Raw genomic sequence first — 53,769 nt, forward strand, 5'->3', positions numbered from 1 at the left:
GACCGGGGCTGACGTGCCGGCGTCCGTCGGCACCGCGGTCACGCCGGCACGCGCGGCGGGCTGCTCGGGGACGGCGGGCGGGCCCGGTGGAGTCGGGCGGAGCCGCCTCAGCCGGCCGAGCGGATCCCTCCGGTCGGACCCCAGGCGACTCCGGCGCCGCCCGCGTCGCCCTGGTAGTCGTCGGGCGAGAGGGCCATGCCGCTCGCGACGAAGTCCGCGGTCGCCGCGCAGTCCGTGACGACGACGTCGCCGTCGGAGCGCGCGAGCCCGTAGAGGCAGACGGACTCGTCGGCGAGCTCCGCGGCCGAGAAGGAGTCGAGGCTGAGGGTGGCGAAGTAGTCGACTCCGGCGATGCTGCCCAGGTAGCGCGTCGGCCCCCAGTGGAAGACGCGGAGGCTCGCGAGGGTCGACAGCGGGCGCGTGGCGACGTCGTCGGGGACGGCCCAGGGCTCGGTGAAGACATCCAGCGACGGGCGAGGGGCCAGCGCGACGGAGGCGGCCGTGCCGAGGGCGGCGAGCCCGAGCACGGCGACGAGGGCGGCGATCACCCCGAGGCGGCGGCGCGGTCGGGGCGTGGCGGAGGTGCGGGAGTCGGAGTCGTCGCCTCCGGTGGTCTCACTGCGCTCGCCCCAGCCGGGCGCCGCGTCCCGGCCGGTCTCGTCACGGCCGACCTCGTCCCGGCCGGTCTCGTCCCAGCCGGTCCGGTCACGGCGCGTCCCGCCCCGGCCGCTCGCCGTCCCGCGGCCGATCCGGCCCTGGGCCGCTGCGGGCCCGACGGACGCGGCCAGTCCCGCGACCGCGGCGTCGAGCGCCTCCTCCCGCTCGCGGAGCTGCGCGCGCAGCAGTGCCAGCTCCGCGAGCGCCGCGGGGTCCGCCTCCGCACTGAACGCCCGGCGCTCGAGCGCGGCCCGCTGCCTCCGCTCCTCCGGCGACGCCCCGTCGCGGCGCCGCTGCAGGGCGGCCCGGCCGCGACCGCGACCTCCGAGAGCCGCGTCGAGCGCCGCCTCCGTCGCGGGATCGAGCTCGTCGAGCAGCCGCGCCGCGCGTGCCGGCGTGACCGCGGTGCCGACGGACGCCGGCACGTCAGCCCCGGTCGCGCACGGCGCGCGCCAGCGACTCGAGGCGCTCCCGGTACTCCGGCCACCACTCCTCCGGCACCGGCGGGAGGTTGTCGCCCGGCGTCCGGAGCCCGACCCGCCCGTCGATCAGCTCGCGGACGATGTCGGCGTGGCCGGCGTGCCGGTGCGTCTCCGCGGTGATGTGGACGAGGATCCGGTGCAGCGTCACGTCGCGGTTCGTCCACCAGGGGACCTGCCCGGGAGCGTCGAGCGGGAGGGCCGCGACCGTCGCGTCGGAGTGGGCCCACACGCGGCGGTACAGCGCGACGACGTCGGCCAGGGACTCGTCGGCCGTCGCCCACATGTCCGAGTTCGGCTCCGACTCGTCCTCCATCCACGGCATCGGCTCCGGGAACGGCCGCCCGAACACGGCGCCGAGGTAGCCCGCCTCGGTGCCCGCCACGTGCTTCACCAGGCCGAGCAGGTTCGTGCCCGTCGCCACCAGCGGCCGCCGCACGTCATACTCGTCGAGCCCGTCGAGCTTCTGCAGCAGGGCGTCGCGCCCCTCCTGCAGGTAGCGGAGGAGGGTCTGCTTCGCGTCATCGCTCATCCCCCCAGCCTGCCGCGCCCGCCCGAGCCGCGCCAGAGCGGTGCCGGAGCCGCGTCGTGTGCACACTGCAGGAAGGATCGCCCCGCGGGCACCGGGATCCGCGGATCCACGGGCCACCGGAGCGATTCTTCCTGCGTTGTGGACGGGGTCAGGCCGGGACGCCCGCTCCCGCCCGCTGGACCCGCGTGCCGACGAGGCGCTGCGACGAGGCGTCGATCGCGGCGGCCGGGCCGACCAGCTCGAGCGCAGTCTCCGTCTCGCGCGTCGCGCAGTCCGGGCCCACCCACAGCTCGACGCGGCCGGGCTCGACGATCCGCACGCCCTCGCGTCCGGTGAAGGCCAGGCGCGCGGCCGGGACCTCGAAGCGGACCTCCGCCTCCTCGCCGGGCTCGAGCGCGACCCGCGCGTAGCCGAGCAGCTGCGCCACCGGCCGGGTCACGCTCGCGAACACGTCGCGGGCGTACAGCTGCACCAGGTCGATGCCCGCCCGCTCGCCCGTGTTGCGGACGCGCACGGTCGCCGTGAAGGAGCCGTCCGTCGGGGCGGACTCCTCGACCGCCAGCTCCGTCCGGGCGAAGGCCGTGTACGAGAGGCCGTGGCCGAACGGCCGCACCGGCGTGCTGTCGGCGGAGGTCACGTCCGACGGCCCGCCGAGGATCGGGTGCAGGTACGAGAACGGCTGCGCCCCGGCCGAGCGCGGCAGCGAGACCGGCAGGTGGCCGGAGGGGTCGACCCGTCCCGAGACGACGCCCGCGATCGCGCCGGCGCCCTCCTCCCCCGGGAAGAAAGCCTGCAGCACGGCGGCCGGAGCCGACGGCCCGTCGAGCGCCCAGCCCACGGCGTAGGGGCGGCCGGTCAGCAGCACGAGCACGACCGGGGTCCCCGTCGCCACGACGGCCTCGACCAGCTCGCGCTGGCGGCCCGGGAGCTCGAGGCTCTCGACGTCGTTGCCCTCGCCGACCGTGCCGCGGCCGAACAGGCCCGCCCGGTCGCCGACGACCACGATCGCCACATCGGAGTCGGCGGCCGCCCGGACCGCCTCGGCGATCCCGGAGTCGTCGTCCCCCTCGACCGAGCAGCCCTCGGCGAGCAGCAGCTCGGCCGACCCGAACTCGTCCGCCAGCGCGTCGGCGACCGTCGGGATCTCGAAGCCCAGCGGCACGCCCGGGTGGTGCGCCAGCACGTGGTTGGCGAAGGAGTAGCAGCCCATGAGCGCGGGCGCGCTGTCGGCGTTGGGGCCGATCAGCGCGAGGTGGCGCGGCGCAGCGAGCGGCAGGACGCCGTCGTTCGCGAGCAGAACCACCGACTCCTCGGCCAGCCGGCGGGCGATGTCGCGGTGGGCCGGCGAGTCGAGGTCGATCGACTCGGGGGCGTCGTCGAAGCGCGCGTCGAGCAGGCCGAGACGCTCCTTCTGCGCGAGCACCCGCAGCACGGCCCGGTCGACGAGCGCCTCGTCGGCCTCCCCGGCCCGGATGCGCGCGGCCAGCGGCGCGAGGAACGCGTCGCCCGTGGGCAGCTCCACGTCGATCCCCGCGGCGAGCGCCAGCTCGGCCGCCTCGCCCAGGTCGGCGGCGACCGCGTGCATGAGGTGGAGGAACGCGACGGAGAAGTAGTCGGCGACGACCACGCCGTCGAAGCCCCAGCGCTCGCGCAGCACGCCCGTGAGGTAGGCGGGCGTCGCTCCGACCGGGTCCCCGTCGATCTCGGCGTAGGAGTTCATCACCGAGCGGGCGCCCCCGTCGCGGATCGCCATCTCGAACGGCGGCAGCAGCACGTCCGCGATCTCGCGCGGTCCGGCGTGCACCGGCGCGTGGTTGCGGCCGCCGCGGGAGGCGGAGTAGCCGATGAAGTGCTTCAGCGTCGCGTCGACGCCGGTGGACTGCAGCCCCTGCACGTACGCGGTCCCGATCGTGCCGACGACGTACGGGTCCTCGGCGATGCACTCGTCGACCCGGCCCCAGCGGGGGTCGCGGATCACGTCGAGCACGGGCGCCAGGCCCTGGTGGATCCCGAGCTCGCGCATCGAGCCGCCGATCACGGCGCCGAGCTCGGCCACGAGCTCCGGGTCGAACGAGGCTCCCCAGGCGAGCGGAGTCGGGAACGTCGCGGCCTGCCAGGCGGCGAGCCCGGTCAGGCACTCCTCGTGGACGATCGCCGGGATGCCCAGCCGCGTCTCCTCGACGAGTCGGCGCTGCTCCGCCCACAGCCACCGGGCGCGCTCGAGCGGATCGACGGGGCGCGTGCCGTAGACGCGGGTCAGCTGGCCGATCCCCTCGCGGGTCGCCTCGGCGTACCCGGTCGAGGTGGCCATCTCGCCGGCGAGCGGGGCGACGACCTCGCCGCCCTGGTCGACCCAGTAGCCGACCAGCTGGGAGAGCTTCTCCTCCAGCGTCATCCGGCCCAGCAGCTCGGTGGTGCGGGCGGACGGAGCCTGGGGGTCCTCTGGTGCGTGCGGTGCGGTCACGGTGCGACCCTCTCTGCGGGTGGGGCGACGGGTGCGGACGGGACGGGGGACGCGGCGGACGGGCGGAGCGATCCGCTCATCCCTTCACCGCCCCCGTCAGCCCGCCGACGATGCGGCGCTCGAAGACGCTGAAGAAGATCAGCGCCGGGATCATCGACAGCGACACGAAGGCGAGCACCTTCGCCGTGTCGACCGAGTACTGCGACGAGAACGCCTGCACTCCGAGCGGGAGCGTGAAGGTGGACTCGTTGTTGAGGATGAACAGGGGCAGCAGGTAGCTGTTCCAGCTCGCGATGAACGCGAGGATCCCCGTGGTGATCACGCCGGGCATCGCCAGGCGCACGACCATCCGGAAGAAGAAGCCGATCCGGCTGCAGCCGTCGATGAAGGCCGCCTCCTGGATCTCGTCCGGGATCGCGCGGAGGAACGGCACCAGGATGATGATCGTGGTCGGCAGGCCGAACGCGATCTGCGGCAGCACCACTCCGGCGAGCGAGTTCATCAGGCCGAGGCTCTTGATCACCAGGTAGAGAGGAGTGATCGCCACGGTCATCGGGAACATCAGGCCGGCGGCGAAGAGCGCGTAGAACACGCCGCGTCCGGTGAAGTCGTAGCGGGCCAGGACGTAGCTCGCCATCAGGCCGAGCACGACCACGCCGAGCGTCGTCGCGAGGCCGGCGATGGTGGAGTTGCCGACCTCCTGCCAGAAGACGCCGCCGGTGATCACGTCGAGGTAGTTCTGCACGTTCCACGGCGAGGGCAGGCCCGCCGGGTCGGTGGTGATCTGCGCGTTCGTGCGGAAGCCGCCGAGGATGATGTACGCCACCGGGGCGAGCATCAGCGCGATCACGACGATCGCCACGACGTAGGCGATCGTGGTGCCGCGGCCCAGGGGCTGACGACGCCGCTTCACCGCGAGAGGCCGAGGGGTCTCCGGAGTGATCGGCGGGGCCGTCATCGTCGTGCCGGTCATCGCTTGTCTCCCGTCAGTGCGCCCGCCGTGTCGCGCCGGAGCACGAAGCGCTGGTAGAGCAGCGCCACCACGAGCGAGATCAGGAACAGGACCACCGCGACGGCGTTCCCGTACCCGTAGTTGCCGGCGTTGCGGCCGTTGGTGACCAGGTAGATCGCCATGGTCGAGGTGCCCGCGGTCGAGGACACGTACTGGCCCCAGATGATGTAGACGAGGTCGAACAGCTGCAGTGCGCCGATGATCGACAGGAACGCCCAGATCCGCAGGGTCGGCGCGAGCAGGGGCAGGGTGATCCGCCGCTGCACCTGCCAGTAGGAGGCGCCGTCAATGGCCGCGGCCTCGGACAGCTCCTCGGGGATGCCCTGCAGACCCGCGAGGAAGAGGATCACGGCGAAGCCGATGTACTTCCACGTGATGATCAGCATCAGCGTCCAGATCGCGATCGCCGGATCCGAGAGCCAGTCCTGCTTCAGCGCGCCGAGGCCGACCTTCTCGAGCAGGCCGTTGACCGCGCCGCTGGTCTGGAGCATCAGGCTCCAGCCGGTGCCGACGACGACCTCCGAGATCACGTACGGCACGAAGATCAGGACGCGGATGATCGACTGCCCGCGCAGCTTGCGGTTCAGCAGCAGCGCCAGGAGGATCGCGACCGGCCCCTGGAGCACGAGCGAGAGCACCACGATGATGCCGTTGTGCGCGAGGGCGTCGTGGAAGGTGGGGTCCTGCAGGATCGTCAGGTAGTTGCGGAAGCCGACGAAGTCCGTCGGCACTCCGTAGCCCTGCCAGCTGAAGAAGCCGTAGTAGGCCGCCATCACGACCGGGAAGATCACGAAGGCGAGGAAGACGATCAGCGCCGGGCCGACCAGGAGCGCGATCTCGAAGCGCCCCGCCCAGCCCACGCTGCGGCGGCGCCGGCGCACCGGAGGCGTCGAGGTGACGCCTCCGGTGCGCGCGGTCCCGCGGGGCTCATCCACTCCGAGGAGCGGGCTCTCGCGGAGTGCCATGGTGGCTAGGCCTTCGCCGCGGCGGCGTTGACGGCCTCGACCAGCTGCTCGGGGTCGCTCTTGCCGGCCAGCAGGTCGACGACTCCGACGTTCAGCGCGTTGCCGACGTTGAGGCCGTAGACGGTGTCGAGCCACTGCGAGACGTACGGGGCCGAGTTGTAGGCCTCGAGGATCTGCTGCAGGTACGGCTCGGTGACCGCCTCCTGCGCCACGGTGTTCACCGGGGGCGCGTTGAAGGCCGCGTAGTACTCCTTCTGCACGTCGGAGGTGGCCAGGTAGTTGAGGAAGTCGACGCACTCGTCGGGAGCGCCCGCGGAGCAGGAGTAGCCGTCGACACCGCCCATGATCGCGCCGGCCTCGCCGTCGCCGCCGTCGATCTCGGGGAAGGGGAACCAGCCCAGGTCGGGCAGCGGCTTCTCGTCGGGGGTGAGGGAGGCGATCACGCCCGGGTCCCACGCGCCCATGAGCTCCATCGACGCCTGGTGGTTGGCGAGGAGTCCGGCCGAGCTGCCCGCGCCCTGCTGGGCGGCGGTGGTGAGGAAGCCCTCGTTGAACGGCTCGGTCGCCGCGAAGTCCTGCAGGTCCTCGCCCGCGCGGACCCAGCAGTCGTCCGAGAAGTCCTTGGTGTCGGCCGCCTCGGCCATGGTGTCGGCGCTGCACTCGCGCAGCGCGAAGAAGTAGTACCAGTGCGCGGCGGGCCAGGCGTCCTTCGCGCCGAGCGCGACGGCCTGGGCTCCGCTGCCCTTGATCTTCGTGATCGCCGAGTCGAGCTCGTCGATGGTCTTCGGCGTCTCGGTGACTCCCGCCGCCGTGAAGACGTCCTGGCTGTAGAACAGGCCGCCCGGGAGGACGGCGACCGGCATCGCCCAGACCTTGTCGTCGAGCGTGTTCGCCGAGAACGAGCCCTCGGGGATCTCGCTGCGCGCCTGGTCCGAGATGCCGTCGGTGAGGTCCTTCAGCTGTCCGCCCGCGACCATGGCGGCGAGCTTGCCGCCTCCGCGCTGGAGGAAGACGTCGGGGGCGTCGCCCGAGTTGAGCGCCGTCTGGAGCTTGCCGTCGAGGTCCTCGTTCTGGATGGCCTGCGACTCGATGGTCACTCCGGGGTTCGCGGCCTCGAAGTCCGCGATCGTCTTGTCCCAGAACTCCTGGCCGGGGCCCGTGGTCGAGTTCTGCCAGAGGGTCATCGCGACGGTGCCGTCGCTCGATCCCGAGTCCTGAGCCGAGCAGCCGGTGAGGGCCGCGACCGTGCCGAGCAGGGCTGCTGTCGCCACTGCGATCTTCCTGAACTTCATCGTCCAACCGTTCTCTTCATCGAGGGCGCCGCCTGGTGCACCGGCGCCGTGGGGGTTCCCGCCTTCGCGGGTGGAGTCAGTGTCCGCAGTGCTTGCGAAAGTGGTCAAACGTTTTCGAAATGGTTTTCGAAGCACGGGTTACAGTCGGCCACATGACCACCCGACCGACCATCCACGACGTCGCCGCTGCCGCCGGCGTCTCGGTGGCGACGGTGTCCAAGGCCGTGAACGGCCGCTACGGCATCGCCCCCTCCACCGCCACCCGCGTGCTCGAGGTCGTGCGCGAGCTCGGCTACGAGTCGAGCCTCGTCGCGAGCAGCATGCGCTCCCGGCGCACGGGCGTGATCGGCGTGCTCGTCGCGGGGTTCGAGCCGTTCAGCGCCGAGATCCTGAAGGGCGTGGGGTCGGTGCTGGCGGAGTCGCGGTTCGACCTGCTCGCCTACTCCGGCTCCCACGAGGGCGAGCAGGAGGGCTGGGAGCGGCGCTCGCTCAGCCGGCTCAGCGGCACCCTCATCGACGGGGCGATCATGGTGACGCCGAGCGTGGTGAGCGCGCCCTCCGACATCCCGCTCGTCGCCGTGGACCCGCACACCGGCCGCGCCGACCTGCCGACCGTCGAGTCCGACAACTTCGGCGGCGCCCTGCTCGCCACCCGCCACCTCGTCGCCCTCGGGCACCGCCGCATCGGCTTCGTCGCGGGCCGCGGCGACCTGCGCTCGGCGCGGCTGCGGGAGGCCGGCTACCGGGCGGCGCTGGCGGAGGCCGGCATCGCCTTCGACGAGCGCCTGCTGCGGGTGGGCAACTACCACCGCGACACCGCCCGGCGGCCCGCCTCCTCGCTCCTGTCGCTGCCCGACCGCCCGACCGCGGTCTTCGCCGCCAACGACGTCTCGGCGCTGGCGATCATCGAGACCGCCGCGCACCTGGGCCTCGCCGTGCCGCATGACCTGTCGGTGATCGGCTTCGACGACGTGCCCGAGGCCGCCCGCTTCGATCCGCCGCTGACCACCGTCCGCCAGCCGATGCAGACGCTCGGAGCGACCGCCGCCGAGATGCTGATCGCCCTGATGGCCGGGCGCGAGCCGCGCTCGCTGCACGTGCAGCTGCCGACGCAGCTCGTCCGCCGCGCGACGACGGGACCGCCGGCATGAGCGGCGACGGGACCGCCGGCATGCGCGACGAGCTGGAGGACGACGGCCCGACCGCGGTGCACGCCGCCCTCTTCGATGCGCTGGAGCTGGTGGACCTGCCCGCGCTCGAGGCGCTGCTCGACGAGCGCTTCGTGATCGAGCACCCGACCGGCCTGGTGCAGTCGCGGGAGGAGTGGCTCGCCGACATCGACGAGGCGCGCAAGGAGTACCACGAGATCGACCACGTCGAGAGCGCCCTCTCGGGCGGCGCCGCGCACCCGGTGCTCACCTCCCGCACCATCACCGAGGCGACCATCGGCCGCCTGCACGCGACCTGGCGGCTCCAGCTGACGAGCCGCCTCGTCCGCCGCGACGAGGGGTGGGTGATCACGCGGACCGTGGTGACGAGCTGGTGAGGCGGGCGGACCGGCGCGTCCGCGGCCGGCTGCAGGCGCGGCGGGCAGGATCGACACCGTGCTCCTCCAGGTCGTGACCCGCTCCGCCCGCCCGGCCGCCGAGATGTTCGACCGGGCGCGCGACATCGACCTGCACATGCGCTCGCAGGCCGGCGCTCGCGAGCGCGCGGTGTCCGGGACGACCACCGGGCTGATCGGGCTCGGCGAGCACGTGACCTGGAGCGCCCGGCACTTCGGCGTCCCGCTCCGGCTGACCAGCACCGTCACCGCGTTCGACGCCCCGCACTCCTTCGTCGACGAGCAGACCCGCGGGCCCTTCGCGACGTTCTGCCACGAGCACCGCTTCGAGCCCGACGGCTCCGGCTCCGTGATGATCGACCGGCTCGAGTACTCCGCCCCGCTCGGCGTCCTCGGGCGGATCGCGGAGCGGCTGGTGCTCGACCGGCACCTGCGGCGGCTGCTGGAGGAGCGCGGCGCGTTCCTCGCCGGGGGCGACCGGTGAGGCTCCTGATCCGGACCCTGCTGACGCTCGTCGCCGTCGCCGGCGTCCTCTCGCTCGCGACGACCTCGGTCCTGTTCGCCCTGTCCTCCCTCGACACCGGCCGGGACGCCGGCGAGCTGCTCCTCCCGCTGGCCCGAGCGCTTCTGGCGACCGCCGTGACGGCGGCTGTCGGCGGGCTCCCCTACTCCGCGGGACGGGGTCGCGCGCCCTGGCCGGTCCTCTGGACCGCTTCTACGGTCTGCATCCTCGCGATCGCCTGGATCGTGGTCTCGATCGCGGCGTGGACCGACCCGGGCGACGGGACGGACGCCGTCGTCGCGCTGCTGACCGTGGTGCCCGCCGCCTGCTGCTCGATCGCCGCGATGCCGGTGACCGAGCTCGTCCTCCGGGTGGGAACGCGCAGGATCGGCGCCGGTTAGCGGATCCGTCCCCGCCGCTTGACGTTGACGCTGCGTCAACCCGTACCGTCGCTTCCATCGCCGCCGAAGTCACTGGCGACGCGGAGACGGAGGGCGCTGTGGAGCAGGAGTGGACCGTGCACGAGGTGGCGCGGCTGGCCGGTACGACCAGCCGGACGCTGCGGCACTACGGGGCCGAGGGGCTGCTGCCGCCCAGCCGGCTGGGCGCGAACGGCTACCGCTACTACGACGGCGCCGCGCTCGTGACGCTGCAGCGGATCCTGCTGCTGCGCGACCTCGGTCTCGGACTGCCCGAGATCGGGCGGATCCTGCGGCGCGACGCGGAGCCGGTGGCCGCTCTCGAGCGGCACCTCGACGTGCTCCAGGAGGAGCGCCGACGGCTCGACCGCCGCATCCGGGCGGTCGCCGGGACGATCACCACGATGAGAGAAGGGAACGGGCCGATGGCCGAGGAGATGTTCGACGGGTTCGACCACGCGGAGCACCGCGAGGAAGTGGAGCGCCGCTGGGGCGCCCCGGCGTACGCCGACGGCGACCGCTGGTGGCGCTCGATGAGCGCGGAGGACCGCGAGCAGTGGCAGCGGCGGCAGGCGGACCTCGCCGACGCGTGGACCGCCGTGGCGGCGAGCGGGGCGGATCCGACCGGGGAGGAGGCGCTCGCGCTGGCCGAGCGGCACCGCGCCTGGCTCGCCGAGGTGCCGGGCACGCCCCGCGACGCGACCGGCGGCCCGAGCGACGAGTACCTGCTCGGGCTCGGCGAGATGTACGTCGACGACGAGCGGTTCGCGGCGCACTACGGCGGAGTCGCCGGCGCCCGGTTCGTCCGCGATGCGCTGCGGGCGCTGGTCGAGCGGCGGGGATGACGGAGGTCTCGTCGGCCGCAACGCGACCCCGCTCCGGAACGGCATGATCGCCTGATGGGACGCATCCGATTCAGCAGTCCGGGCTGGGACGAGGACACCGATCGGGGGCCCGCGCCCGACCCCGACCGTGCCCGGTACTCCCGGGACGACGGGGCGAGGTTCACCGCGATCACGCTCACCTGCCTGTCGGTCCTCCCCGCGATCGTCCTCACGGCCGCGTTCCTCCTCGTGCGGCTCCCTCCGCTCGACCGCGACGACCAGCCCGACTGGACGGCGCCGCGCGCGGAGGTCCTGGCTCCGTGGCTGCTGCTGTTCCTGCTCCCGCCGCTGGTCACAGGGCTGCTCGCCCGTCTGGTCGGCGGGCGGGACTCCTCCCACGGGTTCGGTCGCTCCGCCGCGGTCTGCCTCGTGGTGATGGCGCCGTTCCTCGGCCTCTCGGCCCTGTCGCTCCTCGGCTAGGCGCTGCCACCGCTCACGCCTGCAGGACCACCGCGCCGTAGTGCGTGCCCGCGCCCGTGCCCACCAGCAGCACCGACTCCCCCGGCCGCACGCGCGAGCGGTGCAGGGCCAGCGGGATCGCGCTGCCGATCGTGTTGCCGACCTCGCCGAGCGTGATCGTCATCCGGTCGCGGCCCCAGAGGCGGGCCATGCCCTCGAGCCCGGCCGCGCTGGTCTGGTGCGGGACCACGCGGTCGATGCCGGGGAGCCCGGTCGAGAGGCCGGGCCGCACCTCCTCGAGGAACGCCGGGAAGTGCCGCAGCGCGTCGACGAGCAGCGCCTTGCCCTGCATGTCGAAGCGGAAGTCGGCGAGCCGGTCCTGCGCCTCCTCGATCCGGATCCGCGAGCCGAAGCCGCGCAGCTCCGCGTGGCGCACACCGCTCGGGCGGGTGCGGAAGTGCGTGGTGACCAGGCCCTGCCCCGGAGTCTCGGCGCGTCCGATCACGACGGCGGCGGCCGCGTCGCCGAAGAGCAGGGCGCTCTCGGGCTGGCCCGGGTCGATGCCGCGGCTGCCGCAGTCGGTCGAGACGATGAGCACGGTGTCGGCGCGACCCGTGGCGAGGAGGAATCCCGCCTCCTGCAGAGCGAAGAGGAACGACAGGCAGGTGGCGCCGACGCTGTACGCCGAGACGTCGTCGAGGCCGAGTCCCGCCGCGAGCAGCGCGCCTCCGTCCGGGATCGCCTGCAGCTGAGTGCCCGAGGCGTTGAGCACCACGTCGACCGTGTCGAGCCCGGCCGCCGCGAGCGCCCGACGGGCGGCGAGCAGGCCGAGCTCCAGCGGGTCCTCGTCGTCGGTGACCCAGTGGCGGGTGCGCACGCCGGAGCGGCGCTCGGCCTCGTCGGCGGGCAGGCCGCAGAGCGCGGCGACCTCGGCGGTCGTGACGATCCGCTCGGGCAGCGCTTCGCCCGTGCCGAGGACGCGGAGCGGGAGGAGGTCGGGCACGCGGGCCCCTTCCTGCCCCGGGACGTGCGGAGCGAATCCCTGTATAGCGCGCCTCTGCACCTCCGCGCGCACTGTTCGGCGCGGTTTGACGGCACGGGCCCCCGCCGACACCATGGTCCCGGAGCGGGGGACGGATGGACGCGCGCGGTTTCTGGGTGGTCGTGCCCTTCCTCGACGAGGAGAAGCTGCTCGGCGGCGCCCTCGACGCGCTCGCCCGCCAGACCGATCCGGACTTCACCCTCCTGCTCGTCGACAACGGCAGCACCGACGGCTCGCGCGCCGTGATCGAGGAGTTCCGCCGCCGGTGCCCGGAGCGGCAGGTCGCCGTGATCGACGAGGCGCAGAAGGGCACGGGAGCCGCCTCCGACACCGGCTTCCGCCACGCGATCGCCGAGGGCGCGACGGCCGTCGCCCGCACGGACGCCGACTGCCTGCCGAGCGCCGACTGGGTGGCGCGCCTCAAGGCCGACCTCCGCGGCGGCGCCCGCTTCGTCGGCGGCCGCCTGTCCCCGCGGCGGGACGAAGCCGTCTACCGCTGGTACGACGGCGTGCTCGGCACCGCGCTGATCCGCCTGATGGAGCACGCCCCGGGCGTCTTCTACCGCCGCCCCGGCCAGCGGTACCGGATGTTCATGGCCGCCGGCTGCAACCTCGCGATCGACGCCGCGCTGTACCTCCAGGTCGACGGCTTCCCGCGCTCGAGCATCGACGACACCGACGAGGACCTGGAGCTGCACCTGAAGGTCTGCCAGGTGATCGGGCGGAGCGAGGCGCTGCTCGACAAGGACGCGGTCGTGCTGATGTCGATCCGGAAGGGCAAGGCGCTCGGGTACCTGGGGATCCTGCTCTGGTACTGGGGCCGCAAGCGCGGGCTGGAGGTCGTCGATGTCCGCTGAGCGCCGGCGCCGCGTGCTGATCACCGGGGCGACGGGCTTCCTCGGCGGCTACGCGGTGCGCGAGTTCCTGGCCGCGGGCGACGACGTGCTCGCCACCGGTCGCGCCCCCGAGGCGCTGGCGCGGCTGGAGGAGGAGGGCGCCACGGTCCTCCGCGCCGACCTCGCCGAGCTGGGCGCGACGGACGTCGAGGCCGACGTGCTCGTGCACGCCGCCGCTCTGTCGAGCCCGTGGGGCACGTGGAGCGAGTTCGAGCGCGCGAACGTCGCGGGGACGGAGGCGATGATCGCGCTGGCCGAGCGCTGCGGGATCCGCCGCTTCGTCTTCGTCTCGTCGCCGAGCATCTACTCCGCCCGGCGCCACCAGTACCTGGTGCGGGAGGAGGCGGTCGACACCGGCAGCCGGATGAGCCTCTACATCCGCAGCAAGATCGAGGCCGAGCGGCTGCTGCAGGAGGCGCACCGCGCCGGCCGGATCCCCGAGCTCGTGATCCTGCGCCCCCGCGGCCTGATCGGCGTCGGCGACCCCAGCCTCCTCCCCCGCTTCGTCGCGGCCAGTCGCCGCCGCGGCATCCCCCTCTTCGACGGCGGCCGGAACCCCGTCGACATCACCTGCGTCGAGAACGCCGCGCACGCGCTGGTGCTCGCCGCCGACGCTCCCGTGGCCGACGGCGGCGTCTACAACATCACCAACGGCGAGCCCGCTCCGCTCGGCGACCTCCTCGAGCGCTTCTTCGCCGCGATGGGCGAGGAGCCGCGCTTCATCCGGGTGGACCTGCGCGTGCTGACCGCGCTCGCCGAGATCCTGGAGCGGGTCTACCGGCTGCTGCCCGGCCGCGAGCCGCCGTTCACCCGCTACACCGTGGCGACCCTCGCCTACGCCCAGACCCTCGACATCTCGCGGGCGCGGACCGAGCTCGGCTACGAGCCGACCGTGCCGCTGTCCGAGGGCATCCGCCGGGTCGGCGAGCACTTGAGGAGGTCGCGTGGCTGAGTCGTCGCTGCAGGTGATGGCGTGCGGGAGCACCGTCTTCCCGCTGTCCCGGGTGTTCCGCGGGAAGGGGCTCCCCCGCCGCGTCTTCCCATCGAACGTCTTCCTCTACACGCACGCGAGCGGCCGGCGGGTGCTCGTGGACACGGGCTACCCGCCGACGTTCCGCGGGACAGGCCTCGTCGGACGGCTGTACGAGCGGATCCTGCCCGCGACGGTGCCGGACGACGAGACCGTCGACCAGCGGCTGCTCGCCCTCGGCCTGACCCCGGCCGACGTGGAGTTCGTGGTGCTCACGCACCTGCACCCGGACCACGTGGGCGGTATGCGCTGGTTCCCGGACGCGACGTTCGTGCTGTCCTCGGGCCAGGTCGCCTCCGTGCGGCGGAACCGCGTGCGCGAGGGGATCTTCCGCGCGCTGCTGCCGCCGTGGTTCGAGGCCGGGATCGTGGCGGACGAGCAGCCCGCGACGACGATCAAGGGGCTGACCGGATTCGACCTGTTCGGCGACGGGTCGCTGCTCGTGGTGCCGCTCCCGGGGCACGCACGCGGTCACCTGGGGGTGCTCGTCGAGGGGCGCGTGCTCGTGGCCGGAGACGCGGCGTGGGGGCGGGAGTTCCTCGGCTGGTCCGGGCGCCTGCGCCGGCTGCCGCGGTTCATCAGCGACGACGCGCGGGCGCACGAGCGGACGTCCGAGTTGCTCGAGGGTGTGGAGGCGGCGGGGGTGCGGCTGTGCTTCTCGCACGACGCGTATCCGGAGGGGGACGTGCGGCTGGGTGGCGCGGCACCCGTCGGCAGGAAGTCGCCGACCTGACGGCGGGACGGCTCGCGTCGTACCCTCTCGTCCATGACGGACTACGCTCGACCGGCTGTCGCGGACCGCGTCTTCATCGGCGAGGACGGCCGACCCATCCCCTACGGCACTCGCTGGCTGGGTGAGTCGCCTCCGGACGAGAGCTACTCCGTCACGAGCGATCTCGAGCGTTTCCAGCCGCTGCACACCGTCGCGGACGCCCTGCTCGAGCACCTCGAGCGCACCTACGACGTCACGGTCGAGGACGACCCGGCCCTGGCCTCACGAGACGAAGCGGAGATCTCCTGGGCCGCCCGCGCCGTCCGCGTGACGCCGCGGTCGGTCGACGCCGCACCTCTGACGATCGTTTGGACCGTCTTCCCCGGCGTCCTCCTCCACGCCGGAGCACTGCACCGCTTCAACTACCCCGTCTGCGGCTGCGACGCCTGCGACGACGAGTGGACCGCCCTCGCGGACGACCTCGAGCGCACCGTCTTCGACGTCGTCGCGGGCCGCTACGAGGAGAGCATCGCCGCCGGGAAGGACGGCATCATCGTCGGCTACCGCATCGGGAGCGGCAGTGAGCTCGGCTGGTCGAGCGGCTACAGCAACGACGTCGGGGGGCATCACAGGATCGGCCACGACGGGCAGCAGCTGACCGCGCCCTTCAGTCGAGTGTGGGAGGCCTGGCCGGAACGCTGACGCCGCGGCCGGCAGACTCTCGCGAGGTCATCGACCCTGTCCGAGGAGTGACGCGCCTGCCGCCTCGGGCCGCGAGATCTCGAGTTCCGATGCTCGACCAGCCTCTAGCGGTCGTCAGCGGGGCAGGTCCTCGTAGGGGACGCGGCGGCTCAGCCAGGCGAGCAGACCGGCGGCGAGCGCCGCGATCGCCGCAGGGATGAGCAGCAGCCAGAGGGCCGAGGTCACGGCGACGAGGACGAGCGCCGCCGCGGCGACGCCGGCGCCGATCGCGAAGTTCCAGCGCACGTCCGTCGCCACTCCGCCCTCCGGTCGCGCCCACAGCACGACGAGGGCCGTCGCGATCGGCCCGAGCAGCAGCCCCAGCACGAACCAGCGCCAGCGCGAGCGGCCCTTCTGCTCGGCCAGACCGGCGGTGACGATCGCGAGTCCGAACCAGATCCAACCGGAGTCCTGGGTGAGTGTCATGCGTGGAGCCTAGGGCGCGGGCAGGATCGCCCCGGAGAGGTCGCCGGTCGGGAGCGTGGGCCCGTCGCCCGCGTCTCCCGCCCAGCGGTCCCCGGCACGGCGCCGAATTCCTCCGCTACCCGGGCACCACCACGAAGGCGACGCCGACGACGAGGCCCAGCACGAGAGCCACCGAGCCGAACCCGATCAGGAGGGCGAACGTCAGCGGACGGGTCTCGCGGAAGCTCATCGTCCCGGGGATCAGCTCGTTGATCTCGGCGGGGCCGAGCGTCTTCTCCGCGACGGGCGGCGCCTCGATCTTCCGCCGACGAGCGGCTCCGGTCAGGCGCGCCCACACGCTCCGGCTACCGGTGTGCACGCCACGCGCCGCCGGCGAGAGCGGTGTCGTCACGGCGGCGACGACGGCCCGCAGATCCTCGAGCTCCCAGTCCGCCCCGCGGAGCCGCAGCGACCGGCTTCCGTCCGACAAGAACAGGATGAGCGACGGCGGCAGATCGATCCCCTCACTGTTGGGGCCGGCGGGCACCCATGCGAGCAGCGCCTTCACCGACGGGTCGGCCCGCTCGAAGGTCACGACCCTGCCTCGAGCGTCCGTGCACTCGATCGCCCGGTCCGAGATCCGGAGCGACGCGGTGGCGAGGAACCGCCGGTTGCGGAGCGCCAGCACTCCGACGATCACCAGAGCCACCACGGTGGCGAAGCCGAACAGCCCGAGGTAGACGGCCAGCGCGGCACCGCGGTCGTCGGCGATCACGACTCCCCAGACGCTCCCCGCCAGCAGGACCAGCGCGGGGAGGACGGCGACGGGCCTCAGCCGTCGCGACTCGTTCTTCTGCCGGGCCCTCGAGGGCCGGAACTCGCGAACCGGCTCCGAGCGGTCCGCCCGTCGCCGCTCCATCAGACGGACGCGACGGACGGAGAGCCGGTGCGGACACGGTTCCGAAGAGGGTCGTCGAGGCTGCGGCGCATGGCGTCAGGGTAGCGGTGGCGCTCCGTCGGGCCGCGCTCGCGACCGAGCCTCCGCGTGGTTCCAGCATCACGCGATCCTCTCGTGTCCTACCTCTTCTTCGATGCCCCTCGCCCAGTCACCGGAGGGTGAGCGGACGCGGCGCGCCTGTCGGTCCGCGCGGGATGTCACCGCACGACAGGTCGACCTCTCCCGAGGTGCTGCCGCCGGGCACGATCATCCGAGCGAGGGATCGTCCGGGTCGACAGACTGGGCTGGTGTCCTCACCGATGACGATCCGCGCCGTGCCCACCTCGGCCCAGCGTGAGGAGATGCACCTCAGGCTCCATCTCGCAGAGAGCAGGCGAGTGCTGCCTCTCGCGGCCTTCCCCCGCGATCGGCCTCCTCAGGACGTCGCGTGCAGGACCGCGCACTCGACGCACTCGCGACGCCAGGCGCGGCGGCAGCCCGCCGGGGGCCGAGCGCCCTGACTCGACTCCCGCGCCGCCGGCGACACGACGCCCCCACCCGACGCCCACGCACCCACTCCAGACAGGACCCGCCATGACCTCCTCCCTCTCCCACCCGGCGAGCCGCTGGGCTCTCGACCACATGCCCCTCACCGCGCAGGCGGTCCGAGAGCTCGCTCCGGTGCTCTCCGGGAAGAAGCTGGCGATCTGCCTCCACGTCGAGCCCAAGACCGCCGCCCTCGTCTCGCTCCTCGTCGAGGCCGGAATGGACATCGCTCTGACGGGCTCGCCCGGAACCACGAAGGACGACGTCGCCGACGACCTCCGCGCCCTCGGCGTGCACGTGCACACGAAGCAGAGCGACGGCGAGGCGGAGCACCTCCGCAACATCGAGAAGGTGCTCGAGCACGATCCCGATCTCACCCTCGACAACGGCGCCGACCTGACTCTCCGGCTCATCAACTCGGGCGTCCCGGACCACTACCTCGGCGGTACCGAGGAGACCACCACCGGCGGCATCCGCCTGCGGGAGAACAGCGCGACCCTCCCGCGACCGGTCGTCGTCATCAACGACTCGCCCCTCAAGCTGATCGTCGAGAACGAGTACGGGGTCGGCCAGAGCGTCGTCCAGGGCTTCATGAACGCCACGAACCTCATGATCCCCGGCACGCGCGCCGCGGTCATCGGCTACGGCCCGTGCGGGCGCGGGGTCGCCGACACCCTCGCGCAGCTCGGAGCGCGGGTCTCCGTCGCCGACGTCGACCCGATCCGCTCGCTGCAGGCGATCCTCCGCGGCCACCGTGTCGGACCCGTCGCCGACGTCCTCTCGGACGCGCAGTTCGTCTTCACCGCCACCGGCGCACCCGGCGTCATCGGCGCGGCGGAGATCGACGCGTTCGCCGACGGCGCCGTGATCGCGGGCGTCGGCCACTTCCCGTGGGAGATCGACGAGGAGGCCCTCGCGGCCGCCACCGAGTCGACCACCGAGTTCGCCGACGGCCAGCGCCGGCAGGGCATCCGCCTGAAGAACGGCAAGCGGATCATCCGCCTCGAGAACGGCCGGATGATCAACCTCACCGCGGCCGGCGGCAACCCGATCCAGGCGATGGACCTCGGCCTGACCCTGCAGGCCCGGAGCCTCGCCGTCGTCGTCACCGCGGACCTCGACGCCGCCGTGCAGCCCGTCCCGGCCGACGTCGAGCACCGCATCGCGACCGACCTCGTCGCCCTCCTCAGCCGCTGAGGGGCGAGCGGCGGACCTCGCGGCGATCCGCGGGGCGGCGGCACCTCAGAAGACGGCGATCGGATTGACCGGAACGCCGGTGAGCCCGAGCAGGCGCGGTGGGGCCACGCTGAGCAGGAACGACCAGCGGGACAGCTCGGCGCAGACCACGGCGAGCTGCTCCACGTCCGCACTGTCGATGAGGGGCATACCCAGCCGTGCGAGCGCGACCATGTGCATCGGCATCGGCATCTCGGGATCGTGAGGGGGGAAGCTGTCGCCGACGTCCCCCGCGTAGAGCGCTACGCCCCGCTCGTGCATCCAGGTCACGGCGTCGACGGTCATGCCGGGGGCCTGCTCCTCCGAGTCCCAGGAGAAGCCCCACCCGCTGCGGACGACGAGCGCGTCGCCGGACTGCAGGGGGACGCCTCCCCGGCGCTCGGCCGCGTCGAGGTCGGCGGCGACGATCGCGTGCGCCGCCGGCAGCCTCCCCTGCGGCGCGAGGTCGAGGAGGACTCCGCGCGTGACGATGCCCTCGGCGAACGAGGAGGTGGATCCGTGCATCACTCCGCCGGCGGTGACGGCTTCGGCGAGAGGCCGGCCCGGGTAGACGACTCCGTCATCGACGGGCAGGTGCGCGAACGCGTCCAGGTGGGTCATCGCCGGGTGGTGCGGAGTCACGATCAGCACCTCGGACATGCCCATCGGAGGGGTTCCGGTGTAGAGGAGCGCCTGCTGCACCGGGGGCGACGGCGGAGCGGCGGGCGCGAAGGGGCCGCCCAGCATCGACGCGGGAGCCACGGGGAGGGCGAGCGAGACCCAGCGGCCGGTCCTCACCTCCTCCGCGGCACGTCGCCGTGCGGCATCGTCGATGAGGGTGAGCGTGCCGAGCTCGTCCTCCGCGCCCCATCGGCCTCGGTCGTCGGGGAGCTGCGTGCCGGTCATGGGATGTCCTGTCGGATCGATGTGGTCCGGGGTGTGGTGCACACTCCAGGGAGGGGACTGCAGAAGCAGGTCCCTGCAGGCTACCTCGTGAAGCAGGTTCCTGTTTCTTTGAATCACCCGGGAGGGATGTCGGCGTGGACGACGACGAGGGACTCGAGGCCGTCCTCGGCTGGAACGCGGTCAAGGTCGCGCGGATCATCGGCGCGCGCATCACCGCCGGGCTCGCGGAGCACGACGTGAGCCTGGTGCAGTTCGGCGTCCTCTCCTGCCTCACCGGCGGAGCGCAGCTGACCTCGGCCGAGATCGCCCGCGCGGTCTTCGTCCGCCCGCAGACGATGTCCGAGGTCCTCGACGGCATGGAGCGGCGAGGGCTGATCGAGCGTGTCGGAGTCCGCGGGAAGGGCCGACGCACACCCATCCGCACGACCGCCGACGGGGAGCGCGTCCTCACCGCGGCGCGCGCGGTCGCGCTCGCGACCAACGACCTCAGCGACGTCGGCCTGAGCGCCCCCGCCGCCCAGCAGCTGAACGACCTCCTGCTCACCGTCATCCGGAACGCCGAGGAGCCGACGGGAGCCGGATTCGGGTCCTGACGAGGTCGAAGCCGGGCTTCGGAGCATCCCCGACGCAGGACCTCGTCCAGACGGTGTTCACAACGAAGGATGGATCTGCTCCAGGACCCCGCGATCCGCGCGGAACGGGCGCCGGAGCCTCATCCTTCCTCCGTCGTGAACAGGATCAGCCGAGCGGGGCCGACGAAGGACGTCCGCTTGGGCGCCCTCTTCCGGACGTGGCCGGAAGAGGGCGTTGCCCACGGCGCTCGCAGCTGTCACGGTCGCAGGGCGGCCGACGACGGCCGACCCGACCGGAAGACCCCATGCGCCTTCGAAGCACTGTCCGCCCGCTCGCGCTCCTCACCGGCGCCCTCCTCCTCGGGACCGGCCTCGCCGCCCTCGACGGGCCGCTCACCGGCACCGCGGCCGCGGCTCACGCGGCCGACGCTCCCGTCGCGGGCGGGCGCGTCGTGGGCTGGGGATACGACGAGGACGGTCGGACGAGCGCCCCCGAGGATCTGACCGACGCCGTCTCCATCGCGGCCGGCCAGTACTACGGCGTCGCGGCGAGGAGCGACGGCACAGTGGCCGTCTGGGGTGACAATCTCGAGGGCGGCCCCATCCCGGCGGACGACCTCCGCGGCGTCGCGGCCGTCTCCCCCGATCTGGCGCTTCTCGAGGACGGCACCGTTGCGCCGCTCTTCCCCCCGGAGGACCGGTACACCGAGCCGCCGGCGGGGCTGAGCGGCGTCACCGCGATCGACTCGAGCGGCACCCACAGCGTCGCGCTCCGCGACGACGGGACAGTGGCGATCTGGGGGTACGACCAGGGGCGAGTGCTGGAGGCGCCTCCCGGTCTGGACGACGTCGTGGCGATCTCCGCCGCGTCCTTCCACACCCTCGCCGTCACGAGAGACGGCAGCGTCGTGAGCTGGGGCTACGACGGCCCCGACGACATCTTCGCGGGCTACTCCGACATCGTCGCGGTCGCGGCGGGACGGACCCACGACCTCGCCGTCCGCGCCGACGGCAGCGTCGTCGCCGAGGGGAGCGACAGGGACGGAGAGAGCGACGTCCCCGCCGGGCTGACCGGTGTCGTCGCGGTCGCCGCCGGGTACGGGCACAGCGTGGCGCTCCGCGAGGACGGCACCGTCGCCGCCTGGGGCGACGACGGTGCCGGCCAGTCCACGGTTCCCGCAGGACTGAAGGGGGTCACCTCGATCGACGCCGGCTACGGCTTCACCCTCGCCACCGGGACCCGTCCCGTCCTCACGGCTGCCGCGCCTCCCACGGCGACGGTCGGCACTCCGTTCTCCTTCGCCTTCGGAGGGGATGCGCGCCTCGCGGACCACACCCTCGCCAGCGGGACGCTCCCGCCCGGACTGACCCTGACTCCCGAGGGGTTCGTGACGGGCACGCCCGCAGAACCCGGAACCTCCGACTTCACCGTCACCGCGACCAACTCCTTCGGAACGACTACCACCGCCTCCCGGCGGATCACCGTCGAGGCCGCCCCGCCTGCACCCGTCGCGCCGACGATCAGCGGAACCGTCGCAGCCGGCGTCGTCGACTCGGCCTACGACTTCACCTACGCGGTCGCGGGAACTCCGGCGCCCGTCGTGACCGTGTCGTCGGGCGCCCTGCCCCCGGGTCTCACCCTCGATCCGACGGGGCGCCTCACCGGCACTCCGACCAGGACCGGCGCCTACGTCTTCACCGTGCAGGCCGCCAGCACCGCCGGAACCGCGACCGCGCAGAGCACTCTCACCGTGTCCCCTGCGTCCGCGACCGCGAAGGCCGACCTTCGCGTCGACGTCTCCGCTCCGACCACCGCGATGAAGGGGAGGACGTTCACGTACACGCTCATCACGAAGAACGCCGGACCCTCCACGTCGACGTCCGTCTACTCGAAGGTGATCCTCCCGCCGGGGGTGCGGTTCGTCTCCGCGACGGGGAAGTACACCCGTATCGGCAGCGTCGTGGTCTTCCAGCGCTCCAGCCTCGGCAACGGGCGGACATCCACCGAGAAGATCACCGTCACGGCCGTGAGCGCAGGCACGGGCACAGCGCTCGCAACCACCTTCTCCGTGAGGACTTCGGATCCGTCGATCCGCAGCAACGCCGACACCGCTGCCACCACCGTCCGCTGAGGAGGGTCGGGCGGGCGACGAGACCCTCCCGCCCGTCCTCGTGCATCACGCCGGGCGCAGCCAGTCCGTGATCGCGCTGACGACGCGGTCGAGGTGGGACTCGAGCAGGAAGTGCCCGCCGTCGACGAGCTCGATGCGCGCGTGGGGGGCGTCGCGGAGGAACGCCTGGGCGCCGGCGGGGGCGAAGATCTCGTCGTTCCGGCCCCAGACGGCGAGGACGGGCACTCCGGACTCGCGGATCCACGCCTGCACGGCGGGGTACAGGGCGCGGTTGGTGGCGTAGTCGCGGAAGAGGGCCAGCTGCACGTCGTCCTGGCCGGGGCGGGCGAGGAGCGCGAGGTCGTGCTCCCAGGCGTCCGGGTCGACGGTGCTGGAGTCGGGGACACCGTGGGTGTACTGCCACTCGACGGCCTCCCGGCCGAGAGCCGGCCGGAGGGCGTCGCGCGTCTCGTCGGTCAGCTCGGCGGCGTCGGCCCAGATCGGGTCCCAGAAGCCGGGCACGAAGCCCTCCTCGTAGGCGTTGCCGTTCTGCGAGATCACGGCGACGACCGCGGACGGATCGGCGAGGGCGAGGCGCCAGCCGACGGGGGCGCCGTAGTCCTGCACGTAGATCGTGTACCGGGTCACCCCGATGGTCTCGAGGAAGCGGCCGGCCACCGCGGTCAGGGCGGCGAACGTGTAGTCAAAGTCGTCGACGGAGGGCGCGGACGAGCGTCCGAAGCCGATGTGGTCGGGGGCGATGACGCGGTAGTGGCCGGCGAGGGCGGGGAGGAGGTGGCGGAACATGTGCGAGCTGCTCGGGTACCCGTGCAGCAGCAGGAGGACGGGCGCGTCGACGGGCCCGGCCTCCCGCCAGAAGACGTCGAGTCCGTCGACGGACACGGTGCGGTGATGGACGACGACCATGGCTAACCCTTCAAATCAGATTTACTGGTTAGCCGGACGCTAGCATGGATCGAACGGGCCGCACGGCGCGGGAGGACGGGGAACGATGGATCGGGACGAGGAGCTGCTCCTGGCGGTGCTGAACAGCGCGCCGGTGGTGGACGGACGGCCGACAGACGACCTCGGCGACGCGGCCGGTCGCGAGCTCGCCCGGCGGTGGGGCGGAGTCGGCACCGAGGACGAGCTCGAGCAGCTGCGCCGTGCCCGCGACGCGCTCCAGGCGGTCGTGCGCGCGCCCGCGCCCGCGGCCGTCACGGAGCTCGCGGACCTGGTCGCGCACGCCGTGCGCACCCCGCGCATCACCGGTGAGGGCGTCGTGTGGGAGCTGAGCGCTCCCGAGCCGGATCGCCTCGCGGTGGAATCGGTCCTCGCCTGGTCCGCTGTGAACGCCCGGTTCCCCGGGCGGCTCCGCGCCTGCGCGAACGACGAGTGCAACCTCTTCCTCCTCGACCGCAGCCGCCCCGGCACCGCCAAGTGGTGCTCGATGGCGACGTGCGGCAACCGGATGAAGGCCCGCGCGCACGCGAGCCGGTCGCGGGACTGAGGGCGGCCGGGAGGCGGACGCCGTCGATCTAGCGGGGCCGCACGTCGTAGGTGACCCGGAGGAGCCCGTCCCCCTCGCTGCTGTGATGGCCTCGGAGAGTGAGGAGCACGTCGCCGGTGAGGTCGCCGAAGAGGCGGTGACCCTGTCCGATCAGCACGGGAGCGATCGAGACGGTCAGCTCGTCGACGAGGCCCGCCCTCAGGAACGCCTGGATGGTGCGGCCTCCGTCGATGTAGACGCGGTCTGCCGCTCCGGCGTCGAGCAGCAGCGCCGCCTCCTCGACGGAGTGAGCCACCTCCACTCTGCCGTCCGCCTCGATCGTGGTGCTCAGCACGACGACCCGCTTCCCCTCGAACGGCCAGGCGTCGAAGCCGAGGACCGTCTCGTAGGTGGAGCGCCCCATGACGAGGGTGTCGATCGTCGGGAAGAACGTCTCCCAGATGAGCGCGGGGTGGGCCGTCGCCTCCGCGGTGTGAGGTCGCGGGGCGGGATCGGTGAGCCAGTCGAGGTCTCCGCCCGGGCGCGCGATGAAGCCGTCGAGACTCGTGCCGATGAACACGCATCCCGTCCACGATCGGTTCTCTGCCATGTCCAGCCTTTCCGAAGAGCGTCGAGTGCGAGGGCAATGATGGCAGGGGAGGCGTCGCGACCGGACGGCCATCGGGGTCCCGGCGCGGCATCGGCGGTCGGCCGCCCGAGACGCTCGGCCGCGCGCGGATCCGCTGAGTACGCTCGGGCCATGCAGCGCACGGTGGGCGGAGTCGTCATCGAGGTCGTCCACTCGAGGACCGGTGACGCGACCCGGACTCCCGACGGTCCGATCCAGCTGTGGACGATCACCCTCTCCGGAGCACGCATCGATCACACCGCGACGGTCGGCGTCGCCGGCACGTCGACGGAGCCGGACGAGGACGTGTTCGCCACCGTCCTCGAGGTGGCCGTGGTGGAGTACGTCCCCGTAGCCGAGGATTCGAGCACGACTCCGGCGTTCCGCGAGTGGAAGCGGGACCACGCGTCCGAACTGCATCAGCTCGTGGCGGCGCTTCGAGCGGGCAGCTGACTCCTGCCGGGCGCGCGACGGATGCTAGGCGCCGCGCAGCCGGGCCGTCGATGCGGACGCCTGCGCTCGAGCCCGTTGCAGGGCGTCCTCGCGTCCGGCCGCGTCGAGGCGGGCGGGACCGTAGGTGACCACCGGGGGCAGGACGTCGTAGCCGACGAACTCGAGCATCCCGCGATGGATGTGGAAGAGGAACGACTGCAGGTCGCCGTAGCCGTCGGCGGCGCCGGGCGCGAAGGCCGCCTCGCCGCCGCCCGTCGTCAGCAGGAGCATCGCGCTCCTGCCGCGCAGGCCGCCCTCGGCGAAGACGCCGTGCTCGCCTCCGAACGTCGCGCCCATCACGAAGACCCGGTCGATCCAGCCCTTCATGATCGCCGGCATCGAGAACCACCACAGGGGGAACGAGAGCACCAGGAGATCCGCCTGCAGCAGCTCGTCGAGATCGCTCGTGACGGGCTCCCCGAGCGTCTTCTCGAGGACCGCGGTCATCTGCTGCGCCTGCGGCTTGAAGTAGCCGGAGCCGGCCGCGAACTGGTCGCGGTGCAGCACCGGGTCCCGGCCCTCGGCGTACAGGTCGAGCCGGCGCACCTCCATGCCGTCGGCCCTCAGCTGCTCGAGGACCGCGTCCGCCTGCGCCGAGGAGAAGGACCGCTCCTCGGGATGGGCGTGGACGAGCAGAGCACGGCGAGCGGGAGCGGTCTCGGAAGCATCGGTCATGCCGCCGATCATATCGACGATTTGCGATACGTCGCTAGATCGACGCTCCGAGCCGCTTCAGGAGCCCGTCGACGTCGGCGTCGCTCCTCCGGTAGTGGGTGTACTTCCCCACGCGCGTCGAGCGGACGAGGCCCGCGCGCTCCAGGGATCCCATGTACGACGAGATGGTCGACTGCGCGAGACCGCTCTTCGCGGCGAGATGCGTGACGCAGACCCCGAACTCGGCGCGGTCGGCGATCGGCTCGAACTCGCTGAACGACGCCTCAGGAGAGCGGAGCCACTCCATGATCTGCAGTCGCGTGGGATTGCCCAGTGCCTTCAGCACCTCGACCAGTCCCGTGTCCACCGCGCCATTCTCCCCTGCTCGCCGCCCGGGCGCCTCCGCGCCGGAATCACCCTCCGCCCGGACGCACCCCGCTCACGGCAGCAGGATCACCTTGCCGTCGAGCGTCCGGGACTCGGCGAGCTCCATCGCCTCGACGATCCCCGTGAGCGGGAAGCGGGCGGCGATGTTGGCCGTCAGCGAGCCGTCGGCGAGGAGTCCGAGCACGCGGCCGAGGTCCTCCTCGAGCCGCGCACGGAAGCGCGCGGGGCGCAGCGAGTGGCCCGCCCAGAGGTCGTAGAAGACCGCGCGCCGGCCGTTGGGGGCGAGCCGGTAGGCCTGGATCCGCGCGAGCTGGCGGAGGAAGGGGGGCCAGATACTCCCGGTGCTCGCGCTGACGATCGCGTACGCGACGAGGGTGCCGCCGGGCGCGAGCAGCGACCACACCAGCCGGGTCGTCGCTCCGCCGACGTTGTCGAAGACGGCCTGCACTCCGCCGGGAGCGAGCTCGCGCACGCGAGCGGCGAGGTCGGGATCGGCGTAGTCGACGGGCTCCACTCCGGCCGCTCGGAGGGCCTCGTGGTGGCGGGGCGAGGCGGCGCCGATCACGCGGATCCCCTCGAGGCGGGCGAGGCGGTGCACGAGGCCGCCGACTCCGCCGTTCGCGCCGAACAGGAGGATCGTGTCGCCGCGGGAGACCCGGGCCGAGCGGTGCAGCATCTGCCACGCCGTCACTCCGTTGACCACGACGGCCTCGGCGTCCTCGGACGCGGCTCCGTCGGGGACGAGAACGCAGTCGCGGGCGGCGACGCGGGCGTGACCCGTCCAACCGCCGGTCTTGGTGAGGGCGGCGACCCGGCGGCCCTCGAGCGACGCGTCGCCGCCGGGGCCGACCGCGAGGACCCGGCCGACGAGGTCGTAGCCGGGCGTGAAGGGGAACGGCGGCTGGGCGAAGTAGCGGCCGCGGCGCATCGACTGCTCGGCGAACGAGATGCCGGTGGCCTCGACGGCGACGAGCAGCTCGCCGGCCGCGGGAGGCTCGACCGGTGCCTGCTCGAGGAGCAGCCCGGACGGCTCGACGATCCCGGGGAGGACGACGCGGGTGGTGGTGCGGGGAAGCGTGGTGGACATGAGGGGCTCCTGAGGTCGTAGGTGAGTGACTGAACAGTCACAAAAGCGGATAAAAAAAGGATGGTGGCGAAGAGGAGGAGAGGAAGAAGAGGAGGAGAGGAAGAAGAGGAGGAGAGGCGAGCGCCGCGGACTCAGTCGCGGTGCCGGATGCCGTCGGAGACGATGCGGGCCCACTCGGAGTCGACGCCGCCGAGGTCGGTCTGCACGATGAGGTGACAGAGCTGCCCGTAGGCGACGAAGCGCTGCACGGCCGGACCGTCGGCTCCGGAGACGACGGTGACCGTTCGGACGACCGCGGAGATCCCGCGGCGCACCGCCTCGCGGATCTCGGGGACCTCGCACGCGCTCTGCGCCTGTGACTGCAGCATGATCAGGTCGCGGTCGGCGATCAGGTCGATGTAGGCGACGGTCATCGCCTCGAGCCGGTCGGCCGGGTCCGAGGAGGGCGAGGCCTCCCCCGCCGCCGCGAGCGTGGACGCCACCTGCTCGTAGCAACGGTCAACCGCGGCGACGAAGACGCCGAGCTTGCCCGGGAACAGGCGGAAGACGTAGGCGGGCGAGACACCGGCCTCGGCGGCGACCTCGGTGATCGGAGTCGCGGCGTAGCCGGTGCGCGCGAACACGTGGAGCGCCGCCGCGGTGATCCGCTCGCGCTGCGCCTCGGCGGTGGAGCGGGAGGAGGGGGAAGCCATGTGACTGATCGAACACTTACTTCGCTCGCCTGTCAAGAGCGCTGCCGGACGAGTCGACACGCGGGCCGGATCAGGAGCCCCGACGACTCCGTCAGCAGTACCGACGCAGGCCTGCCGGCCAGGAGGGGCGCGCGCCGCTCCGGAGCTCGAGCGCGCCTCCTCCGCCCTGCCGAAAATGGTTCGGCTACCGTCCGTGGCGGGCCGAGTTCCTCGGTCCGCCACCCGAGGAGGGATTGCCCATGCACGATTCGACCGAGGCTGCCGTCGTTAAGGGGGTCCTGGAGGACGAGATCCTCGAGAACTACGCCTCCGTGGTGGACGTGGTCCGGACCTGGATCGAGAGCCCGAACAGCGTCTGCATCGTCTACCGGCGCCGTCTCGACGGCGACCATCTGATCGGTCAGCGCTTCCGCTTCCCACCGCACGCCGCGAACGACGATCCCGTCTCGACGGGAGTCGATGCGGCGCTGAACACGGCCGAGCCCCTCGGCGCGCCCTTGGAACGCGCGCGGCTCGCGGACGGGGTCTTCTGGTTCGCGATACCGCCGACCGACGCACTGCCCGCCATCCCCGACGGGCCGTCAGCACCGAGCCGGGACTGAGCGACGGCGGCGAGCTCGACCGGGCACCCCCTACCCCGCACCCCCATCCCGCCCCTAGGTTGGGGGGACCCGCATCGCCGACCGCGCACCACTGAGTTCCGATGGAGGAACGCCATGGCCACGACACCCGTGCTCCGCAGGATCGCGATCGCGCTGGTCGCGGTCGTCGCAGTGGGAGTGGCGGGTGCCGCACCGGCGTCCGCTCTCGACAGGCCCGTCTCCGGATACCTGAAGGACAGCGGGCTCACGCCCGAGAAGATCCGCGACTTCCTCGGCGGACCCCTCATCTCGCCCTCGACGCAGGTGGGCTACGGCGGAGCGGTCTCGAGCGTCGACGCGAACGCGAGCCGCGTGGGAATGGAGGTGCTGAAGCGCGGCGGCAACGCAGCTGACGCCGCTGTCGCCACGGCAGCCGCCCTCGGCGTGAGCGAGCCCTACAGCGCCGGCATCGGCGGAGGCGGGTACTTCGTCTACTTCGACAAGGCCTCCGGCGAGGTCAGCACCATCGACGGACGCGAGACAGCGCCGGCCGGCATCACCTCGGACGCGTTCCTCGACCCCGCGACCGGAGCCCCGTACCCGTTCACCCCGGACCTCGTCTCCTCCGGCGTCGCGGTCGGCGTGCCCGGCACGGTGGCGACCTGGGACACCGCGGTCGACCGCTTCGGCACCCTGCCGCTCCCCGTCGTGCTGGCGCCCTCGATCGCGCTCGCGGCGAAGGGCTTCCGGGTGGACGAGACCTTCCGCAACCAGACGCTCGACAACCTCGAGCGGTTCCAGGCGTTCCCCGACACGGCCGAGCTCTTCCTCCCCGGTGGGGACGCGCCGAAGGTGGGCAGCACCTTCCGCAACCTCGACCTCGCGAAGACGCTGACCTCCATCGCCGTCCACGGGCCGGACGCGTTCTACGAGGGCGCGCTGGCCGCCGAGATCGCCGACACGGTCCAGAACCCGCGGATCGCCGAGGGGTCGGACCTCCCGGCCCCGGCCGGCACGATGACCGCCGCCGACCTCGCGGCGTACTCGGTCGCCGAGCAGGCGCCGACCCGCGTCTCCTACCGCGGACTCGACGTCTACGGGATGGCACCCTCCTCCTCCGGCGGGATCGCGGTCGGCGAGGCCCTCAACATCCTCGAGAACCACGACCTCGCGGCCGAGGACACCGGCAGCGCCCTGCACCTCTACCTCGAGGCGTCCGCCCGCGCCTTCGCCGACCGGGGCGCCTACGTCGGCGACCCCGCCTTCGTCGACGTGCCCACCGAGACGCTCCTCAGCCAGGAGTTCGCGGACTCGCGGGACTGCACGATCGACCCGGCGACCGCCTCCGTCCGCCCGGTCGCGCCCGGCGCTCTCGACGGCTCCGGATGCGCGACCGCCCCCGCCGCGGAGGAGTCGGACACCGAGAACATCTCCACGACCCACCTCTCGGTCGTCGACAAGTGGGGCAACGCCGCCTCCTACACGCTCACGATCGAGCAGACCGGCGGCTCGGCGATGACCGTCCCGGGCCGCGGCTTCCTCCTCAACAACGAGATGACCGACTTCTCCCCCACCTTCGTCGACGGGGACCCGAACCGGATCGAGCCGGGCAAGCGCCCGCGCTCGTCGATGTCGCCGACGATCGTGCTCGACGGCGGGGACGTGCGGTTCGTCGTCGGCTCGCCGGGCGGATCGACGATCATCACGACGGTCCTGCAGACCCTGGTCAACCGCATCGACCTCGGCATGACGCTCCCCGAGGCGGTGGCAGCGCCCCGCGCCTCCCAGCGCAACGGCGCGACGACCTCGGCCGAGCCCGAGTTCATCGAGGCGTACGCCGACGACCTCGCTCCCTTCGGCCAGCAGCTGGTCCCCTCGGGCGACACCTTCACCTCGGCCGCGCAGATCGGGGCGGTGGCCGCCATCGAGGTCGACCCCTCCGGCCGGATGACCGCGGTCGCCGAACCGGTGCGGCGCGGCGGCGGCGTCGGGCTGGTGGTCCGGCCCGAGAAGTGACGCCCCGGAGCCTCCGCGGTCCGCTGAGAGGAGCCGTCGGCCGGCCGCCCCTCTCGCCCGGGAGCGGTCCTCCGCGGGAAGGAGCGTCTGCGACACTGGGGAGATGTCGTCGTCGCGCCCGCTGCGCACCCTCCGGGGTGTCGTCGCGGCGACGGTGGCGACGCTCGTCGCGCTGTTCTCGCACGTGGCCGGCGGCGGCCAGATCCCGGGTCCGCTCGGTGTCGCGATGCCGCTCGTCCTGTCGGTCCTGGTGTGCGTGGCGCTCGCCGGGCGCAGGCTCTCCCTGGTCCGCCTGGCGGTCTCGGTGGGAGTCAGCCAGTTCCTGTTCCACACGCTCTTCACGATCGGGACCTTCACGGGGCCGGTCGATGCGCCGATGGTGCACGCGCACCACGGTGCCGTGATCGACGTCAGCGCGGCGATGATGCACAGCGGGATGACCGGCTCCTCGATGTGGGCGGCGCACCTCGTCGCCGCCGTCGCGACGACCGCGGCGCTCCACCGCGGCGAGTCCCTCCTCGTCCGAGTCGCCGCGACGACGAGCCACCTCGTCACCCGCCTGGTGCGGGTCCTGCCGACTCCGGTGGCCGCTCCTCGACCCGCGCGACGCTCCTCCTTCGAGCTGCGCGACGTGCTCCCCCTCGCCTCGGGCGTCTTCCCCCAGGCGGCGCTGCGGCGCGGCCCCCCTCTGCAGCCCGCCTCCTGATCATCGACGCGAGCCGCGGCGAGGACCTCCCCGGAGGTCCCCGCGGCGTCTGACCGACCCGTCTCCTCCCCGGACCCTCGCGAACGGCGCGCCCCTCACCGGGACGGCGGAGGCCGACGAGCCCGACTTCGAGGCGACGACGGCCATCGGCTTCCCGGTGATCCCGGAGTTCTCGCACATGAGGCGCGCCCGCTCGGAGAACACCGCCGAGCGCTTCCACCGCCGGGCCTACAACTACGACGACACCCCGACGGGCGAGGACATCTCGAACTCCGGGCTGATCTTCGCGGCGTACCAGGCCGACGTCACCGCGCAGTTCGTGCCGATCCAGAAGCGACTGGACGAGCTGGACCTGCTCAACGAGTGGACGACGCCGATCGGCTCCGTCGTCTTCGCGATCCCGCCGGGCTGCGTCGAGGGCGGCTACATCGGCGACACCCTCCTCTGACCCTCACCGGCACCCGCCACAGCACCGAAGGACCAGAAGCATGGCCACAACCGCCACGAGACCCCGCGACTCCGCCGACACCCCGCCCCCGCCGCGCAGAAGCAGCGGAGGCTGGCTCGGACAGCTGCTGCTCCGCCTGCACTTCTCCGCCGCCCTGTTCGTCGGGCCGTTCATCCTCGTCGCCGCGACCAGCGGAGCGCTCTACGCACTCACCCCGCAGCTCGAGCAGGTCGTCTACGCGCAGGAGCTGCACGCCCCCGAAGCGGACACCTACGTGCCCCTGGCCGACCAGATCGACGCCGCCGACGCGTACACCGGAGGCGGGCAGAGCATCGTCGCCGTCCGCCCCGCACCGAACCCCGGCGACACCACCCGGGTGATGTACGCGGACCCGTCGCTCGGCGCCAGCGAGACCCGCGCGGTCTTCATCGACCCGGCCACCGCCGACGTCCGCGGCGACCTCACCGCCTACGGCACCAGCGGCGCCCTGCCGTTGCGGACCTGGGTCAGCGACCTGCACCGGACGCTGCACCTCGGGGACGTGGGCCGCTACTACAGCGAGCTCGCCGCCTCCTGGCTGGGGGTCGTCGCCCTCGCCGGCCTGGGCCTCTGGATCATCCGCCTCCGCCGCGCCCGCGTGAAGAGGGACCTGCTGCGCCCCGCGCCGAGGACCACCGGCTACAAGCGCCTGTTCTCCTGGCACGCCTCCACCGGCGTCTGGCTGCTCGTCGGCGCCCTGTTCCTCTCGACCACCGGCATCACCTGGTCGCTCTACGGAGGCGGGAACTTCGAGACCCTCCGCTCCGCTGTCGGCTGGACCACGCCCTCGCTGGGGACGACGCTCGGCGACCGGACCGGCGAGGTGGCCGACGAGCACGCCGGACACGCCGGGCACGTCGGACACGGCGCGGCCACCGGCGACGCCGTCGAGTCGACGGCGGGCTACTCGCCGGCCGCCTACGACTCGGTGCTCTCGGTCGCCCGCGAGGTCAACGTGAACACGGGACTGGTCGAGATCCGGCCGCCCGCGGCGGAGGGCTCGGCCTGGGTCGTGCAGGAGATCCAGCGCAGCTTCCCGACCGAGGTCGACGGCGTCGCGATCGACGGGAGCACGATGCAGGTCGTCGACCGGGTCGACTTCGCCGACTTCGGCCTCGTCGCCAAGCTCTCCCGCTGGGGCATCGACACGCACATGGGCTCGATGTTCGGGCTGCCCAACCAGCTGCTGCTGTTCGTCACCGCGGCCGGCATCGCCACGATGGTCGTGCTCGGGTACCTGATGTGGTGGAAGCGCCGCCCCACCCGCGGCCCCCGACGGCTCGTCGGCACCCCGCCGGCCCGGGGAGCTCTCCGGCGCGCGCCGTGGTGGGGAGTCGCGTCCGTCCTGGTGGTCGCCGCCGCGGTCGGGCTGTTCCTCCCGCTCCTGGGGGCGAGCCTCGCGGCCTTCGTGATCATCGACACGCTGCTGGGGCTCCGACCCGCGAACCGCTGAGCGCGCGGGCGCCGACCCGGTGAGGTCCACCGGGCCGGCGTCACAGTCCCTTCGGGAAGCCGAGGGAGCGCAGCACGGGGTCGAGGCCCTCCCACTGCTGACGCCGCTCCGCGTCCCGGTCGGCGTCGCTCCCCCGGAGTCCGACCGCCTTCCTCACCGTTGTCTCCGTGGATTCGGGGCAGTTGTCGGCTCCGGAACGCGCCAGGGGTCCCGGGTACGGCTGACCGCCTTCAGCCGCCTGATGGCATGCCGTGATGAGCCGCCCGGGACCCCGCAACGGCAGGACCGCTCATGGAGAGACGCGACCAGATCGCCCCGTGATGACATGCCGGCGAGGTCGTTCACGGCGCACCGCACCCGCTGAACGGAAGGACCCTGCGTGCCCCGACTCCGGGCCGGAATCGACGCCGGCAAGGCCGACCACCACTGCCGGTGAGGGTGCATCGATGATGCTCATCGCGCGCCTCCGAGCCAGAGTCCTGTTGCTGCGGCGATGACGCTGAGGAGGAGCGTGCCGAGGGCGTTGATGGCGGAGGCGAGTTGGCGTCCTTCGGCGAGGAGACGGACGGTTTCGAGGCTGGCGGTGGAGAAGGTGGTGTAGCCGCCGAGGAAGCCGGTGCCGAGGACGAGTCGCCACGGCTCGGGGGCGATGCCTGCGAGGGCGAGGCCGGTGATCAGGCCGAGGAGGAGTGATCCGGTGACGTTGATGACGGTGGTGCCCCAGGGGTAGGCGCCGCCGGTGCGGGCCTTGATGAGCCCGTCGAGGAGGAGCCGTGTTGCGGCTCCGATTCCACCGGCGAGGGAGAGCGCGAGGAACAGTGCGGGTGTCATGCCCGCACCTTCCTCTGCGTGCGTCGCCGGTGGAGTGCTGCGGCGAGGGCGACTCCGGTCCAGGACGCGAGGGCACCGAGCAGGACGGTGCCGAGCGCGTAGAGGGCGGCGGGTGCGGGGTGTCCTGTGGTGAGCAGGTGGGCGGTGTCGGTGGCGAGGGTGCTGTAGGTGGTGAAGCCTCCGAGCGCTCCGGTACCGAGCAGCAGCCGTGCGGTGCGGCGTCGGCCCTCGTCGCTGCCGGCTCTGGCGAGGCTCTCCAGGAGTACGCCGAGCAGGAGCGCGCCGACGATGTTGATGGCGAAGACGACGGTGTCGAAGGCGGGATCGGCGGGGAACGCGAGGGTCAGGCCCTCCCGCGCCCCGGTCCCGACCGTGCCGCCGGCGGCGACGAGGAGGAGGTATCGCGGACGCAGGTGCACGGGTCGTGGCGTCCCGTCGGGGGCGTCGTCGACGTCGAGGTCGCTGTCGACCGGCAGCTCGGGGTCGGGGTCCGGGGGGCGGTGACGGTGGCGGTCATCAGTCACGGGGAGTGGGACCTTTCGGGAGGGGGCGGGTCAGTGGGTGAGACCGTAGTGCAGCGTGGGGTCGAGGTGTTCGATGTCGACGAGGCGGTTGTACTTCGCGACCCTCTCGCCGCGCGCGGGGGCGCCGGATTTGATCTGCCCGACTCCGGTTCCCACCGAGAGGTCGGCGATGAAGGTGTCGAGGGTCTCGCCGGAGCGGTGGGAGACCATGCAGCGCATGCCGGCGTCGTGCGCGGCCGCGATCGCGTCGAGGGTGCCGGTGATGGTGCCGATCTGATTGGGCTTGATGAGTGCGGCGTTGGAGTAGCCGTTGCGGGCTCCGTCGCGGATGCGGTCGGCGTCGGTGACGTAGAGGTCGTCTCCCACGAGCTGCACCCGGTCGCTGATGGCGTGGGCGAGGAGGGCCCAGCCCTCGTGGTCGTCCTCGGCGAAGCCGTCCTCGATGCTGCGGATCGGGTAGTCGGCGATCAGCTTCTCGTAGTAGCGGGCGAGTGCGTCGCGGTCGAGATCGGTGCCGGCGACGGTGTAGTGGCCGTCGCCGTGGAAGAAGCCGTTCGCGGCGGGATCCATCGCGATCGCGATGTCACCGGTGCCGGGCTGGTATCCGGCGTCGGTGATCGCTGCGACGAGGAGGTCCAGGGCGTCTTCGGGCCGGTCGATGGGGGGCGCGAAGCCGCCCTCGTCGCCGAGCCCGGAGGTGCCGTAGGCGGTGCGGACGCGGGCGGCGAGGGCGTGATAGATCTCGGCGCCGACCTGCACGGCCTCCTCCTCGGTGCCGGCGGAGACGGGGGCGATCATGAACTCTTGGAAGTCGAGGCCGTTCGCGGCGTGCGCGCCACCGTTGATGACGTTGAAGTGCGGGACGGGCAGGGAGGCGGTCGCCCCGGTGTGATCGGCGATCCACCGGTGCAGGGGCAGGCCGGTGCGCGCGGCGAAGGCGCGGGCGGCCGCGATGGAGACGGCGACGACGGAGTTCGCTCCGAGGCGGGCGAGGTTCACGGTTCCATCCAGTGCTCGCAGCGCTTCGTCGATCTCGCGAAGCGAAGTCCAGGAGTGATCGAGCAGGAGGGCGCGGATCTCGCCGTCGACGGCCGCGACAGCGGAGCGGACTCCGCGTCCGCCGAACGCGGGGCCGCCGTCGCGCAGCTCGACCGCTTCGAACGCGCCCGTCGAGGCGCCCGCGGGGGCGGAGGCGTCCAGGACGGTGTCGTCGTCCAGACGCAGGGTGACAGCGACGGTCGGGAAGCCGCGGGAGTCGAGGATCTGCCGTGCGGCGACGTCGGTGATGACCAGCGGGTGTCCGGCGGGGTGGGTGACGTACTCGCCCGTCCCGTGGATGCTGGTGCGGGTGTGGCTGATGTAGGCGTTCATCAGGTTCCTCCTTCGTGGGCGAGCGTGATCGCCGCCCGGTCGGCTCTTGCGGGGTCGAGGTAGCGTCCGCTCCTCGAGATCGGTGTCCCGGACGGCCCGGTGTCGTACAGGTACGGCTGACCCGTCGGGATGTTCAGATCGCGGACCGCGGCATCGCCGAGGTCCTCGAGAAGGGCCCGCAGCGCGCGCAGGGAGTTGCCGTGCCCGACGATGAGCACCGTCTCGCCCTCCTGGAGGGCGGGCAGGATGCGCTCCTCGAGGAGCGGCTGCAGTCGGTGGACGACGTCGCGCAACGACTCCGTCTCCGTCATCGCCTCGGCCGGCTGCCCACGGAACGCCGCGGACCTGTGCAGCTGCACGAAGGCGGCGGCGGACAGAGCAGGCGGGCGGACGTCCATCGACCGGCGCCACTCCAGGAAGGCGTCGGCCCCGTACCGGGCTCCGACGGCGCTTGTGGACAGGCCGGTGAGCGCTCCGTAGTTGCGCTCATTCAGCCGCCACTGGGCCGCGACGATCCGCGGCCGCCCTGGAAGGGCGCCGGCGATGATCCGGGCCGATTCGGTGGAGCGTTGCAGGGTCGACGTGAGGATCAGATCGGGGTCGATCGATGCGTCCCTCAGTAGCGTCGCGGCCTGTCGCGCTTCGTCACGTCCGAGGTCGGTGAGGGGGACGTCGAGGACGCCGCAGAAGAGACCGTCGGCGTTGCCGGTGCTCTCACCGTGGCGCACGAGGACGAGCGGGGGATGCGCGGGCATGGGTCACCTACCTGGTCTCTGATCGAGAAGGTAGGAACCATCAGCCTCGGCGGCAGTTCGAGCTCACGCTCGGGTGGGATCCATCACCACTGCCGTCAGCCTACGCCCGCACCTCGGTCAGGACCAGGGCAGCGGCTCCGAATCATCGACCGGGGCGAGGGGGATCATGAGGGCCGGCCGGTGCTGACGGTGAGCGAGACGGGCGCCGACGGCACCGGAGAAGACCTCCTGCACGGTGCGACGCAGAGACGGCTCCTTCGTGCCGACAATGATCATGACCGCATCGACACGGTCCGCGAGCGTCGCCAGAGCGTGTGCAACGTCACCGGCCATCTGATGCGTCTGCCACGGGACACGGTCACCGACGATCCGGTCAAGCCGCTCGAGGATCGCAGGATCTGGAGCCAGTGGAGTGTCGCAGATGCACTGCGGGCGACACCGGCCCCTTCCCAAGGGTCCGGTCCCCGCCAGCTGCCCGCGCGTACACGTGCGGACGCTGCGGCGTACCCGAATCGGCTGCTACTGACGAAGCGCGCCTCGGGAACGAACGGCGGGATCAGGCTCGACCCGACGATCGGGGTGTCGTCGAGGATGGCACGCGGTCGAACCGATCACCACGGAGACCACCGCGCGCGAGGCGGTGAGAAGCAGCTCAGGCGCAAGGGGGTCGCGAATCGTCGTCGGCGCGGTTCACTCACTGCATGGATGGTCTGCCCTTCGTTGTTCTCGTCGTCATCTTTCTCGCCGCCGCCGCAGTGGTGTGGGTCGCCGGCATCCAGTTGTCGAAGGCCACGGACGTTCTGGACGCGCGTCTGCACCTGGGGAGTGCGCTGGGCGGTCTGATCGTTCTCGCCGTCGCGACGAACCTGCCGGAGATCGCGATCACCGTGTCCGCCGCGCTCTCCGGGAACCTGGACGTCGCGGTCGGCAACATCCTCGGCGGCATCGCACTGCAGACCGTGGTCCTCGTCGTCCTCGACCTGTTCGGCAAGCGCGGAAAGGGTGCGAAGCCGCTCACCTACCGTGCCGCATCCCTCACACTCGTGCTCGAGGGGCTCGTGGTCGTCGCGGTGCTCGCCGTCGTCATCGCCGGCAGCCAGCTGCCCTCCGGACTGGAAGTGCTGCGCCTGACCCCGGACGTCGTCCTCATCGCCGGCCTCTGGGTCGTCGGGCTGCTGCTCGTGCAACGCTCCGGCAAGCACCTCCCCTGGCACGAGGACGGGCGGGCCCCCGACGCGACAGCATCCCCCTCGAAGAAGAAGACGCACCCGATGAGCACACGCAAGGCGACCATCGTGTTCACGATCTCCGCCGCGGCGACCCTCCTCGCCGGTGTCGTGCTCGAGCGCGCCGGTGATGCAGCATCCTCGCAGCTCGGTCTCTCCGGGGTGCTGTTCGGAGCCACCGTGCTCGCTCTCGCCACCTCCCTCCCCGAGATCTCGACCGGGCTGCAAGCCATCAAGCAGGGCGACGACAACCTCGCCATCAGCGACATCTTCGGCGGCAACGCCTTCCTCCCCGTCCTGTTCCTCGTCGCCACCGTCCTCTCCGGCACCGCAGTCCTCCCGCAGGCGAACTCGTCCGATATCTACCTCACCGCTCTCGCCGCCCTGCTCACCCTCGTCTACATCGTCGGACTGATCTTCCGACCCACCCGCCGCATCGCCGGCATGGGAATCGACTCGTTGATCGTGCTCGCGCTCTACACCGTCGGCATCGCGGGACTCTTCGCCATCACCGCGACATGACGTCCGTGCCGCCGTGGGCAGATCGACCAGATCGCTGCAGTTGAGCAGACACGGCCGCTGGCGTGATCGGCGTTGCGACGAGCCGTGCACCGGTCAGCGCATCTCGTGCGCGATCTCCAGGAACGCCGCCGCGGACGACCCGATGCGATCGGACCAGATGGCGCGGAGGGGTCGCACGAGTGCTGGTCCGCGGAGGGGCACTCGTATCAGTGAGCGCGCGGCGAGATCTGTTTCGACGGTGAGGATGCTCATGACGGCGGGCGCGATGCCGGCGCGGGCGTTCGCTCGGATGATCGCCGTCGTCTCCAGGATCGCGGCGGGAGTCGTGAGTGCGAGCCCGGCGTCGTGGAGCCATGCTTCGAGGGTCGTCCGGGTGCCGGAGCCTTCCTCTCGTGTCAGCAGTGCGGTCCCGGCCAAGTCCTCGGCGCTGATACTCGCCGCGCGTGCCCAGGGGTGGTCCGGTGCCACGACGACAGCGAGTTCGTCCTCCGTGACCACGTCAGAGGAGAGCGTGGCCGTGGACGCCGGTGTCTCGACGAATCCGAGCTGCGCCGCACCGGATCGCACGAGCTCTGTGACCGTGGCTGAATTGCCGGCGATCAGCTGCACACTCACCTCGGGTGTGCGCTGTCGGAATTCGAGGAGCCAGCGTGGGAGCAGCAGTTCGGCGATGGTCTGCGACGCCGCGAGAACCAGTGAGCCGGTCGGCTGTCGCAGTGCCGCCGCGCCCGCCTCGAGGCGGCGGGACGCCTCGAGGACCGGGCCGGCCAACTCGAGCACGAGCCGGCCCGCGTCGGTCATCAGGGACCCGGTCGGAGAGCGGCGCACGAGCGGCTGCCCGATGGCGCGCTCCGCTACCCGCAGACGCGCCGAGACGGCCTGCTGGGTGACGCCGAGGGCTTCGGCAGCGCGGGAGAGCGAGCCCGCCTCGGCGACGCGTTCGAGCACCTCCAGCGTGTCGAGATCCAGGATCCGGTCCGTCAATCGCCGCGTTGCCACAAGCACTCATTGTGCCCCGCCAACACGATCGCTGTATCGGCTGGGGACGGCGATGCTCAGGCTGGAGTCATGACAACTCTCTCCCCCGCCCGCGCATCTTCCTCGATCGGGCATCCTCCGCGGTCGAGGCGCTTGTTCCGGGAGCTGGAGCATCCGGGACTGATCGTGTCGAACCTGACGCCGAACTGGTTCGCGTCGATCATGGGCACCGGCATCGTCGCGGTCGCCGCCGCATCCCTGCCACTCCAGTTCCCCGGACTGCGGACCGGGGCCACCGTCGTCTGGGCGATCTCCGCACTGCTGCTCGTCGCGCTGACGGTCGCGACCGGGCTGCACTGGGTCCGCTACCGCGGTACAGCGATGAGGCACCACCTGAATCCGGTCCTCTCGCACTTCTACGGCGCGCCTCCCATGGCGTTCCTCACCGTCGGCGCGGGAACCCTCCTCCTCGGCAAGGACTGGATCGGCGTGCCGGCCGCTGTCACCATCGACTGGGTGCTCTGGGGTGCGGGGACTCTCGGCGGGCTGGCGACGGCGGTCCTGGTGCCCTACCTCGCGTTCACCCGGCATGAGAACAAGCCCGATTCGGCGTTCGGCGGCTGGCTGATGCCGATCGTTCCGCCGATGGTGTCCGCTTCCACCGGCGCAGTGCTGCTGCCGTACGCGCCCGCCGGGCAAGCGCGGGAGACGCTCCTGTGGTCCTGCTACGGCTTCTTCGGCCTCAGCCTGATCGCGTCACTGGTGGTGATCACCCTGATCTGGAACCGGCTCGCGCAGCACAAGGTAGGAGCGGCGGGGATGGTGCCGACGCTGTGGATCGTCCTCGGTCCGGTCGGACAGTCGATCACCGCTGTGAATCTGCTCGCCTCGAACGCGCCCACCGTCGTGGACGCCGGCATGGCGCGTGCGCTGCTGGTCGTGGCTCTGGTGTACGGCTTCGCGATGCTCGGCTTCGCGCTGCTCTGGACCGTCATCGCCCTCGCGATCACCCTCCGCACCGCGAAGGAGCACCTGCCGTTCAGTCTGACGTGGTGGTCGTTCACGTTCCCCGTCGGCACCTGCGTCACCGGACTGAACGGCCTCGCCCTGCACTCCGGTCTCACGGTCGTCGCCGGCCTCGCCGTGCTCTACTACGTCGGCCTGGTCGCCGCGTGGATCATCGTCGCCGCCCGCACGTTCCACGGTTCCGTGATCCGCGGCACCCTGCTCGCACCACCGCGGCCGGCCTGACCGGGATCGAGGAGCATCGTGGATGTCCGAACCCTGAACGCCCTCGCCGAGACCTGGCGGAGTACCGCGGACGCGACCGGACGCTTCGTTCCGGGCTTCGATCCCCGCTCCGGCGGCACCGCCAGTCGCGTCCTGGTGCTGATGCAGTCACCCGGCCCTCGGACGATCGCCGCGGGATCCGCTGCCGTCTGCAGCGAAGACAACCTCGGGCCCACCGCCGCCGCGTTCCGGGCGGCCCGCATCGAGTCCGGACTCTCCCGCGACCACTACGTCCGGTGGAACCTCATCCCGTGGGAGATCCCTGGCCGCGTCCGCCCCGCGGACATCGAGCAGGGCCGGCTCGCGCTCGGTGAGCTGCTGGAGCTGCTGCCCGCGCTCGAAGCCGTCGTCACCTACGGGACCGTGGCGCTCGACGGGGTCATGCGCTATCTGACCCTGCACGATGATTCCCGTGTCGTCCCCGTCCTCGCGGCACCGCACCCCTCACCGGCCAACGGGCGTCACCGCGCCGACCAGCACCTCCGCTCCGTGAACGCGCTCCGCCTCGCGAATCGTCTCGGATCCGGTCGGCGAGTCGCAGACTGACGGTACTGAAGGGAGACGTCCGCGTCTCGGTCGTCACCGGTCGCCGTGACCGATGGGGTGTTGATCTCAGACGGCCCCCGTCCTCGAACCGCTGACGGGGGCGGCCTGGTCGTCCACGACGTCGACGGTGTACGCCGCGCCGTGCTCGAGCGTGTGGCCGACGGTGCACTGGCGGTCGACCGCCCGGTGGGTGCGCTCGGACAGTGAGGCGATCCGCTCGGGATCGAGCGCCGACAGGTCGGCGCGGATCACGGCGGCGATCGAGTCGTAGCGGTCCTCGCCCTCGGGCTTGGTCGCGGTGATGTCGGTGGTCGCTTCGAAGTCGGCTCCGAGCCGGCTGGCGAGGATGTGGTCCGAGGAGAGCATGCCGCAGGCGGCGAGGGCGAGGTGCAGCAGCTCGCCGGGCGAGAACACGCCGTCGGCGTCCGACCCGCCGATGCGGACCTCGGCTCCTCGCGCGTTGCGGCCGATGAAGCTTCTCGGGCCCTCGCGGGTGATGTGCAGCGGCGTGGTCTCGGTGCTCATGGTCTGCTCCTGTCCGGTGCCCGCGGCACCGCGGGCAGTGTCGGTGTCTCCTGCGGGTGGGCGGTGTCTCAGGTGTCGGTGCGGACGAGGGGGGAGTTCGTGCCGCGGACCCTGATGTCGACGCCGGTGATCTCCGACCGGGCGACGCCCGTGGACGCCGCCAGGTCGACGGCGCGCCGCCCGGCCGCCGTCCAGGTGGCGACGGTGATCGTGCTGCCGTCTGTGCGGGTGATCACGAGTTCGTACTCCGCGTCGGCGGGCGCATCACCACTGTAGGTGCAGCTCCACTCCAGCCGGGTGCCCCACGGCTTCCCCTCGACCTGGATGTCCGCAGCGAGAGCGGGATCGGCCGCGATCGGGTCCATCGGTTCGAGGGTCGCCTCGCTCGCCACGGGAGCGCCCGCGATGCCCGTGCCGAGAGCGACACCTCCGAAGACGGAGGCGGTGACGGCGGCCGCGACGGCGAGGGACGTCACCAGCCGGCGCCGACGTCGGCGCGTCCGGACACGGTGGGCGATGGCGGGCAGCGTCACCATCGACGGCGGCGCCTCCTCGCCGTCGTCCGATGCGCTGATGGCGAGAGCGTCCTCGACGGAGAGGCGGCCGACGATGCCGGGCAGTCCTGCCAGCTCTGCCACGGCCGCGCGGCAGGCCGCGCAGCCGCTGAGGTGCTGCTCGTACTCGAGTCGCTGATCTGCGGGGAGAGCGCCGAGGACGTAGGACGCGTCCCAGTCGCGGTACTCGTCCTCCGTCCCAGAGCTTCCGTGGTGGTCGTTCATCGGGTGACGCCCCTTTCCTGCAGAGCCAGTCGCAGTCCGCGCAGTCCGTAGTGCAATCGAGATTTCGCTGTTCCCTCGGGGATGGAGTGCCGGCGGGCGATCTCGGGGACGGTGTGTCCGAGGAAGTACGCGTCCACCACGATCTGACGATGCTCCACCGACAGCGATGCGAGAGCGTCGGCGACCAGGATGCTGTCCAGGACCGCGTCGGTGCGATCGGGGACGGCGCCGCCGCCGTCTTCGTCCTTCGCCGGCACCTCGCGTCGGCTCCGAGCGGATCGGGCGTCGTCGATGACGAGGTTGCGGGCGACGGTGAACAGCCACGCGCGAGCGGCGTCGGCGTCGCGTTCGAGGACCTGCGGGCGCTGCCAGGCCCGGACCATCGTCTCCTGCACGACGTCCTCCGTCAGCGCCGCGTTCCGAGTGAGGTTCTGCACGAAGCGCCGCAAGGCCGGGCCGTGACTCTCGTACAGCGCCGCCAGGAGCTCATCGACGGGGCGGGGCACAACGCTCACCGCCTCGAAGCGCCACGGTGCGCTCCCTCATCACGGTTGCTGCGATCACTGCCGGTCATCCCTTCCGTCCATGCCTGTCGAGAACCGGCGACCCGGCCCGACGATGCGCTTCGCTGCGCGGGGACGGGTCGCCGTCGCATCAGGACGCCGGGGTGGCGGTGCTCATGGCCGCGGCTTCCTTGTTCATCGTGCCGTCGGGGAGGAGGACGTACCAGGCGTCCTTCACACCCTGCCCGTTGACCTGGCCCGGCGCGGTGTCCTTCGCGAACCGGTAGACCGGCCATCCGTCGACGGTCAGCTGGGTCGTCCCGTCGGTGCGCGTGATCGAGCCGACCTCTCCGGTGATCCCGTCCGCGGCGGTCGTGCTGGACGCCGACACGGCCGGCCAGGTCGTGGCGCACTCGTCGTAGCAGCTGCTGCTGCCCGAGTTCTGCGTGTCCTTGGCGAATGTGTAGACGGTGTAGCCGGCCTCGTCCGTGATGATCTCGCCCAGCGGCGAGGACGCCGTCGTGAGAGCCGCCGTCCCAGCGGAGGCGGTCGCGGTGGCGGAGGCCATCGCGGTGGCGGAGGGGCTGTCGGCCGGCGCTTCCGACGAGGCGGCCGAGCCGGCGGCCGTCGAGCATCCGGCGAGAAGGACGGCGGCGAACGCCGCAGTCGTCACAGTGGTCGCGATTCGCTTGAGCATGATGCCTCCTGTAGTGCGGGGGCCGAGGTGGTCCCACCGAGGACACGACACAGCAGTCGCGGACGTTCAACGACGCGAGAAGATCGCTGGGAGAGCATCCGCGCAGCGGGCGGATTCAGTGAGAGCGACGATCCGTTGCGCGCTCCTTCGCGTGTAGGCCCGAGGCTGCGCGCTGCTCTCCACGGCGGCGTGCGAGCAGTGACCGACCATGTGCGCGACGGCTGCGGCCTGCCCGGCCGCCCGCGCGGCAGCGGTGGCGGCCGGCTCGCCCGCCTGCGTAGCGGCGCGGGCTGCGGCGTGCGCCGCGAAGGCCGCCGTGCGGCACTCGGTCATCGGAGCCTCGCCCCGCCCCCAGGCGAGGAGGACGTCGAGCGCGCGCCGGGGCCGGGGATCGTCCGGGTCCCACTCCTCGAACGCGGGGAGGGCGCGCTCCGCGCACTCCGCCGCCCACCGCGCGAGCGCCCGGTGGACCTCCGGCTCCGGATCCGCCCAGGCCGGCTCCTCCGATCCGCCCACGGGTCTTCCTCCGATTCCGGAGCTCAGCTGGCTCTTCCCAGATGAGGGTGTAGGTCGGCCGGGAGCGTCGGTCCGCAGATAGACGTCGAGGTCTCCCGACGACGGAGGTTCCTACGCCATCCGTCCGAAAGACCTCGACGTGACCGACGCTACCCCGCCGGCCGGCTTCGGCCGCCCTGACCTGACCGCCTTCGCGTCTCATCCCAGTCGACCCTGATCGAGTCTGCTGACCCCCTCGACGAGAACGCAGCGACATCACAGCCACCCAACCCCCGACCGTCCGGGAAGCCGGGACACGTCACATGACCTGTGCTGCGGGCGTGTCGAGTGGGTCGTCCAGGGGCGACGCAGGAGCGTCGACGCGACGTGCTGAGAGGTGGTTCCAGTCGAGCGCTAGGACACCGGCTACAGGCATGGCGATAGGTCAGGAACGGCGTCGCTCCCTGCGCAGGAGGGAGCGCAGAGTCTCGGCATTCGCGTAGCCGACCCGTAGCGCGATCTCGGCGGAGGTGAAGTCCGTGGTTGCTGAGAGGTGCCGAGCTCGTTCGATGCGAAGCCGTTGGACGAAGCCGAGCGGAGTGAGGTTGAGCGCCGCACGGACTCGTCGTTCGAGGGTGCGCCGGCTGGTGCCGAGCGACTGCGCGACGAAGGCGACGTTGAACGGTTCGTCCAGGCGGGCGCGCACGAAGCGTTCGAACTCGACGACGATCGGGTCCTCGTGCCGGAGATGTTCGTAGGCGACGAAGGCCGCCTGAGACGGACGCTCGTCGATGATGAGGAGCTTGGCGACATGTTGGGCCAGGTCGGGGCTGATCGATCGCACGAGTGAGAGCGCGAGGTCGATGTGGGCGAACGCGGCGCCGGCGGTGACGAGGTTCCCGTCGACCACGACCATGGTGTCGAGATCGAGGGCGACGGTCGGATAGCGCTTCAGGAACTCCGGCCCCAGGAACCAGCTGGTCGTCGCCCTCCGATGATGCATCCGTCCGGTCTCGGCGACAGCGAACACGCCGGTGCACGCCGCGGCGATCCGGGTGGTCGCCTCGTCGAGGCGCCCGAGCGAGGCGATGACCGAACGAGCATCTCGGCTCTGGAGGACGTCGTTGGTAGCGGCGGCCGTAAGGGTTCCAAGCGCAGGGACGACGACCACGTCGAACTCTCCGGACTCCGACAGCGGGTGGTCCACCGACAGGGTCATCGATGCCGTCGTGGTCACTCGCCGTTTCGGTCCGAGGATGGCGAGTTCGATCGGGTCGATCCGCGGGTCGACATCGCCGCGGGCTCCGTCGGCCACCCGCACGATGTCGATGATCGACGCGATAGCCGAACCGAAGCAGCCGTCGATCGCGATCAGTCCGATACGCATGACGTAAACAATAGCAATACTGCCGTATACGCCACTCCCCACCGGCCCTCGCTCGTCATACGCTGAACTCGTCCCACGAAGAACCCCGACGTCAAGGAGAGTCCCTCATGTCCACACCCGCATCACTTCCGTATGCCTTCGTCGCCAAGATCGTCGCGGCCGATGGACAGCACGACGCGGTCGCCGATCTGCTCGCCGGCGCTGTCGCACTCGCCAACGAAGAAGTAGGAACGATTGTCTGGTTCGCGGTCAGGACCCACGCCGACACCTTCTGGATCTTCGATGCATTCCCCGACGAAGCCGCTCGCGACGCCCACGCCAACGGCGCCATCGTCGCAGCCCTGATGGCCAACCAGCACCTCCTCGGCGCAGCACCCGAGATCCTGGCGGCCGACGTCCTCGCGTCCAAGCTCCCGTAGTCCGCCAACGCACGAGACGATCGCGCCCCGCCGAGCCGTCGCCAGGTCGCGACGCAACGCCACGCTGCGTTGCCGAGCGGTGCGAGGCCTATCGGCACACGGACAGGATGCCGGCCGCGAGCGCTCAGCCGGCGAGGGGTCCGTCGCAGAGGAGAGCGACGTCGGTGTCGGGCAGAGCCGTGAGGCCAGCGCATCGCGCGACCACCAGAACGGTTCGCCGGAGCCGCCTGTCGGAATCGAACGGACGACCTCATCACGTCGGCTTTGCGTCTATCGCTTGATGCGCCGACTGGGCGAACGAGCCGCTGACCTGCGCAAACGCCGAGCGCGGAGGACGCCGCCATCCGGTGGTGACCGACGACGACCGACCAGTACCGACCGTTTCACCGGAGCTTGCGGCGGCGTCGAAGCCGAGCAAGCTCCATTCTTCTAACTCACCGCGCCCTCCTCCTCGCCGGCCCCGTCGTCGGCGAAGACGTTTCAGGGGTCTTCTCAGATGACGGTGTAGGTCGGCCGGGCGCGTCGGTCCGCAGATAGACGTCGAGGTCTCCCGACGACGGAGGTTCCTACGCCATCCGTCCGAAAGACCTCGACGTGTCCGACGCTACCCCGCCGGCCGGCTTCGGCCGCCCTGACCTGACCGCCTTCGCTCGACTCGACGGCCTCGGTCTGCACACCGGCGCGGACCTGCTCACCGACAAGCAGAGCGACAGGCTACGCGCGCTGTTCGTTGATGACGCTCACGTCGAGGTCGAGGCGACCTGGGGTGTCTACCAGCGCATGATCGCCGCCTATCGCCACGAGGACCGGCAACGTGGCCGCGAGCTCATGGAGAAGCTGATCACCGACCTCAGCGCCGGCGTCCCCAAGGTGCTCACCGAGCTCACCACCCTGGGCCGGACCCTGAAGAAGCGAGCCGCTGACGTGCTCGCCTACTTCGAACGACCCGGCACCAGCAACGGGCCGACCGAGGCGCTCAACGGACGGCTCGAACACCTGCGCGGCTCCGCACTCGGGTTCCGCAACCTGACCAACTACATCGCCCGAAGCCTGCTCGAGACCGGCGGCTTCAGACCCCAACTCCTACACCCCCGATTGGGATGAGCCGCTCAGCTCCGGCGCGGCCGCCCCGTGAAGTGCTTCACCCCGTAGACCAGGAGGAGCAGGATGCCGCTCAGCTGCAGGGCGAGCGAGAAGCCGGAGGCGAATTCACCGGCCGGCCACACCAGCCTCAGCACCAGCGCGACGAACATCGCTGTGACCCCGACGACGAACAGGACTCGATTCCGCATCCGTCGAGTCGACCATCCGCACGCGGGCCCTGGCCAACCGCCAGTGCTCAGCTCAGGCGCTCGGTCAGGTGGACGGTGACGACGTCGCCGAGGTCCTTGCCGATCGTCTTCCGCAGTTTCGCGCTGATCGACAGCATGTGACCGCCGGTGCCGTTCGGCAGCAGGCCCGCGGTCACCGGCTCGCCGTCGACGGTGGCGACCACCTTCACCGACCTCCCTGTGCCGAGCAGCTCGACGGAGCCGGGCACCTCGACGCACGACCAGAGGTCGCCCTTCACGGCGACACCGATCGGGGCGGTGAAGGCGAGGTCCAGGGGGCCGGCGCTCATGCGCTCTCCTCCGCGGACGCCGCGCTCTCGCCGGAGGAGTCCTGCCCGCTGTGCCGGTCGAGGATCTCGTCGTACATCGCGGCGTCGAGCAGACCATCGGACAGGGCCCGGCGGACCTCCTCGAACTCCCCCGGGTCGAGGGTCGTCCAATCGAAGCCGTCACTCGGCGATCCGGGCCGGTAGCGCCGGCGGCCGAGCTCGTCGACGGCCTGCTCCCGCGTCAGCTCCCCCGCGGCGAAGCGCTGCGCGATCCCGTACGGTGTCGCGCCGGAGAAGCCGGAGCGCACGTACGGCAGCGCGGCGGCCGCCTCGATCCCGTCGGACACCTCGTCGATCGACATGCGGACCCCTCCCGTCCGAGGGTCCACCGACCCTCCCGTCGACCCTACGACGAGACGTCGCATCCCGGTCGGGCCGGGCGACGCGCACTGCCCTCGACATGCGGCTACCGTTCCTCCAGGACCGGAAGCGCCGCTGCGTCCCGGCACGAGCTCCGTGTCGACTCGCGCACGCTCGTCGCCCACGACCTCCCCGGGACTCGAGCCCCCCGCGCTGCAGTCGTCTGGTGCGGAGGGACACCGCACACCGGCGCACTCCTCGCTCCCCACGTCGACGCCGCTGCGGCGCGCGGCATCCCGCTCGTCTCCGTCGCCCGTCCCGGCTTCGGCGGCTCGATGCGGGCTCCCGGACGGAGCATCGCGGACGCGGCCGCCGATGTGCTCCGCGTCGCCGACCTGCTCGGGATCGAGCGCTTCGCAGTGACGGGCTACTCCGGCGGCGGCCCTCATGCGCTGGCCGTCGGGGCTCTCGGAGGTGATCGCGTCGTGGGCGTCGCGACGTTCGGCAGCCCGGCGCCCTTCAGCGACGACGGAGCGTGGTTCGAGGGCATGCAGGATCCGGGCGCTCTCCGCAGCGCGCGCGACGGCCGGGCTGCGCGCGAGGAGTGGGAGGAGACGGCCCGCTTCGATCCGGAGCAGTTCACCGGTGACGACTACTCGGCCCTCGACGGCCCGCTGACGGCGCTCGGCGCAGAGGCCGGACGCGCCGCGGAGCTCGAACAGGGCGGGAGCGTCGACGACGACCTCGCTCTCGTCATGCCCTGGGGAGTCGACCTCTCGCGCCTCGCGGCGCCGGTCCTCCTCCACCACGGCGCGGCGGACAGGGTGGTCCCGGTCGCCCACGCGGAGCGGATCCGCCGCCTCCACCCAACCGCGGAGCTCACGATCCGGCCCGGTCGAGGCCACATCAGCGTCCTGCTCGACTGGCCGGACGTCCTCGACCGCCTCCTCGCGGACGGGATCCCCGGGGACCGCCCCGGCAGCGGAGGCTGAGCGTCTCATCGCGGCCGGCAGCGGATCGGACGCGGAAGGTGGGCCTGGAAGGGCCACGCTTCGGGAGGGCTCCCTCCGCGAGGATCACGGCATGGCCCCCCACACGGATCCCCGCCGATGACTCTGCAGGACCTCGCCGACGAGCTCGCCCAGGCTCTCGACCGCCCGGTGACGATCGAGGACGCCTCGAGCCGGGTGCTGGCCGCGACGCGCGCGCGCGAGGAGGCTCCTCACGACGGCGTGTTCCCCGTCCAGGATCCGCGGGGCCGGCTCGCGACCCTCCTCCTCCCCCGGGAGCGGCCCGCGCCGCTCACTCCGGCCGAGTACTCGCTCATCGACGCGGCCGTCGGAGCGATCCGCCGCCTCCTCGGCCCCTCGACGCGGGCGGGCGGCAGCTCCCGGCGCGCAGACGTCCTCGCGGCGCTCCTGTCGGGCGACGGCGGCACCCGGCGCGCCTCCTTCGCCGAGGCGGTCGAGCGCCGCTGGCTGCGCCGGGACGCCCAGACCGTGGTCCGCGCGGTGCGGCTGACCGGCCCGACGGGCTCCCTGCAGCGGACGGCGCTGGCGCGGCGGATCGACGCGAGCGCCGCCTCCGGCCTGACGTTCCTCGGCGACCAGGAGGGTGTGCTGTTCTTCGTGAGCGTGGAGGCGCCCGAGGCCGCCGCGGAGGCGGACGACGTCCTGCGGGCGGAGGCGCGCGGCCGCGGCACGGCCGTCGACGCGATCGGCTCGGCGCGCTTCGACGTCCGCGACGACGACCTCCTGCCGACCGCCGAGCGGGCCGCTCTCGCGGCGACCATCGTCGGCTCCCTGCCCGACGGCCGTAGCCGGGCCGACATCGCCGAGCTCGGGGCCTGGGTGCTCCTCGCCTCGATCGGGGCGGACAGCTCGCAGCTCGCCATGCTCTCGCCGGCCGCGGCGACGCTGCTCGAGCGGGGCGACGAGGTGCAGCGGCGGACCGTGGAGGCCTACCTCGACGTGCGCGGCAGCGTGCGGGAGGCGTGCGGGCTCCTCCACATCCACCGCACCACTCTCTACTACCGACTCGACAACCTGCCCGAGGCGGTCCGGGACGCGCTCGACGACGGCCTCGCCCGCAGCACGCTGCACCTCTGCCTCAAGCTGATGAAGTTCCGCGACGGGCTCGAGCGGCGGCGTGCCTCGTGATTGTGCCCGGGGACCTCCCGCAGGTCCGCCTCTACGGGCGGCGCGAGAGCCGCGACGCGTGGGAGATCCGCGACCTCCTCTCGCGCAGCGTCGTCTCGTTCTCGTGGACGCCGATCGACACGGACGAGCAGTGCCTCGCCGTCGCGGGGCATCCGCTCGCCACCGCGTCGCTCCCCCTCGTGGTGTTCCCGGACGGCAGCCGCGCCTCCGATCCGACGCTCGCCGAGGTCGCGGCCCGGCTCGGCTGGGTGGGCTCGCCGCGGCTCGCGGAGTACGACCTCTCCATCTACGGAGCCGGTCCGGCCGGGCTCTCGGCCGCCGTGTACGCCGCCTCGGAGGGGCTGAAGGTCGTGGTCCTCGAGCGCTCGGCGATCGGCGGGCAGGCCGGCTCCAGCAGCCTGATCGAGAACTACCTCGGCTTCCCGCACGGGATCGCGGGAGCCGATCTGGCCGAGCGCGCGCGGCAGCAGGCCGTCTCCTTCGGCGCCGAGCTGCTGCGGATGCGCGAGGGGATCCGCGGGCGCTTCGCCGACGACCGGATCCACGCGCTGCTCGCCGACGGGACGACCGTCGTCGCCCGCACCAACATCTGCGCCACGGGCATCCAGTGGCGCCGGCTCGGCCTCGAGCGCGAGGACGAGCTGCTCGGCGTCGGCCTCTACTACGGTGCCGGCACGAGCGAGGCGCCGCTCTGCGAGGGCGAGGACGTCGTGGTCGTCGGAGGCGGCAACTCGGCCGGGCAGGCCGTGATGAACCTCTCGGCGCACGCGCGGCACGTGACCATGCTGGTCCGCGGCCCGGATCTGGCCGACAGCCTCTCCTCCTACCTCGCGGAGCGCGTCGTCCGGCAGCCGAACGTGACGATCCTGCTCGACTCGCGCGTCACCCGCCTGCACGGCGCCGACGCCCTCGAGTCGATCGAGGTCGAGAACTCGGCGACCGGCGCGCACGGGGCGCTGGCCACCTCCCACCTCTTCGTCTGCATCGGGGGCGAGCCGGACACGACGTGGGCGGCGGAGACCGCGATCGTCCGCGACTCCGGCGGCTACCTCGTGACGGGACCGGATCTCGCCGGTGAGCACGCGGCTCGCGACTGGCCGCTCGAGCGGGCGCCGTTCTACCTCGAGACCAGCGTCCCCGGCTCCTTCGCCGCGGGGGACGTGCGCCGCAGCTCGGTCAAGCGCGTCGCCTCCGCCGTCGGCGAGGGCGCGATGGCCGTCACCTTCGCCCACCGCCACCTGCAGGAGACCTCGTGAGCCGCCGACTGCCGACGGTGCGCCACGGCGTCGGCTTCTGGATCGTCGCCGCGACCTTCCTGCTCGTGATGGCCTACTCGACGGTGCCGACTCCGCTCTACCCGCTCTACCAGCAGCTCGACGGCTTCCCGCCGTTCGTGATCACCGTCGTCTTCGCCGCCTACGCGGTCGGAGTGATCGTGAGCCTGTACCTCGCCGGTCACGTCAGCGACTGGCTCGGCCGCCGCCGAGTGCTGCTGATCGCGGTGCTCGTCTCGGCGGTCTCGGCCGTGCTCTTCTCGCTGACGACGGAGGTGCCGGGGCTGATCGTCGCCCGCTTCGTCAACGGCGTCAGCATCGGGATGCTCACCGCCACCGCGACCGCCCACCTCGGCGAGCTGCGCGCCCGCGCCCGGCCGGACGAGAACACGATCGTCGCCGCGTCGATCTCGGGCGCAGTGAACCTCGGCGGGCTCTCGCTGGGCCCGCTGCTCGGCGGGGTCTTCGCCGAATTCCTGCCCGATCCGCTCCTCCTGCCGCACCAGGTGTTCCTGGTCGCGCTGCTCGTGGCGGGCCTGGCGCTGCTCCTCGTGCCCGAGACGGTCGACGTGCCGGAGACGGCGCCCCCCTACCGGCCGCAGCGGCTCTCGGTGCCGGCGGACGCGCGCCGGGCGTTCCTGCTCGCGGCGTTCGGAGCGTTCTCGGCCTTCTCCGTCCTCGGCCTCTTCACCTCGCTCGCACCGACGTTCCTGGTGCAGACCTTCCAGGTGCGCGACCACCTGCTGGCCGGCGCGACGTCCTTCGCCGTGTTCGCCTTCGCGGCCCTCGGCCAGCTGCTGCTCGTGAAGGTGGGGACGCGCCTGCAGCTCTCGATCGCGGTGGCGGGCTGCGCGGTCGGGCTGGCGGCGGTCGCGGCCGGAGCGATCGCTCCGCAGCTGGGAGTGTTCCTCGCCGGGGCCGTCGTCTCGGGCTTCGGGGTGGGGCTGCTCTTCAAGGGCTCGATCGGCACGGCGGTCGCCCTCGCGGATCCCGCCCGCCGGGGCGAGACCCTGGCGGTGGTGTTCCTGGTCGCGTACACGGGGCTCGCGGTGCCCGCACTGGCGGCGGGAGCGGCGCTCAACCTCGTCGCCGCGACGACGGTGCTGACGGTGTTCGCGGCGCTCGTGCTGGCGGCGACCGCGACGGCCGGCGTGCTGCTGCGCGCCCGCAGCGCGGCGGCCGGGCGATGAGCGGCGGAGCGGGGCGGCGCTGCGGGGTGCGGGCCGGCGGCCGTCCGGGTGCCGGCCGCGTGCACCCCGGACGGCCGCCCGCCGCATCAGAAGTCCTCGCGCCGCTCCTGCTCGGCCTCGGCGGCCGGCTCGAGCGCGGCGAGATCCCCGAGCGCGAGGCGCAGCTGGCGCAGCAGCCACTCCTCGGTCAGCGCACCCGCGTCGAGCGCGTCCAGCCGGCGGAGGCGCTCGGCGGCCGACCCGGTGAGGTCGGCGGGCGTCCCGGCGCTCATGCGCCGTACCCCGCTCCGCGGAGCAGGCGGCGCAGGTCGACGAGCTGCTGCTCGTCCACGTCCTTGTGGTGCGGCCGGTGGAGGGTCTCGGTCGTCGAGCCGACCGTCACCGAGAAGGCGCCGTCGTGCTTCTCGTGGACGGTGCCGACGGCCTCGAGCAGCGTCAGCACGTCCGCCCAGAGGACGTTGTGGCTCGGCGAGTCCTCGAGCAGCCGCTCGAGGGTGTCTCGCTGGTTCGAGTGGAGGTGGCGGGTGTCGGTCATGAACGGCCCTTCGGTGTCTGCGCACGCGCCCCGGTGGCGGTGCTCGGCGTCGCGTCCGACGGTAGGCGCGCGGGTGGAGCCGGTGCGCGAGTCGGATGACTCGAAGAGCGGACGCCGCGGGGCGGCCCCGCGAGAGGTACGGTCCCCGCGAGAGGTGCGGCCGTGAATCCGGAGCCGGGCGACCGCCTCGACGAGGAGGACCCTCCCCGCACGCCCGCGCTGCCCGAGGCCGCCGTCTCCGCCGCGTCGCTCCCCGACCGGCCGGCCGCGTTCCTCAACGCCCTGCTGACCGAGCACTTCGTGCTGGAGTCGGCGCGCGGCATCACCGTGACGGAGTCGAGCAGCCGCGCCTCGCTCTACCTGACGATGCTCTCCAGCTCGCTCGTGGCCTTCGGCTTCCTCGCCCCGACCCGGTACGCGATGGGGTTCCTCGCGGTGATCATCCCGGTCGTCGTGCTGCTGGGGGTGTTCACCTACGAGCGGCTGGTGCAGACCTCGATGGAGGACATCGCCGCGCTGACGGCCATCCAGCGCATCCGCCGCTACTACGGGACCCTGCTGCCGGGCGCGGGCGCCTACTTCGCGGTGCCGCGTGGCCGCCACGCGCCGAACGAGCTGCTCGAGATCGGCCGGCGGCAGAGCTGGCGGGGCATCTTCTTCACGATGTCCTCGGCGATCGCGGTGGTCAACTCGATCGTGGCGGGCGCCGGAGTCGCGCTCGCGCTGACGCAGAGCGGCGCGGACGAGGTCCCCGCGATCGCGTGCGGGATGGCGGCCGCGGTCGTCCTCGCGGTGCTGCACGGGGTGTACCAGTTCCACCGCTACCGGCAGATGCGGCTGCGGATCGCC

At 72.2% G+C, this 53,769-nt stretch carries 61 protein-coding genes, 2 pseudogenes and 1 riboswitch (1 of these 64 only partly in view); of the genes and pseudogenes, 30 read left to right on the top strand and 33 right to left on the bottom strand.

Features of this window, described 5'->3' with window-relative positions; genetic code table 11:
* Nucleotides 1-107 precede the first annotated feature (107 nt).
* The 6 genes from C5C56_RS10285 to C5C56_RS10310 all read right to left on the bottom strand — a co-directional run bounded on the left by C5C56_RS10285 (nt 108) and on the right by C5C56_RS10310 (nt 7,401).
* Nucleotides 108-1,082 (bottom strand): hypothetical protein, encoded by a 975-nt coding sequence (locus C5C56_RS10285; protein WP_104273754.1) that lies wholly within the window; start codon nt 1,080-1,082, stop codon nt 108-110.
* A 1-nt stretch (nt 1,083) separates the two neighbouring features.
* Nucleotides 1,084-1,668 (bottom strand): DinB family protein, encoded by a 585-nt coding sequence (locus C5C56_RS10290; RefSeq protein WP_104267648.1) that lies wholly within the window; start codon nt 1,666-1,668, stop codon nt 1,084-1,086.
* A gap of 148 nt (nt 1,669-1,816) precedes the next feature.
* Nucleotides 1,817-4,063 carry a glycoside hydrolase family 3 N-terminal domain-containing protein gene (locus tag C5C56_RS10295; protein WP_104319542.1) on the bottom strand — a complete coding sequence of 749 codons (2,247 nt, stop codon included), beginning with the start codon at nt 4,061-4,063 and terminating at the stop codon, nt 1,817-1,819.
* Between the two features lie 145 nt (nt 4,064-4,208).
* The gene (locus tag C5C56_RS10300; protein WP_104224899.1) at nt 4,209-5,105 is read right to left on the bottom strand and encodes a carbohydrate ABC transporter permease; all 897 of its coding nucleotides are present in this window, start codon (nt 5,103-5,105) and stop codon (nt 4,209-4,211) included.
* The gene (locus C5C56_RS10305) at nt 5,102-6,109 is read right to left on the bottom strand and encodes a carbohydrate ABC transporter permease (protein WP_104226347.1); all 1,008 of its coding nucleotides are present in this window, start codon (nt 6,107-6,109) and stop codon (nt 5,102-5,104) included. The genes C5C56_RS10300 and C5C56_RS10305 overlap by 4 nt, the downstream gene beginning before the upstream one ends.
* A gap of 5 nt (nt 6,110-6,114) precedes the next feature.
* Entirely contained in the window at nt 6,115-7,401 is a 1,287-nt protein-coding gene (locus tag C5C56_RS10310) for an ABC transporter substrate-binding protein (protein ID WP_104250419.1), read from the bottom strand.
* Nucleotides 7,402-7,553: 152 nt separating this feature from the next.
* Between C5C56_RS10310 and C5C56_RS10315 the strand changes: the two genes are divergently transcribed.
* The 6 genes from C5C56_RS10315 to C5C56_RS10340 all read left to right on the top strand — a co-directional run bounded on the left by C5C56_RS10315 (nt 7,554) and on the right by C5C56_RS10340 (nt 11,190).
* Nucleotides 7,554-8,552, top strand: coding sequence for a LacI family DNA-binding transcriptional regulator (locus C5C56_RS10315; RefSeq protein ID WP_104224902.1), 999 nt, complete (start codon nt 7,554-7,556; stop codon nt 8,550-8,552).
* Nucleotides 8,549-8,947: a nuclear transport factor 2 family protein gene (locus C5C56_RS10320; RefSeq protein ID WP_104273750.1), complete on the top strand. Its 399-nt coding sequence runs from the start codon at nt 8,549-8,551 to the stop codon at nt 8,945-8,947. The genes C5C56_RS10315 and C5C56_RS10320 overlap by 4 nt, the downstream gene beginning before the upstream one ends.
* 58 nt (nt 8,948-9,005) lie before the next feature.
* Nucleotides 9,006-9,449, top strand: coding sequence for an SRPBCC family protein (locus tag C5C56_RS10325; protein ID WP_258065658.1), 444 nt, complete (start codon nt 9,006-9,008; stop codon nt 9,447-9,449).
* A complete protein-coding gene (locus C5C56_RS10330) occupies nt 9,446-9,868 on the top strand; it encodes a hypothetical protein (protein WP_104319543.1) in 423 nt (140 codons plus the stop codon). Before C5C56_RS10325 ends, C5C56_RS10330 begins: the two co-directional genes overlap by 4 nt.
* 98 nt (nt 9,869-9,966) lie before the next feature.
* Nucleotides 9,967-10,731 carry a TipAS antibiotic-recognition domain-containing protein gene (locus tag C5C56_RS10335; RefSeq protein ID WP_104319544.1) on the top strand — a complete coding sequence of 255 codons (765 nt, stop codon included), beginning with the start codon at nt 9,967-9,969 and terminating at the stop codon, nt 10,729-10,731.
* A gap of 54 nt (nt 10,732-10,785) precedes the next feature.
* Nucleotides 10,786-11,190: a hypothetical protein gene (locus C5C56_RS10340; RefSeq protein WP_104288603.1), complete on the top strand. Its 405-nt coding sequence runs from the start codon at nt 10,786-10,788 to the stop codon at nt 11,188-11,190.
* A 13-nt stretch (nt 11,191-11,203) separates the two neighbouring features.
* Here the strand turns inward: C5C56_RS10340 and C5C56_RS10345 are convergent, their stop codons facing one another.
* Complete coding sequence (locus tag C5C56_RS10345; protein ID WP_219812206.1) at nt 11,204-12,172, bottom strand: 3-oxoacyl-ACP synthase III family protein; 969 nt, start codon at nt 12,170-12,172, stop codon at nt 11,204-11,206.
* A gap of 134 nt (nt 12,173-12,306) precedes the next feature.
* Between C5C56_RS10345 and C5C56_RS10350 the strand changes: the two genes are divergently transcribed.
* Genes C5C56_RS10350 through C5C56_RS10365 form a run of 4 tightly spaced genes read left to right on the top strand, consistent with a single transcriptional unit; the run spans nt 12,307 to nt 15,551 of the window.
* A complete protein-coding gene (locus C5C56_RS10350; RefSeq protein ID WP_104261373.1) occupies nt 12,307-13,068 on the top strand; it encodes a glycosyltransferase in 762 nt (253 codons plus the stop codon).
* Nucleotides 13,058-14,059 (top strand): NAD(P)-dependent oxidoreductase, encoded by a 1,002-nt coding sequence (locus C5C56_RS10355; RefSeq protein ID WP_104319545.1) that lies wholly within the window; start codon nt 13,058-13,060, stop codon nt 14,057-14,059. The genes C5C56_RS10350 and C5C56_RS10355 overlap by 11 nt, the downstream gene beginning before the upstream one ends.
* On the top strand, nt 14,052-14,870 hold the full coding sequence (locus tag C5C56_RS10360) for an MBL fold metallo-hydrolase (RefSeq protein WP_104319546.1): 819 nt from the start codon (nt 14,052-14,054) through the stop codon (nt 14,868-14,870). Before C5C56_RS10355 ends, C5C56_RS10360 begins: the two co-directional genes overlap by 8 nt.
* Before the next feature lie 33 nt (nt 14,871-14,903).
* A complete protein-coding gene (locus C5C56_RS10365; RefSeq protein WP_104319547.1) occupies nt 14,904-15,551 on the top strand; it encodes a DUF6226 family protein in 648 nt (215 codons plus the stop codon).
* A gap of 114 nt (nt 15,552-15,665) precedes the next feature.
* Here C5C56_RS10365 and C5C56_RS10370 read toward each other — a convergent pair whose 3' ends face one another.
* Nucleotides 15,666-16,016 (bottom strand): hypothetical protein, encoded by a 351-nt coding sequence (locus tag C5C56_RS10370; RefSeq protein WP_104224914.1) that lies wholly within the window; start codon nt 16,014-16,016, stop codon nt 15,666-15,668.
* 115 nt (nt 16,017-16,131) lie between these two features.
* Complete coding sequence (locus tag C5C56_RS10375) at nt 16,132-16,914, bottom strand: hypothetical protein (protein ID WP_104319548.1); 783 nt, start codon at nt 16,912-16,914, stop codon at nt 16,132-16,134.
* Between the two features lie 612 nt (nt 16,915-17,526).
* Between C5C56_RS10375 and C5C56_RS10380 the strand changes: the two genes are divergently transcribed.
* Nucleotides 17,527-18,675, top strand: coding sequence for an adenosylhomocysteinase (locus C5C56_RS10380; protein ID WP_104319549.1), 1,149 nt, complete (start codon nt 17,527-17,529; stop codon nt 18,673-18,675).
* 45 nt (nt 18,676-18,720) lie between these two features.
* Here the strand turns inward: C5C56_RS10380 and C5C56_RS10385 are convergent, their stop codons facing one another.
* Entirely contained in the window at nt 18,721-19,599 is an 879-nt protein-coding gene (locus tag C5C56_RS10385; protein ID WP_104319550.1) for a cyclase family protein, read from the bottom strand.
* A 134-nt stretch (nt 19,600-19,733) separates the two neighbouring features.
* On the opposite strand from C5C56_RS10385, the gene C5C56_RS10390 reads away from it, so the two are divergent.
* Complete coding sequence (locus C5C56_RS10390; protein ID WP_104282929.1) at nt 19,734-20,192, top strand: MarR family winged helix-turn-helix transcriptional regulator; 459 nt, start codon at nt 19,734-19,736, stop codon at nt 20,190-20,192.
* Nucleotides 20,193-20,476: 284 nt separating this feature from the next.
* A complete protein-coding gene (locus tag C5C56_RS10395) occupies nt 20,477-22,303 on the top strand; it encodes a putative Ig domain-containing protein (protein WP_104319551.1) in 1,827 nt (608 codons plus the stop codon).
* Between the two features lie 45 nt (nt 22,304-22,348).
* Here the strand turns inward: C5C56_RS10395 and C5C56_RS10400 are convergent, their stop codons facing one another.
* Nucleotides 22,349-23,209, bottom strand: a complete 861-nt coding sequence (locus tag C5C56_RS10400; RefSeq protein ID WP_104319552.1) for an alpha/beta fold hydrolase — start codon at nt 23,207-23,209, stop codon at nt 22,349-22,351.
* A gap of 85 nt (nt 23,210-23,294) precedes the next feature.
* Between C5C56_RS10400 and C5C56_RS10405 the strand changes: the two genes are divergently transcribed.
* On the top strand, nt 23,295-23,792 hold the full coding sequence (locus tag C5C56_RS10405; RefSeq protein ID WP_104319553.1) for a CGNR zinc finger domain-containing protein: 498 nt from the start codon (nt 23,295-23,297) through the stop codon (nt 23,790-23,792).
* Nucleotides 23,793-23,820: 28 nt separating this feature from the next.
* On the opposite strand, the gene C5C56_RS10410 is transcribed toward C5C56_RS10405, so the two are convergent.
* The gene (locus C5C56_RS10410) at nt 23,821-24,381 is read right to left on the bottom strand and encodes a dihydrofolate reductase family protein (RefSeq protein WP_104319554.1); all 561 of its coding nucleotides are present in this window, start codon (nt 24,379-24,381) and stop codon (nt 23,821-23,823) included.
* Between the two features lie 150 nt (nt 24,382-24,531).
* On the opposite strand from C5C56_RS10410, the gene C5C56_RS10415 reads away from it, so the two are divergent.
* A complete protein-coding gene (locus tag C5C56_RS10415; protein ID WP_104319555.1) occupies nt 24,532-24,852 on the top strand; it encodes a hypothetical protein in 321 nt (106 codons plus the stop codon).
* 24 nt (nt 24,853-24,876) lie between these two features.
* Here C5C56_RS10415 and C5C56_RS10420 read toward each other — a convergent pair whose 3' ends face one another.
* The 4 genes from C5C56_RS10420 to C5C56_RS10435 all read right to left on the bottom strand — a co-directional run bounded on the left by C5C56_RS10420 (nt 24,877) and on the right by C5C56_RS10435 (nt 27,711).
* Entirely contained in the window at nt 24,877-25,566 is a 690-nt protein-coding gene (locus tag C5C56_RS10420) for an NAD(P)H-dependent oxidoreductase (protein ID WP_104263399.1), read from the bottom strand.
* 34 nt (nt 25,567-25,600) lie between these two features.
* Nucleotides 25,601-25,912 (bottom strand): helix-turn-helix transcriptional regulator, encoded by a 312-nt coding sequence (locus C5C56_RS10425; RefSeq protein ID WP_244230566.1) that lies wholly within the window; start codon nt 25,910-25,912, stop codon nt 25,601-25,603.
* A 72-nt stretch (nt 25,913-25,984) separates the two neighbouring features.
* On the bottom strand, nt 25,985-27,019 hold the full coding sequence (locus C5C56_RS10430; RefSeq protein ID WP_104319556.1) for a medium chain dehydrogenase/reductase family protein: 1,035 nt from the start codon (nt 27,017-27,019) through the stop codon (nt 25,985-25,987).
* A gap of 131 nt (nt 27,020-27,150) precedes the next feature.
* The gene (locus tag C5C56_RS10435; RefSeq protein WP_104288592.1) at nt 27,151-27,711 is read right to left on the bottom strand and encodes a TetR/AcrR family transcriptional regulator; all 561 of its coding nucleotides are present in this window, start codon (nt 27,709-27,711) and stop codon (nt 27,151-27,153) included.
* Nucleotides 27,712-27,950: 239 nt separating this feature from the next.
* Here C5C56_RS10435 and C5C56_RS10440 point away from each other — a divergent pair, with 239 nt between their 5' ends.
* The 5 genes and pseudogenes from C5C56_RS10440 (at nt 27,951) to C5C56_RS10460 (ending at nt 32,954) form a co-directional block, all read left to right on the top strand.
* Entirely contained in the window at nt 27,951-28,313 is a 363-nt protein-coding gene (locus tag C5C56_RS10440) for a hypothetical protein (RefSeq protein ID WP_104319557.1), read from the top strand.
* Between the two features lie 114 nt (nt 28,314-28,427).
* Nucleotides 28,428-30,308 (top strand): gamma-glutamyltransferase, encoded by a 1,881-nt coding sequence (gene ggt / locus C5C56_RS10445; protein WP_104250437.1) that lies wholly within the window; start codon nt 28,428-28,430, stop codon nt 30,306-30,308.
* Between the two features lie 103 nt (nt 30,309-30,411).
* Nucleotides 30,412-31,014 (top strand): hypothetical protein, encoded by a 603-nt coding sequence (locus tag C5C56_RS10450; RefSeq protein ID WP_104250438.1) that lies wholly within the window; start codon nt 30,412-30,414, stop codon nt 31,012-31,014.
* A 67-nt stretch (nt 31,015-31,081) separates the two neighbouring features.
* A pseudogene (locus C5C56_RS10455) lies at nt 31,082-31,462 on the top strand (Dyp-type peroxidase); the annotation flags it as partial.
* A 40-nt stretch (nt 31,463-31,502) separates the two neighbouring features.
* Nucleotides 31,503-32,954 (top strand): PepSY domain-containing protein, encoded by a 1,452-nt coding sequence (locus tag C5C56_RS10460; RefSeq protein ID WP_104319558.1) that lies wholly within the window; start codon nt 31,503-31,505, stop codon nt 32,952-32,954.
* Between the two features lie 453 nt (nt 32,955-33,407).
* On the opposite strand, the gene crcB is transcribed toward C5C56_RS10460, so the two are convergent.
* The 5 genes from crcB to C5C56_RS10485 form a co-directional block, all read right to left on the bottom strand.
* Nucleotides 33,408-33,785 carry a fluoride efflux transporter CrcB gene (gene crcB, locus C5C56_RS10465; RefSeq protein ID WP_104224798.1) on the bottom strand — a complete coding sequence of 126 codons (378 nt, stop codon included), beginning with the start codon at nt 33,783-33,785 and terminating at the stop codon, nt 33,408-33,410.
* On the bottom strand, nt 33,782-34,309 hold the full coding sequence (locus C5C56_RS10470; protein WP_258065659.1) for a CrcB family protein: 528 nt from the start codon (nt 34,307-34,309) through the stop codon (nt 33,782-33,784). Before C5C56_RS10470 ends, crcB begins: the two co-directional genes overlap by 4 nt.
* A gap of 30 nt (nt 34,310-34,339) precedes the next feature.
* Complete coding sequence (gene eno, locus C5C56_RS10475) at nt 34,340-35,680, bottom strand: phosphopyruvate hydratase (protein ID WP_104319559.1); 1,341 nt, start codon at nt 35,678-35,680, stop codon at nt 34,340-34,342.
* Nucleotides 35,680-36,435: a 2,3-diphosphoglycerate-dependent phosphoglycerate mutase gene (locus C5C56_RS10480; RefSeq protein WP_104273837.1), complete on the bottom strand. Its 756-nt coding sequence runs from the start codon at nt 36,433-36,435 to the stop codon at nt 35,680-35,682. The genes eno and C5C56_RS10480 overlap by 1 nt, the downstream gene beginning before the upstream one ends.
* Before the next feature lie 24 nt (nt 36,436-36,459).
* Nucleotides 36,460-36,532, bottom strand: a riboswitch (Fluoride riboswitch).
* 20 nt (nt 36,533-36,552) lie between these two features.
* Nucleotides 36,553-36,711: a hypothetical protein gene (locus C5C56_RS10485; protein WP_181027259.1), complete on the bottom strand. Its 159-nt coding sequence runs from the start codon at nt 36,709-36,711 to the stop codon at nt 36,553-36,555.
* A gap of 425 nt (nt 36,712-37,136) precedes the next feature.
* Here C5C56_RS10485 and C5C56_RS10490 point away from each other — a divergent pair, with 425 nt between their 5' ends.
* Entirely contained in the window at nt 37,137-38,183 is a 1,047-nt protein-coding gene (locus tag C5C56_RS10490; protein WP_104267626.1) for a sodium:calcium antiporter, read from the top strand.
* A 93-nt stretch (nt 38,184-38,276) separates the two neighbouring features.
* Here C5C56_RS10490 and C5C56_RS10495 read toward each other — a convergent pair whose 3' ends face one another.
* Nucleotides 38,277-39,182, bottom strand: coding sequence for a LysR family transcriptional regulator (locus C5C56_RS10495; RefSeq protein ID WP_104319560.1), 906 nt, complete (start codon nt 39,180-39,182; stop codon nt 38,277-38,279).
* A gap of 69 nt (nt 39,183-39,251) precedes the next feature.
* Here C5C56_RS10495 and C5C56_RS10500 point away from each other — a divergent pair, with 69 nt between their 5' ends.
* Complete coding sequence (locus C5C56_RS10500) at nt 39,252-40,412, top strand: TDT family transporter (protein WP_104319561.1); 1,161 nt, start codon at nt 39,252-39,254, stop codon at nt 40,410-40,412.
* An 18-nt stretch (nt 40,413-40,430) separates the two neighbouring features.
* Entirely contained in the window at nt 40,431-40,997 is a 567-nt protein-coding gene (locus C5C56_RS10505; protein ID WP_258065660.1) for a uracil-DNA glycosylase family protein, read from the top strand.
* 66 nt (nt 40,998-41,063) lie between these two features.
* On the opposite strand, the gene C5C56_RS10510 is transcribed toward C5C56_RS10505, so the two are convergent.
* The 6 genes from C5C56_RS10510 to C5C56_RS10535 all read right to left on the bottom strand — a co-directional run bounded on the left by C5C56_RS10510 (nt 41,064) and on the right by C5C56_RS10535 (nt 45,383).
* Nucleotides 41,064-41,522 (bottom strand): OsmC family protein, encoded by a 459-nt coding sequence (locus C5C56_RS10510; RefSeq protein WP_104319563.1) that lies wholly within the window; start codon nt 41,520-41,522, stop codon nt 41,064-41,066.
* Nucleotides 41,523-41,590: 68 nt separating this feature from the next.
* Entirely contained in the window at nt 41,591-42,301 is a 711-nt protein-coding gene (locus C5C56_RS10515) for an anti-sigma factor (protein WP_104319564.1), read from the bottom strand.
* On the bottom strand, nt 42,298-42,807 hold the full coding sequence (locus tag C5C56_RS10520; RefSeq protein ID WP_056865923.1) for a sigma-70 family RNA polymerase sigma factor: 510 nt from the start codon (nt 42,805-42,807) through the stop codon (nt 42,298-42,300). The genes C5C56_RS10515 and C5C56_RS10520 overlap by 4 nt, the downstream gene beginning before the upstream one ends.
* Nucleotides 42,808-42,955: 148 nt before the next feature.
* Nucleotides 42,956-43,501, bottom strand: a complete 546-nt coding sequence (locus C5C56_RS10525) for a hypothetical protein (protein ID WP_104224787.1) — start codon at nt 43,499-43,501, stop codon at nt 42,956-42,958.
* Between the two features lie 66 nt (nt 43,502-43,567).
* Entirely contained in the window at nt 43,568-44,017 is a 450-nt protein-coding gene (locus C5C56_RS10530; RefSeq protein WP_146086476.1) for a putative immunity protein, read from the bottom strand.
* Between the two features lie 424 nt (nt 44,018-44,441).
* Entirely contained in the window at nt 44,442-45,383 is a 942-nt protein-coding gene (locus tag C5C56_RS10535; RefSeq protein WP_053548963.1) for a GlxA family transcriptional regulator, read from the bottom strand.
* Nucleotides 45,384-45,490: 107 nt separating this feature from the next.
* Between C5C56_RS10535 and C5C56_RS10540 the strand changes: the two genes are divergently transcribed.
* Together C5C56_RS10540 and C5C56_RS10550 are read left to right on the top strand one after the other, a co-directional pair.
* Nucleotides 45,491-45,802 (top strand): putative quinol monooxygenase, encoded by a 312-nt coding sequence (locus C5C56_RS10540; protein WP_033107114.1) that lies wholly within the window; start codon nt 45,491-45,493, stop codon nt 45,800-45,802.
* A 669-nt stretch (nt 45,803-46,471) separates the two neighbouring features.
* Nucleotides 46,472-46,906 (top strand): annotated as a pseudogene (locus tag C5C56_RS10550) (transposase); the annotation flags it as partial.
* Nucleotides 46,907-46,911: 5 nt separating this feature from the next.
* Here the strand turns inward: C5C56_RS10550 and C5C56_RS10555 are convergent.
* The 3 genes from C5C56_RS10555 to C5C56_RS17855 are packed head-to-tail and all read right to left on the bottom strand — an operon-like array spanning nt 46,912 to nt 47,764.
* Nucleotides 46,912-47,094 carry a hypothetical protein gene (locus C5C56_RS10555; RefSeq protein WP_104224784.1) on the bottom strand — a complete coding sequence of 61 codons (183 nt, stop codon included), beginning with the start codon at nt 47,092-47,094 and terminating at the stop codon, nt 46,912-46,914.
* Between the two features lie 47 nt (nt 47,095-47,141).
* Nucleotides 47,142-47,423, bottom strand: coding sequence for a DUF1905 domain-containing protein (locus C5C56_RS10560; RefSeq protein WP_104224783.1), 282 nt, complete (start codon nt 47,421-47,423; stop codon nt 47,142-47,144).
* Nucleotides 47,420-47,764, bottom strand: coding sequence for a hypothetical protein (locus C5C56_RS17855; RefSeq protein ID WP_181137583.1), 345 nt, complete (start codon nt 47,762-47,764; stop codon nt 47,420-47,422). Before C5C56_RS17855 ends, C5C56_RS10560 begins: the two co-directional genes overlap by 4 nt.
* Before the next feature lie 87 nt (nt 47,765-47,851).
* On the opposite strand from C5C56_RS17855, the gene C5C56_RS10565 reads away from it, so the two are divergent.
* The 4 genes from C5C56_RS10565 (at nt 47,852) to C5C56_RS10580 (ending at nt 52,385) form a co-directional block, all read left to right on the top strand.
* Entirely contained in the window at nt 47,852-48,754 is a 903-nt protein-coding gene (locus C5C56_RS10565; RefSeq protein ID WP_104319574.1) for an alpha/beta fold hydrolase, read from the top strand.
* Between the two features lie 117 nt (nt 48,755-48,871).
* Nucleotides 48,872-49,921 carry a helix-turn-helix domain-containing protein gene (locus C5C56_RS10570; protein ID WP_104319565.1) on the top strand — a complete coding sequence of 350 codons (1,050 nt, stop codon included), beginning with the start codon at nt 48,872-48,874 and terminating at the stop codon, nt 49,919-49,921.
* A complete protein-coding gene (locus C5C56_RS10575) occupies nt 49,918-51,177 on the top strand; it encodes an NAD(P)/FAD-dependent oxidoreductase (RefSeq protein ID WP_181027260.1) in 1,260 nt (419 codons plus the stop codon). Before C5C56_RS10570 ends, C5C56_RS10575 begins: the two co-directional genes overlap by 4 nt.
* Nucleotides 51,174-52,385 (top strand): MFS transporter, encoded by a 1,212-nt coding sequence (locus tag C5C56_RS10580; protein ID WP_258065661.1) that lies wholly within the window; start codon nt 51,174-51,176, stop codon nt 52,383-52,385. Before C5C56_RS10575 ends, C5C56_RS10580 begins: the two co-directional genes overlap by 4 nt.
* 86 nt (nt 52,386-52,471) lie before the next feature.
* Here C5C56_RS10580 and C5C56_RS10585 read toward each other — a convergent pair whose 3' ends face one another.
* Nucleotides 52,472-52,657 (bottom strand): hypothetical protein, encoded by a 186-nt coding sequence (locus C5C56_RS10585; RefSeq protein ID WP_104224778.1) that lies wholly within the window; start codon nt 52,655-52,657, stop codon nt 52,472-52,474.
* Nucleotides 52,654-52,920 (bottom strand): hypothetical protein, encoded by a 267-nt coding sequence (locus tag C5C56_RS10590; RefSeq protein WP_104257441.1) that lies wholly within the window; start codon nt 52,918-52,920, stop codon nt 52,654-52,656. The genes C5C56_RS10585 and C5C56_RS10590 overlap by 4 nt, the downstream gene beginning before the upstream one ends.
* A 162-nt stretch (nt 52,921-53,082) precedes the next feature.
* Between C5C56_RS10590 and C5C56_RS10595 the strand changes: the two genes are divergently transcribed.
* Nucleotides 53,083-53,769: the 5' portion of a hypothetical protein gene (locus tag C5C56_RS10595; RefSeq protein ID WP_104250450.1), read on the top strand. The gene runs 36 nt beyond the window's last position; the window shows 687 of its 723 coding nt (coding positions 1-687); it begins with the start codon at nt 53,083-53,085; the stop codon falls past the right edge of the window.

This window comes from Rathayibacter sp. AY1D1 (assembly GCF_002932635.1).
Taxonomy (GTDB): Bacteria; Actinomycetota; Actinomycetes; order Actinomycetales; family Microbacteriaceae; genus Rathayibacter.

Coding starts and splice junctions, on each gene's coding strand:
- C5C56_RS10290 (WP_104267648.1), bottom strand. CDS start 1,668: ATGAGCGATGACGCGAAGCAGACCCTCCTCCGCTACCTGCAGGAGGGG.
- C5C56_RS10295 (WP_104319542.1), bottom strand. CDS start 4,063: ATGACGCTGGAGGAGAAGCTCTCCCAGCTGGTCGGCTACTGGGTCGAC.
- C5C56_RS10300 (WP_104224899.1), bottom strand. CDS start 5,105: ATGACCGGCACGACGATGACGGCCCCGCCGATCACTCCGGAGACCCCT.
- C5C56_RS10305 (WP_104226347.1), bottom strand. CDS start 6,109: ATGGCACTCCGCGAGAGCCCGCTCCTCGGAGTGGATGAGCCCCGCGGG.
- C5C56_RS10310 (WP_104250419.1), bottom strand. CDS start 7,401: ATGAAGTTCAGGAAGATCGCAGTGGCGACAGCAGCCCTGCTCGGCACG.
- C5C56_RS10315 (WP_104224902.1), top strand. CDS start 7,554: ATGACCACCCGACCGACCATCCACGACGTCGCCGCTGCCGCCGGCGTC.
- C5C56_RS10320 (WP_104273750.1), top strand. CDS start 8,549: ATGAGCGGCGACGGGACCGCCGGCATGCGCGACGAGCTGGAGGACGAC.
- C5C56_RS10340 (WP_104288603.1), top strand. CDS start 10,786: ATGGGACGCATCCGATTCAGCAGTCCGGGCTGGGACGAGGACACCGAT.
- C5C56_RS10350 (WP_104261373.1), top strand. CDS start 12,307: ATGGACGCGCGCGGTTTCTGGGTGGTCGTGCCCTTCCTCGACGAGGAG.
- C5C56_RS10355 (WP_104319545.1), top strand. CDS start 13,058: ATGTCCGCTGAGCGCCGGCGCCGCGTGCTGATCACCGGGGCGACGGGC.
- C5C56_RS10365 (WP_104319547.1), top strand. CDS start 14,904: ATGACGGACTACGCTCGACCGGCTGTCGCGGACCGCGTCTTCATCGGC.
- C5C56_RS10370 (WP_104224914.1), bottom strand. CDS start 16,016: ATGACACTCACCCAGGACTCCGGTTGGATCTGGTTCGGACTCGCGATC.
- C5C56_RS10375 (WP_104319548.1), bottom strand. CDS start 16,914: ATGGAGCGGCGACGGGCGGACCGCTCGGAGCCGGTTCGCGAGTTCCGG.
- C5C56_RS10380 (WP_104319549.1), top strand. CDS start 17,527: ATGACCTCCTCCCTCTCCCACCCGGCGAGCCGCTGGGCTCTCGACCAC.
- C5C56_RS10385 (WP_104319550.1), bottom strand. CDS start 19,599: ATGACCGGCACGCAGCTCCCCGACGACCGAGGCCGATGGGGCGCGGAG.
- C5C56_RS10395 (WP_104319551.1), top strand. CDS start 20,477: ATGCGCCTTCGAAGCACTGTCCGCCCGCTCGCGCTCCTCACCGGCGCC.
- C5C56_RS10400 (WP_104319552.1), bottom strand. CDS start 23,209: ATGGTCGTCGTCCATCACCGCACCGTGTCCGTCGACGGACTCGACGTC.
- C5C56_RS10405 (WP_104319553.1), top strand. CDS start 23,295: ATGGATCGGGACGAGGAGCTGCTCCTGGCGGTGCTGAACAGCGCGCCG.
- C5C56_RS10410 (WP_104319554.1), bottom strand. CDS start 24,381: ATGGCAGAGAACCGATCGTGGACGGGATGCGTGTTCATCGGCACGAGT.
- C5C56_RS10415 (WP_104319555.1), top strand. CDS start 24,532: ATGCAGCGCACGGTGGGCGGAGTCGTCATCGAGGTCGTCCACTCGAGG.
- C5C56_RS10420 (WP_104263399.1), bottom strand. CDS start 25,566: ATGACCGATGCTTCCGAGACCGCTCCCGCTCGCCGTGCTCTGCTCGTC.
- C5C56_RS10430 (WP_104319556.1), bottom strand. CDS start 27,019: ATGTCCACCACGCTTCCCCGCACCACCACCCGCGTCGTCCTCCCCGGG.
- C5C56_RS10435 (WP_104288592.1), bottom strand. CDS start 27,711: ATGGCTTCCCCCTCCTCCCGCTCCACCGCCGAGGCGCAGCGCGAGCGG.
- C5C56_RS10440 (WP_104319557.1), top strand. CDS start 27,951: ATGCACGATTCGACCGAGGCTGCCGTCGTTAAGGGGGTCCTGGAGGAC.
- ggt (WP_104250437.1), top strand. CDS start 28,428: ATGGCCACGACACCCGTGCTCCGCAGGATCGCGATCGCGCTGGTCGCG.
- C5C56_RS10450 (WP_104250438.1), top strand. CDS start 30,412: ATGTCGTCGTCGCGCCCGCTGCGCACCCTCCGGGGTGTCGTCGCGGCG.
- C5C56_RS10460 (WP_104319558.1), top strand. CDS start 31,503: ATGGCCACAACCGCCACGAGACCCCGCGACTCCGCCGACACCCCGCCC.
- crcB (WP_104224798.1), bottom strand. CDS start 33,785: ATGACACCCGCACTGTTCCTCGCGCTCTCCCTCGCCGGTGGAATCGGA.
- eno (WP_104319559.1), bottom strand. CDS start 35,680: ATGAACGCCTACATCAGCCACACCCGCACCAGCATCCACGGGACGGGC.
- C5C56_RS10480 (WP_104273837.1), bottom strand. CDS start 36,435: ATGCCCGCGCATCCCCCGCTCGTCCTCGTGCGCCACGGTGAGAGCACC.
- C5C56_RS10485 (WP_181027259.1), bottom strand. CDS start 36,711: ATGATCATTGTCGGCACGAAGGAGCCGTCTCTGCGTCGCACCGTGCAG.
- C5C56_RS10490 (WP_104267626.1), top strand. CDS start 37,137: ATGGATGGTCTGCCCTTCGTTGTTCTCGTCGTCATCTTTCTCGCCGCC.
- C5C56_RS10500 (WP_104319561.1), top strand. CDS start 39,252: ATGACAACTCTCTCCCCCGCCCGCGCATCTTCCTCGATCGGGCATCCT.
- C5C56_RS10510 (WP_104319563.1), bottom strand. CDS start 41,522: ATGAGCACCGAGACCACGCCGCTGCACATCACCCGCGAGGGCCCGAGA.
- C5C56_RS10515 (WP_104319564.1), bottom strand. CDS start 42,301: ATGAACGACCACCACGGAAGCTCTGGGACGGAGGACGAGTACCGCGAC.
- C5C56_RS10525 (WP_104224787.1), bottom strand. CDS start 43,501: ATGCTCAAGCGAATCGCGACCACTGTGACGACTGCGGCGTTCGCCGCC.
- C5C56_RS10535 (WP_053548963.1), bottom strand. CDS start 45,383: ATGCGTATCGGACTGATCGCGATCGACGGCTGCTTCGGTTCGGCTATC.
- C5C56_RS10540 (WP_033107114.1), top strand. CDS start 45,491: ATGTCCACACCCGCATCACTTCCGTATGCCTTCGTCGCCAAGATCGTC.
- C5C56_RS10555 (WP_104224784.1), bottom strand. CDS start 47,094: ATGCGGAATCGAGTCCTGTTCGTCGTCGGGGTCACAGCGATGTTCGTC.
- C5C56_RS10560 (WP_104224783.1), bottom strand. CDS start 47,423: ATGAGCGCCGGCCCCCTGGACCTCGCCTTCACCGCCCCGATCGGTGTC.
- C5C56_RS17855 (WP_181137583.1), bottom strand. CDS start 47,764: ATGTCGATCGACGAGGTGTCCGACGGGATCGAGGCGGCCGCCGCGCTG.
- C5C56_RS10570 (WP_104319565.1), top strand. CDS start 48,872: ATGACTCTGCAGGACCTCGCCGACGAGCTCGCCCAGGCTCTCGACCGC.
- C5C56_RS10585 (WP_104224778.1), bottom strand. CDS start 52,657: ATGAGCGCCGGGACGCCCGCCGACCTCACCGGGTCGGCCGCCGAGCGC.
- C5C56_RS10590 (WP_104257441.1), bottom strand. CDS start 52,920: ATGACCGACACCCGCCACCTCCACTCGAACCAGCGAGACACCCTCGAG.